Source organism: Mycolicibacter heraklionensis, assembly GCF_001021505.1.
In the GTDB taxonomy this organism is placed as follows: Bacteria; Actinomycetota; Actinomycetes; order Mycobacteriales; family Mycobacteriaceae; genus Mycobacterium; species Mycobacterium heraklionense.
Genome location: NZ_LDPO01000007.1, coordinates 172162 through 212629, shown reverse-complemented (window position 1 = coordinate 212629; position 40468 = coordinate 172162). Strand labels below are relative to the sequence as shown.

Sequence of the window (40468 nt, the reverse complement as noted above, 5' to 3'; positions counted from 1 at the left end):
CGCATAGGGCGTTCGGTTGTCTCCTCCGTCACGGCAGAGCCCCCGCCGCCGGCGCCGGAGGCTCTGCCGTGACGGAGGAGACAACCGAACGCCCTATGCGCTCACCCCGCCGGCTGGCGGCGGACCTGCGCAGCGCCGACGACCGCGACCTGCCCAGCCGCACCGACGTCGTCGGTCATGCGCTGTCGAACACCATCGGCGGGCCGGTCGGCCGCCATGCGCTGATCGGGCGTACCCGGTTCATGACGCCGCTGCGGGTGATGTTCCTGATCGCCGTGCTGTTCTTGGCCCTGGGCTGGACCACCAAGTCGGCCTGCCTGCAGAGCACCGGCAGCGGAAGCCCCGACCAGCGGGTGGCCAACTGGGACAACGAGCGCGCGTACTTCCAGCTGTGCTACTCCGACGTGGTACCGCTCTACACCGCGGAGCTACTGGATCAGGGCAAGTTCCCCTACAAGTCCAGCTGGGTGGAGAAGGACTCGTCGGGCAAGGAACAGACCCGCTACGACGGACTGCCCGCCGTGCGCTACATGGAATATCCGGTGCTGACCGGCCTGTACCAGTACTCGGCGATGGCCCTGGCGAAGACGTACACGGCGATCACCAAGGTGGTGAAGATCCCGGCGTTGAGTGGGGTCGCCGAGGTGGTGGTGTTCTTTGACATCGTCGCGCTCGGTCTGGCGCTGGCCTGGCTGGCGACGGTCTGGTCCACCGCCGGGCTGGCCGGCCGGCGCATCTGGGACGCGGCGCTGGTGGCGGCTTCGCCGCTGGTGATCTTCCAGATCTTCACCAACTTCGACGCGTTGGCCACCGCGTTCGCCGGGGCGGGTCTGTTGGCCTGGGCGCGGCGCCGGCCGACGGCGGCCGGGGTGCTGCTCGGTCTGGGCACCGCCGCCAAGCTGTACCCGGTGCTGCTGCTGTTCCCGCTGCTGGCGCTGGGGCTGCGCACCGGCCGGCTGCGGGAGGTCAAACGCACCGCGGTGGCCACCGCAGTGAGCTGGCTGGTGGTAAACCTGCCGGTCCTGCTGTACGCACCGCGTGGCTGGAGCGAGTTCTTCCGACTCAACTCCCGCCGCGGCGACGACATGGATTCGCTCTACAACGTGGTGAGGTCGTTGACCGGCTGGTCGGGCTTCGACGGCGACCTGGGGATGTGGCAGCCGCCGACGGTGCTCAACAGCGTCGTGGCCGCACTGTTCGCGCTGTGCTGCGCCGGGATCGGCTATGTCGCGCTGACCGCGCCGCGGCGGCCGCGGGTCGCGCAGTTGGCGTTCCTGGTGGTTGCGGCGTTCCTGCTGACGAACAAGGTGTGGAGTCCGCAGTTCTCGCTGTGGCTGGTGCCGCTGGCGGTGTTGGCCCTGCCGCACCGCCGGCTGCTGCTGGTGTGGATGACCGTCGACGCGCTGGTCTGGGTGCCGCGGATGTACTACCTCTACAGCGTTGCCGACCGCAGCCTGCCCGAGCAGTGGTTCACCACCACGGTGCTGGTGCGGGATCTGGTGGTGTTGGTGCTGTGCGCGCTGGTGGTTCGGCAGATCTACCGCCCGCAGGAAGATCTGGTGCGCGCCCACGGGTGGGCCGACGACCCGGCCGGCGGGGTGTTCGATCGGGCACCGGATGCGCCACCACCGTGGCTGCCGGCCCGGCGGTTCAGCGAGGCTCGACGGAGGAGAGGCGAAGCTGGGACCGCCGCATGAACCTGGTTGCGGTCCAGCCCGAGGCGGCCGATTTCGTGAGGAAGCCCAGCCTCCGGTAACCTGACCCGGTTGCCGACGCAGGCGACCCTCCTGCCGTGGACACCTCCACGGCCGCACTACGACCATAGGAGGTGATGAGGTTCCCATGCGTCCATACGAAATCATGGTCATCCTTGACCCCACTCTCGACGAGCGCACCGTCGCCCCGTCCCTGGAGACGTTCCTGAACGTCATTCGCAAGGACGGCGGAACGGTCGACAAGGTCGACATCTGGGGCAAGCGCCGCCTGGCTTACGAGATCGCCAAGCATGCCGAAGGCATCTACGCGGTCATCGACGTCAAGGCCGCTCCGGCCACCGTGTCCGAACTCGACCGTCAGCTCAGCCTGAACGAGTCGGTGCTTCGCACCAAGGTGATGCGCACCGACAAGTCGTAGGCGGCTGTCGCAGCCGTTGCGTAGGCTCATGCTGCGAATGCAGCATCCAGCGCTGACACCGATCCTAGGAGGGCCCCGTGGCTGTAGGTGACACCACGATCACCGTCGTCGGAAACCTGACCGCGGACCCTGATCTGCGGTTTACCCCCTCGGGGGCGGCGGTCGCCAACTTCACGGTGGCGTCCACTCCGCGGGTCTTCGACCGGCAGAGCGGTGAGTGGAAGGACGGCGACGCGCTGTTCCTGCGGTGCAACATCTGGCGCGAGGCCGCCGAGAATGTTGCCGAGAGCCTCACCCGCGGATCGCGGGTGATCGTCACCGGGCGGCTGAGGCAGCGGTCCTTCGAGACCCGCGAGGGCGAGAAGCGCACCGTCTACGAGGTAGAGGTCGACGAGGTCGGCCCCTCGTTGCGGTATGCGACCGCCAAGATCAACAAGGTCAGCCGTGGCGGCGGCGGAGGCGGCTTCGGCGGAGGCGGCGGCGCGCCGGCCTCGGCCGGTCCGTCCGGCCCGCCCGCGGAAGACCCGTGGGGCAGTGCTCCGGCGTCCGGCTCCTTCGGGGGCGCCGACGACGAGCCGCCCTTTTAGACAACCGAACCACAGCACGAAAGAGATAGGTAGATGGCCAAATCCAACAAGCGGCGTCCGGCTCCTGAGAAGCCGATCAAGGCTCGCAAGTGCGCATTCTGCTCCAACAAGAAGCAGGTGATCGACTACAAGGACACCTCGCTGCTGCGCACCTACATTAGTGAGCGGGGCAAGATCCGCGCCCGTCGTGTGACCGGCAACTGCGTTCAGCACCAGCGCGACGTCGCGCTCGCGGTGAAGAACGCTCGCGAGGTCGCGTTGCTGCCCTTCACCTCGTCGGCGCGCTAGCCGACCATTCGATCTCCAGAAAGTACGAAACGATGAAGCTCATTTTGACCGCCGAGGTGGACCACCTCGGAGCGGCCGGAGACACCGTCGAGGTCAAGGACGGATACGGCCGCAACTACCTGCTCCCGCGGGGGCTGGCCATCGTCGCCACGCGCGGCGCGCAGAAGCAGGCCGACGACATCCGTCGGGCCCGCGAGACCAAGCAGGTGCGCGACCTGGACCACGCCAAGGAGCTCAAGGAAGCTCTGCAGGCGCTGGGCACGGTCACGTTGCCGGTGAAGACCTCGGGCGACTCGGGCAAGCTGTTCGGCTCGGTGACCGCCGCTGACGTGGTCGCCGCCATCAAGAAGGCCGGTGGGCCCAACCTCGACCGGCGGATCGTGCGGCTGCCCAAGGCCCACATCAAGGCGGTCGGCAACCACCCGGTGTCGGTGCACCTGCACCCCGAGGTGAACGTCGACGTCACCCTCGACGTCGCTGCGGCAAACTAAGCACGTACCTCAGCAGCCCCGGCGGCGCCCTGATCGGCGCCGCCGGGGCCTTGCTGTGTGTGGATCGGGTTCGGTCCGGTGAGTTCTGGCTAACTTTTGAGCTGTCTGTGAGTGCGGGGCCGTTTACCTTGTTGTGGAATCGCGTCTACCTGCTTGCAAAGCAACACGCCCAAGATGGCAACCTGCGACGACACGCCGAAGAGATTGTCTTCCACAATCAAAACACCCTTCGCTATGGCCTTTACCTGCGGGGATAACCCCGGTTAGAAGAACAATCCACAAGTCTTCCCCACCGTCCCAAACAAATGGGGGACCGGTGTGCACACTTGATCCACAGCTTTGTGAACAGGCTCGTTTTGTACGGCCGCCAGCAACGCCTACCGTCAACGCGGCACGACACAACGGGGAGTGTCGGAGCCAACGGATATGTTCGGGCCATTAACGCCGAATAGACGTTCGATCGTGCCAGTGGAGGAGGAGGGGCGCATGGCAGTAGTCGACGACCGTGGTCACTCTGAGCTCGAAGAGCCACCACGCGAGGACGTCGGCCGCCAGCCGCCCCAGGATCTCGCCGCGGAGCAGTCGGTGCTCGGAGGCATGCTGCTGAGCAAGGACGCGATCGCCGACGTGCTGGAGCGGTTGCGGCCCGCCGACTTCTACCGCCCGGTGCACCAGAACATCTACGACGCGATCCTGGACCTCTACGGGCGCGGTGAGCCTGCTGACGCGGTTACGGTGGCCGCCGAGCTCGACCGTCGCGGCCTGCTGCGCCGGGTGGGCGGCGCCCCGTACCTGCACACGCTGATCTCCACGGTGCCCACGGCGGCCAACGCCGGCTACTACGCCACGATCGTCGCGGAGAAGGCCATCCTGCGCCGGCTGGTGGAGGCCGGCACCCGGGTGGTGCAGTACGGCTACGCGGGCGCTGAGGGCGCCGATGTGGCCGAGATCGTCGACCGCGCCCAGGCCGAGATCTACGAGGTCGCCGAGCGGCGGAGCTCCGAGGACTTCGTCCCGCTGGAAGACCTGCTGCAGCCCACCATGGACGAGATCGACGCGATCGCCTCGCACGGCGGTATCGCGCGAGGTGTGCCGACCGGCTTCACCGATCTGGACGAGGTGACCAACGGGCTGCACCCGGGACAGATGATCATCATCGCGGCGCGGCCCGGTATGGGGAAATCCACACTGGCACTTGACTTTATGCGGTCGTGCTCGATCAAGAACCGGATGGCCAGCGTCATCTTTTCGCTGGAAATGAGCAAGTCCGAGATCGTCATGCGACTGCTCTCCGCTGAAGCCAAGATCAAACTCGGCGACATGCGCTCGGGACGGATGACAGACGACGACTGGACCCGGTTGGCGCGGCGGATGAGTGAGATCAGCGAGGCGCCGCTCTACATCGATGATTCGCCGAACCTGACCATGATGGAGATCCGCGCCAAGGCCCGCCGGCTCAAGCAGAAGGCGGATCTGCGACTGGTGGCGGTCGACTACATGCAGCTGATGACCTCCGGCAAGAAAGTCGAGTCGCGCCAGCAGGAGGTGTCGGAGTTCTCCCGGAACCTCAAGCTACTGGCCAAGGAGCTCGAGGTGCCGGTGATCGCGCTGAGCCAGCTCAACCGTGGTCCCGAGCAGCGCACCGACAAGAAGCCGATGCTCGCAGATCTCCGCGAAAGTGGAAGTTTGGAGCAAGATGCGGACATGGTTATACTTTTGCACCGGCCGGATGCTTTTGAGCGTGACGATCCGCGCGGCGGGGAAGCGGATCTGATTCTGGCCAAGCACCGTAATGGGCCGACGAAGACGGTGACGGTGGCCCACCAGCTGCACTTGTCGCGGTTTACGAATATGGCGCACTGACGGGGTCGAGTTTTTGTAGGGTCTCACGCTGTGTGTCATATTCTCAGCGGTGGTGCCATGTCCTTGTCATATGTCTCACGAATGTGTGACACGCAACGTGGGTGAGAACCTACAGTCGTTATGCCCGGCTCGCGCCGGTCATTGTTCCTTCTCTTGATGTCGGTGGACACCGATAATTTGGTGTCATGACAGCGGATAACGGTCGGTGCACGGCACTGTGCGCGCGAGACGCTGCGTCTGAGATATCGCATGCCTGTGTCCTCCGGGCGGACAATGGTTCTGAGATTTCGCTCTCTGAATTGGCGCGCATTGGCGCCATACCGCTGTTGTGGTCGGTAGACGGCCGAAGGCGTTTGATCCGCCGGAAAGTTGCGGGTCATGTCGATACGAAGAGCCGCGACGTGTACCGGCTTAAGCTCGCCTCCGGTCGCCAGCTAGACCTCGCCTCGGACCAGCAGCTCCTCAAGTTCGATAGCTGGTCGCCAGTGTCGGAGCTGGTAAAAGGGGAGCCGCCTTGGTGTCTTGCGACGATTGCGTACCCCCTCCAGCCCGCTGCCGATGGATGACTCTGAGGTAATCATGTTGGCGCATATGATCGGTGACGGATCGTGCGTGCGGCGTCAACCGATCCGCTATGCGTCCGTCGACGAGGCGAACCTTGCGGCGGTGACCTTAGCCGCGGCCCACTTCGGTGTGACACCGATTCGTGATGACTACGCAGCTGCGCGGGTTACTACGCTACGTCTACCCGCGCCGTACCGATTGACGCATGGCAAACGCAATCCCATCGCGGAATGGCTAGATCGGCTCGGCCTATTCGGGCTCCGAAGCTACGAGAAGTACATCCCGGATGCAGTTTTCGCACTATCGACCGAGCAAGTGAGCTTGTTCTTGCGGCATCTGTGGGCAACCGATGGCTCGGTGCGTTGGGACGGTAAGACGGCGCAAGCCAGGGTCTACTATGCCTCGACCAGCCGCCAGCTCATCGATGGAGTGGTGAACTTGCTCCTCAGGGTCGGCGTGCAAGCGAGGGTCACGCGGACCAGCAAGGCTGGTTACCGTGACTGCTGGTTCCTTTCGATCGATCGAGCGGTGAATCAAGTCAAGTTCCTCACCCAAGTCGGTGTTCACGGCGCGCGTGGCGATGCGGCAAAGCAGGTTGTCGCCGAACTGGCAGGCCGGGCAAGGCGACCGGGCAACGACACCATCCCCGTCGAGGTGTGGCGTCACGTGAAAACACTAATGGCAGAACGCAACTGGTCCGACGAGGACTTCGCTCTGGCGACAAACACAAGATTTGACGGCCCGCGTATGTGGACGCATTGTCCCGGTCGAGAGCGGCTCCGTCGCTTATCGAACGTCTTGGCGAGCCCGCTCCTCCACGATTTCGCGACCGACGATATCTACTGGGACAAGGTGGTCAGCATCGCAAGCATCGGCCGCTGTAAGGGCACGAGCTTGGTGCTCCGTGGAAACCACCCAGTGGTGGTTGGCGGGGCACTCGTGCGGGGTCCGGACAACAGGTACCAGGGCCGCAGCTGCCGTGTCAGGAAGACCTGAAGACTATTGAGGGAGCCGCGACGAAAACAGCACTTCCGAGACGGTCTCCCACTCGTTCACCAGGTCGATGCTGTCGGGAGTGCGTAGCCACTGCATTTGTAACCCGTCCATGAGTGCCATCACCTGGCGGGCAAGGGTTTCTGGGTGGTCGGTCAGCCCTGCGGCCATCTCGGCAAACACCGACAGGACTTTTGCTTGGCGCTCCTGAAAGTAATCGTGTGCGGGATGATTCGGCGCAAGCGATTCAGCTTCTAGCACAGCGAAGAGCCGCACAATCTCGGGCTGGGTTGCGGCGTGGCGAACGACCGCGGAGCACACCCGCCTTAGCCTGGGCACCGGATTGTGAACCGGCCCTACGGATTCGAGGATCAGCTCGTCGTCGTTCGCCAAGGCGGCAGCGAGCATCCGCGTGTCTTCGGCATCGCGGTGTTCTAGAACCGCGATCAGCAGCCCGTCTTTGGAGCTGACGTGGTGCAGCACGCCCGGCACGGTCAGCCCGCACCGATCGGCCACATCTTGAATCGACAACCCCCAAAAGCCCCGGTCGGCGATCAATTCGGTCGCCACCTCGATGATCTGGAGCCGCCTTTCGGCCGCCGGCAATCGTGCCCGATCCCGACGGTAGGTCGGCGTTTCGCTGTGCATCTGCCGTTTCCGCACCTGCGTGCTCTTGTCGAGGGATCGATATTCGGCTAACGTACCCCAGCGACCACTACTTACTACCTACTAGGTAATAGGTAAACCTGGACACAGGGGACGCTTATGTCGCGGACGGCCCGTCTCTCTTCCTTGAGTAGGCGCCCAACATCTAGGCGCTGGCTTGGGATAGGCGCTGTTGGGCTGTGTGCGGTGTTGGGGGTGGGCGCGCCGGTTGCTCATGCCGATGATTTCGGGTTCGGTGAGGTGATCTCTGAGTTGTTCAGCGGTGCTTCGGCCGGGGCTGGGGATGTCATCGGCGGCGACGCTGGGCTCGATCATGTTTTCGCCGCCGCTGACACCTCCGGGGTGTTGACCGACACGCTGTCTGCCGACGCATGGTTCCAGCAGTTCGTCTACGTCCCGATTCACACCGCGGTCGACAACTGGATAGCCAGTGATCTCGGTCAGCAAGTCAGCGGTTTCCTCAACCAGATCTCGGGGCAGTTTCTGATCGGTGACGGTGCAGACGGCACTGCAGAACATCCCGACGGCGGCAACGGTGGACTGTGGTTCGGTGACGGTGGAGCCGGTTGGGGCAGCACCCAGGCCGGTGTGGCCGGCGGGGACGGTGGCGCTGCGGGCTGGTTCGGCAACGGCGGCGACGGCGGTGATGGTGGTCTTGGCGCTGCCGGTGGGGCCGGCGGGGCCGGCGGTTCGCTGTTCGGTATCGGCGGCCACGGTGGCGATGGCGGTGCTGCTGCCAGTGATCTCACTACTGCCGGTCATGGTGGCGACGGCGGCAACGGTGGGCTGATGTTCGGCATCGGCGGTGACGGTGGCAGTGCCGGTGACGGTGGAGCCGGCTTGCCGGCGCTGGGCGGGGCCGGCGGTAATTCCGGCTGGCTGGGCCACCACGGCACCGTCGGTGATTACGGCATCCTGGCCAGCGGCCCGCCCGGCGCAGCGCCCTCTCCGATCGAAACCACCGGAACCTGGCTCACCGACACCGATGGCCGGGTGGTCCTGTTACACGGGGTCAACTCGGCGTACAAGGTCGCTCCGTATGAGCCCGCTGCTAGTGGTTTCAGCGATGACGACGCCGCATTCCTGGCCGCCAACGGCTTCAACGCAGTACGACTCGGCGTCATCTGGGCCGGTGTTGAGCCCGAGCCCGGCGTCTATGACGACTCCTACCTGGCCTCCATCGCACAAACCGTCCAAATCCTGCACAACCACGGCATCGTCGCCATCCTCGACATGCACCAAGACGCCTACAGCACCACGTTCGGTGGTGAAGGCGCTCCGGAGTGGGCGGTGCAGGACGGCGGGGCACCCAACCCTGATCTGCCCTTCCCGTACAACATCTTCTTCAACCCGGCCGCGCAGCACGCTTGGGACGCTTTCTGGTCCAACTCTCCCGGACCCAACGGCGTCGGCCTGCAAAACAGCTACGCCCAGATGCTCCAGTACGTGTCTTACTACTTCAAAGACCAGCCTGGGGTGGGCGGCATCGAGATCATGAACGAGCCGTCACCTGGAGCGTCAACCTTCTGGTCGACCATCTTCGGCAACCCGTTCTTCGAAGCCCAACAGCTGACCCCGTTCTACGACCAGGCCGCCGCGGCGATCCGGTCCGTCAACCCCAACACGCCAATCTTCTTTGAGCCCAATCTCCTATCCAATGCCGGGCTGCCCCTCAACCTGGGACCGGTGGACGCAGAGCACACTGTGTTGTCCTTCCACGTCTACTGCGAGATCCTTCTCGGCCCACTGGGCTGTCTGCCGAGTGTCGATACAATCGTCGGCGGCGCAATGGATTACGGGCAGGCGCACAACATGCCGGTCTTCATGAGCGAGTTCGGCGCGACCAGCGATCAGGCCAAACTGTATGCCCCGATACATGGTGCCGACGAAAATCTCATCGGCTGGACGAACTGGGCATACACGAGCCAAGGCGACATCACCACCCACGCCTCACCGCCAAGCTCGGAGTCGCTGGTGTATGACCCCAGCCAGCCACCAGTCGGCGACAACGTCAATACCGCCAACCTGGCCACGCTCTCTCAGCCTTACCCCCAGGTGGTCGCCGGCACCCCCAACTCCTGGTCGTTCGACAACGGCACCTTCCAGTTCAGCTACTCGACCGAGCGCGTTGACGGCTCGGGAGGCTTCGCCGCCGGCGCACAGACGGAAATATCGGTTCCCGCCGGCCAATACCCGGACGGCTATCAGGTCAACGTCACCGGTGGCCACGTCGTCTCACCGGCAAACGCCCCGGTACTGATCATCGCGTCCGACAGCGGCGCAGACACCGTCAGTGTCACAGTCAGCGCCGCCACTGGCGCCGCGGTCACAACAACTGGGTAGAGGTCCCGATGCCTGCAATGAATGTGCTGCCGGAGAGTAGGCGAGTCATGAGTGCAACCAACGGGGGATGCCCAACTGGTCGGCAGCGAACACGGGGTCGTGGGCGTGCGCTCGGTTTCGGCGCGACCGCTGGGCTTTGTGTGGTGTTGGGGGTGGGGGCGCCGGTTGCTCATGCCGATGATTTCGGGTTCGATGAGGTGATTGCTGAGCTGTTCGGTGGTGCTTCGACCGGGGTGGGGGATCTGGCCGGCGGGGATGCCGGGCTCGATCACGCTGCCGCTGCCGCCGCCACATCCGGGGTGTTCACCGACACGCTGTCTGCTGACGCATGGTTCCAGCAGTTCTTCTACGATCCGGTCCACACCGCCATCGATGACTGGATCGCCAGTGATCTCGGTCAGCAAGTCAGCGGTTTCCTCAACCAGATCTCGGGGCAGTTTCTGATCGGCGACGGCGCCGACGGCACCGCAGAACATCCCGACGGCGGCAACGGTGGACTGTGGTTCGGTGACGGTGGAGCCGGTTGGGACAGCACCCAGGCCGGTGTGGCCGGTGGCGACGGTGGCGCTGCGGGCTGGTTCGGCGACGGCGGTGACGGCGGCAATGGTGGCCTGGGCGCTGCCGGTGGGGCCGGTGGGGACGGCGGTTCGCTGTTCGGCATCGGTGGCCACGGTGGTGATGGCGGTGCTGCTGCCAGTGATCTGACCGCTGCCGGTCATGGTGGCGACGGCGGCAACGGTGGGTTGATGTTCGGCGTCGGCGGTGATGGTGGCAGTGCCGGTGACGGTGGAGCCGGCTTGCCGGCGCTGGGCGGGGCCGGCGGTAATTCCGGCTGGCTGGGCCACCACGGCACCGTCGGTGATTACGGCACCCTGGCCAGCGGCCCGCCCGGCGCAGCGCCCTCTCCGATCGAAACCACCGGAACCTGGCTCACCGACAGCGACGGGAAAGTCGTTATCCTGCACGGGCTCAACGAGGTGTACAAGTTGCCGCCATATGAGCCCGCTGCTAGTGGTTTCAGCGACGACGACGCCGCATTCCTGGCCGCTAACGGTTTCACCGCGGTACGACTTGGCGTCATCTGGGCCGGTGTTGAGCCAGAGCCCGGCGTCTATGACGACGCCTACCTGGCCTCCATCGCACAAACCGTACAAATCCTGCACGACCACGGCATCGTCGCCATCCTCGACATGCACCAGGATCTTTACAGCAGCGTATTCGGTGGCGAGGGTGCGCCGGATTGGGCAGCGCCGAGCGGATGGCCCGGCGTTGACCCCGACGACTTGTTATCGCGGGGAATCGGATTCATCGGCAGCTTGCAGGCCTGGGACCAGTTCTGGTCCAACACCCCAGCGTCGGACGGAGCCGGGCTACAGAACCACTACGCCCAGATGTGGCAGTACGTCGCGCACTACTTCAGTGGCAACCCCAACGTCGCCGGCTTCGAGATCATGAACGAACCAGCACCGTCCAGCTCGCAAATGTTGCCGCAAGCCCTGTTCGGCAGTCAATTCTTCGAAAGCCAGCAACTGACCCCGTTCTACAACCAAGTGGCCTCGGCGATCCGTTCCGTCAACCCCAACACACCGATCTTCTTCGGTCCAGACATGAACATCGCCTACAACATCTTCGGCGGACCCGCGCTGCCAATAGGTTTGGGCACAGTGGACGCTCCGCATACTGTCTTGTCGATTCACGACTACTGCAGCAGTTTCGCCGTGTGCGACGCAAGCATGAGCACTGCCGATGCCTACGCACAGGCGCACGGTATTCCGATGATGTTGACCGAGTTCGGGGCCACCAACAACTACGACGCCCTCACCGCGACGATGAAGGCCGCCAATCAGCACCTGATCGGTTGGACCGAGTGGAACTACACCGGCCAAGACGACATCACCACCACCGCGTCACCCACGAGCATCGAGTCACTGGTGTACGACCCCCACCAGCCGCCGGTCGGCGACAACGTCGACGCCACCAAACTGGCCACCCTCGCTCAACCGTATCCAGAGCTGGTCGCCGGCACCCCGACTTCCTGGTCGTTCGACAACGGTATCTTCAATCTCAGCTACTCCACCCAGATGGCCGACGGCTCAGGCGCTTTCGGCGCCGGCTCGACCACCACAATCGCAGTTCCGGACGTCGGTTATCCCCACGGCTACCAAGTGAGTGTTACTGGCGGCGAGGTCATCTCGGCGCCCAACGCACCCGAATTGATCATCGCCTCACACGCCGGGACAACCACCGTCAACGTCGTCGTGAGCCCCGTGCCCGGCGGTGCAGCGAACCTAGGGTAGTAGGGCTTACGTCGAGCCGAACCAGCGCACGTTCCATGCAGGCAGTTAGCTGGGTCACGTGACGAAACAAAGACACCACCAGTTCCTGCCGGTTACCCGCTATATCTCTGCCCCAACTGTGGATCGTGAGCATGGCCGAGGAAATGACACGACTTTGAGACAAAACCAGATGACACCACGTGAGACAAGGCGGATCTCCGCAGGTCGAAGTTCCGCCATATGACACCGAGAGTGAGACCCCACAGCGCTTTTGTTGGGTCTCGCGCTGCGTGTCATTTTCTCGGTGGTGTCAGGCGTTGTCATGTGTCTCACGAACGTGTCATACAGATAGCGCATATGTCAGGTTGCACGCTGACTCCTAAGGGGGCCAGCGTCGGCTAGAGCGGCTGTCGAATCGGGAACCATGAAAACCCGTCGCCAATCAGAGGGCCGGATACGCTCGCATCGATACATCGAGCCAGACGAGATGCATAAAGGAGAGCGATGACGGCACCGGGGTGGTATCCAGATCCGCAGAACCCGGGTCTGTTCTTATATTGGGATGGCAGCCGATGGACAGAGCGTCGACTTGGGGCACCGCTACCCGCAAGGCAGCAAAAGCAGAACGTTGTGACTTGGCTCGTTGTCGGACTGGCCTGCGTTGGACTTTGTATAACCGCGATCATCGGAGTCTCGACGCACGGGTTCAAGAACATGCGTGACTACAAGGCTGGCTACGGTAGTGCCACAGCGAATCCTGTATCCACACAGCGGCTTTGGAATGCAGGAGGATTGAACAGATTCAGCTTGTGCATGCACTACTTGGGGATAGCGAATTCGAACTCAGGTCAAGAGGACTATGGCTACGAGGACTTTCTTGAGGGATGCTATGACGGGCTCGATAAAGTGCTTGGGCCCGGCCGTCACGGAATCTAGCTGGGATGACACCACGTGAAACACCCGCATCGCCTCAGCCTGGGGTATCGGAATATGACACGGAATTGAGACTGACAGTCTCCCAGCGGTGGTCACCGTCAAGCCAACTCGTGTGCGGACCGTCAGCGCTAGCTTTCAGGCGGTGGTGAATCCAACATCTGCACCGAATCTCCATCCCAGCGGTAACGAACCGTCGTCACCACCCCGTCGTTACACGCGGTGCAGCTTTGCCCCGACCTGTATCGCAGAACGACGGTGTCGGGGGTCGATGCACCGGCGTCGAGCGACGTGAACGAGTAGGCCTTCGACGTGCCCGTTCCTAGAAACTCGCCACGGTGAAACATCAGCGCCTGCATGGGCGAGCTGCCGGTGCCGCCGGCCACCGTTATCAACACGGTAGAAAGATCAGCGCACGGATCGTAGTTGCTCTCTAGCGGTGTCGGATCCCACGCGGCCGTAGTCGTCGGCTCAGGTCCCAGCTGCGACAGCGCCTGTCGCACGGCGGCTTCCTGGTCGGGGCCGCACGGCGCTCCGGGGGCGCTAGACGGAGTGGTGGCGGGCGGGGCCGGGGGCACCGTCGACTCGATAGGCTCGTCGAGAGCGGCGGTTGTGTCCCACAAACACAGCTGATCCTGAAAGTATTTCAGCTCCCCGTTGTTCATTTCGCGTGTCGGCCGTGTGTTCATAAAGCTGTCAACAAGCACTGTCGGGGTGAAGGGCCCATCGGCGAAGAGCCGATCCTGACCCGCGAGATCAAGTTCAATGCGCATGACCCGGCCCGCCGTTGTCACCGAAACCGGTACCTCACGGTCTTGGCCGGACGGGCTGAGATTGCTTTGCCATGCCCTCCACGGCTCACCGCTGCCAAGGAAGAGAGACTCGATGACGATGCCCTTCCTTTTCATCTCATCCGCAGTGGGAGAACCAAGATGCGGGGCAGTAAGGAAGAACTCAACGTGTAGGCTTCCCGGCGCATCCATCATGCCGCCGTACGGTGAGCGGACCTGCCGTGCCGGCCCGGGCGGCGGTGCCGCAAATTTCACAGACACTGCAACGTGCGCCCCTTCGAGCCGCTCGACCGTGACCTGCTCGGCGCGCACCGACGCGAGCGGAAGCGGAGCCGGAAAGTCAGGACGAGCTGCCGTGGCACAGCCCATCGTGTGCGGCCACAAAGACCACCGTTGCTGCTTGACAGAATGGTGCTGCCACCAACGGATTACGCCGCCACCCAGCAGAACTGCCACCACAACGACTGCGATCAGAGCCCACCGCCGGCCCGGCAAACCAAAGACGCGGGAGACTGTTGCCGGCCGCACCGCCGAGGTCCAGGCCGTGCCGTCCCAGTATCGCAAGTTCTTACCCGATGGGTCGGGATACCAGCCGGGAATCGGTGACGGTGTCGTCATTCAGGGACCAACTGTTTCTCGTCGGGGGCATAGCGCATAGAGCGGACTGGCTTTGACGCGGTGTCGTTTCGCACGCGCTTGCCCTCCTCGAACAGCCAGCGCTCGATGACATCAGGGCGTCCGAGACTGTGTTCGTCGACCCACAGGCCGAGCAGCGTTGCGTACCGCTGATAGGCCGAGGCCAGCCATCCTCTGAGCGGCAACGACTTCCAGCCGCATGTCTTCTGTAACGCTAGGGCCACGTTCTCGTCGAGGATGCAGCACGGGTGGCAGGGATCGCCGCCGCCGGCGAAATACAGGTACTTGGTGAAGAACGCCGGGCCGAGGTTGCAGATCGCTGTGCGGTTGCGTGGGTAGAGGAGGTGGTATGCGCCCTGCGGATCGGTGCGACTCAGTGCGGCTGCCTGCTGCAGCACGGCGGCGGCGCCATCGCGGTCGGCCGCGATCGAAGCGATACGTGCCCTATTGTTGCGGAGCTTGTCGCCGCTTCCCCACGCCAGCGAGTTCCACAGCAACGTCAGCGCCGCTTGTGGATCGGACGGTGCGGCATCTGCCAGTGCGAAGATGTCGGCGCGGCAAATCGTGTCGCCAATGAGGGTGTCGGCGAAGCCGTGCGCCGCCAAGGCCTGGGTCCACCACCGGCGGTCGGCAGGGATCGCGTGGCCGTAGATCCACTCGGCGACATCGACGCTGCGCAGTTGGGTCGTCCCCAGCATCGGCAGGTGGATGTCGGTTAAGGGCGTTGCGGTCATCGCAGCAATTATCACAGGGCACACGCGGTCGCCGGGTACCAACTGACCGGCCATCACTCTGCCGCGCATCCATGGTCCGTGCTCAGGGAAGATTGCTTTCGAGCGGGACTGCCAGCTGGCTCCGCTCGCGTGGGTGTCGGAGCCTCTCATCTCCTTCCGGTCCTTCCGGTGGATCACTCGATTTCGACGAACCACGCGGGTGGGATGTCTTCGCTGAGGATCGCGTGCAGGTCGTTGTAGCCGTGCTCGAAAGCCGGTGCGAATCGGGTCGCCTCCCACTCATCCATCCATGCCAGATACTCGCTCTTGGATCCCGCATGGCACACGAACACCGCACCCGCGCGGGAATCCTGCGGGTATCGAGCGAATTCGATTCCATTAGCTGGTTTGTCGCGATGCCACCCGGTGCCGATGTTCGGTAGACCGCGCAAGGTTCGGGCTTCCTCGGCGATCAGAAACAGCAGGAACTTCTGGGCGTCTTCCAGTAGGAGGAACCCCCAGTTCTTGTGCCAGGAATTGCGGTCACGTTGCTGCACCACCCATTTGTCGCTGGTGTTGAGAAAAAACCCGAACGCAATACCGCCGAGACTGAATGTGAGCACACCATCGGTGACCTCCGGCCGCTGTTCGCCCCAAAGCCTCTCGCTGGTGGTCAGCAAAAGCGGAAGGTCCGGCCAAGGGAACCTTTCGGCGTCAACAAACGGCCGCCGACCCTCGGTCGCGATGATCCGCCATTGATACCACGCTCGGACGACAGGGCGATACGGCTCAGGGTAGTCACCAAGATCGACGGTGGGGGCTGCGATGGGGCCCGGCGGCGCGGGGAGCGACGCTACCTCGGGACGTATCGATTTCGCCAACCCGGCGTCGATGAGGCGCAACAAAGGGCCGGTGCGGTCGTTCTGATCGAGCAGCCGGAACGCCGTGCCACCGCCAGGCTGGCCGAACCACGGAGCAACAACGAACGACTCGATCTGCCACCCGTCGGGAAGTTTGCCGCCACTTGCAAGCTCAAACCGAGAAAACTCCCTGATCACCAGATTGGGAGGAAGTGACCGCTGCGGATAGGGGGTGCCGTCGGCGTAGAGCCACCCCCCACGCTGGCTGCCATTGAGTTCCACAATCACTGATTCAGCCTAATCAGCATCCGTACGATGTCGCCGTGCCGAAAGCTGCTGGCAGGCGTCGGGGGCACCTGAACAAGCCGAAGAAATGACCCGTGTCGAGACAAACCGCCCGACACTACGTGAGACAACCTGCATCACCGGAGGTGAGGGTAGCGGGATATGACACGCAGCGTACGACCCTACGCGGCGATAGCGACGATTACGCCTGCCCCAAGCTCGGCCGGTAGTCAGCCGCCTCGGACTCGGCAGTAAGGAACGCACCCAGCTCACCCTCCTGCTGGGCGACAAACACACCGATTACCTGCCGGCATACTTCCGGCACGCTCACCCCACGTATATCCGCGATACGTTTCAGCCCGAACAGCATTGACGTGGACACATGAAATTGAACAGCGAACTGACCGCAGGAACCATCCTCAGGCGGCGACCCCGGACCCACCACGACAGGTTCATCAGCCTCGTACTGGTCCACCTCAGCACCCCGAGCTCGCTCGACAACCCCACCCCGATCGCCGCCACCAACGCCGCCGGCCGGATCCCGGAACTCCTCATGACTGAACAAACCCATTCCGCCTACGCTAGACCCCGCAGAATTTCATGCAGCCTCACGCGAAGCGCCGGCTTCAATTACGCGACCCCTCAAGACTTGACCGCGGCCAGCAGATGCGGCCAGAGGCTCGGATAGATCCGACATGGCGTGATTTCAGCACCGTCACGGGACAGAGCAAGGGCAGACGGCGCGCGGGCGTAAATGATCTCGGTCGCGCCGGTTAGGTCGCCGACGAGGCACCGCCGAAGAAATGACACTAGCTTGAGACAAAGCGCGGTGACATCACGTGAGACAACCTGCATCGTCGCAGTTCGGGACAATGCCGTATGACACGGAGCCTGAAACCCTACAAGGGTTTCCTTGTGGCGTCTCACGCTGCGTGTCCTATTCTCAGCTCGGTGTCATCTGCCGTCGATGACCATCTTGCCGTTCTCCATGTGCACCGCAACCGCTGCTGAGGGGCTACAGGTTGTGCCCGCTGAGCGTCAAAAGTACGTTGATGGTTTCTGTGCCGCTTGGGTGAAGGCCCGCCTGACGGTACAACGTTCCGACCGTTGTTCCTCGTGTAGTCCATTCATCGCTGGACATTTCCCACTGTTCGAGGGCGGCGCAGCGTTCGAAGATTCCGGAGACAGACCACATCTCGGGTGATGGCGGCGGTGGTTCCCGTACCAAGGTCTGTCCGCTCGGCGGCGGGGGACAGCCATTCACGGGCCGCACGAGAGTGTAGTCCCTGCGTGCGTGCATGGCGGCCAGGTAGCTGTCGATGTCAGCTCGGGGAGCTTTGAACGCCAGTGTGATGCTGGTGTCGGTCTCCATAGGCGCGTTGGTCTGGTGTGCGGTGGCTTCCAACGGAACCAGAGATGTTGGAAGGTATGCCCATTTGGCGGCACCGTTGATCTTCTGCACCGCGTCGTCGATGGGAATGTCCTGAGTCGATACCTTCGTGACGTTGTCGAAACCGCAAGCGGTCGGGACTTGGGCAACGAGAAGCGCGACCGTGATGGCGATCAAGCCCATGCGTGGCATTAGCGCACCGCGCCTTCAACCGTATGCACGCTACTGGACCCGGTTATGAGGAAGTCCTGCGCCAGTCCGGCGGTTTGAAGATCATGTGCCCAGGAGGAAATCTGTTGTGTTGTGCCAACCAGCGGGTACATCATTTTGGGTTGGCGTCCCGGGAAAGGTAGCCCACCGCGCGGCGCATCACCTCGGCTTCCTGCTCCAGGAGCTTGATCCGCTTGTGCGCCTCGCGCAGCTGCGCCGACAGATCACCATCGGCGGCCGCAGACCCGGGCCGGTCGACACCCTCGTCACGGTCGGCGATCTTGAGCCAGCGATGCAGGCAGGCCTCGGAGATCCCGAAATCCTTCGCGATCTGGCGCAACGGGGCCTCGCCCTTGCGGGCCACAGCGATCACGTCAGCACGGAACTCAGCAGGAAACGGCTTCGGCACGAGATTGATCCTTCCAGCAAGGACGAATCCTCACAGGTCAGGAATCAACCAAACCGGGGGCAGTCCCCCTGCACTTTCTCAAGTTCGGCTGCACCGGGACTGCACTTGTGCAGTAGATGTGAGACACACCAGGGAGAATGCGCAGGAGTCCGCCCGTGAGATACACAGGTATTGACAATTGCTCCGATGACCGCATAACTGACGGGCATGACTGCTGCCCGAAGAAACCTCTGCATCCTTTACGGTGTGATCGCGCTGGTGGCGCTCATCGCCACCTGGGCGCACAACATCCGCGTACTTCTCGGCCGGCGGAGGCCCGCTCGACTTCCTCGCCAGCTGTTTCGCCAATCACGCGGTCAGCTCCATGACCATCGACCTGACACTGGTCTCCATCGCAGCGCTGGTCGGCATGGTGGTGGAGGCACGCAGGATCGGCCTCAAGTACCTGTGGGTATACGTCTTGCTGGGTTTCGTCGTCGATATCAGCGTGGCCGTTCCACTCTTTCTCATCGCCCGGGAGCGGCGTCTGGCGCAGCTCTAGGACCTACGCGCGCTCCCCGCCACTGCCGAGTCGCGTAGATTCTTTGAGAATCAAGCCCAAGCATTCGACGAAAGCCATCATGCCCGAAGACCAGAGCGCAGACGTTCCACCGAATCAACTCTCCGTCGATCCGCGGAGCGCCTTCTATGACGAAGAGGTGCTCCGCCGTGACGTCGGTATTCGCTTCAACGGCGTCGAGCGAACCAATGTGTGCGAATACAACGTGGCCGAGGGTTGGGTGCGCGTCGAAGTCCCCACTGCGAAGGACCGCCGCGGAAATCCTATGGTCGTCAAGCTCAGCGGCACGGTTGAACCTTATTTCCGCTCAACAGAATAAGGGCTTCCCTGGAATACTGGCCGTGCGTGAGGCTCAAGCTGTAGGGGCTCGGGCCCATGCATCCCAACGCGTGCCATGCGGGCGGGGCGGTTCCAGGGGGATGGCGGGCGGTGCCCACCACGACCGTTCGACGGCGGGAGAGGGCTTCACCGGCTAACCGACGCGATAATGGCTGTAGACCATACTCTCTCGCTAACCTCGATATGTGCCGGAGTCACCGAAACCCCCGTCCGAGCGGCAGCGTCCTCGCGAAGATCGAGCCAGTTCTGAGGGCGGCGGCTCTCCCAGCCCGATCGTTCTCGATGTTGAGGGCTCCGGTGTCCAACCGCCGGTTTCCCCTCGGGTGCGTCGGCTGTTCTGGCTACTGGAGCGAGTCGCGCCCGCCATCGGGTCGCGCTGGGCGCTTGAGCTGTGGTGCACCCCACCGGTCCTCGAGTCCAGCCTGCGCATGCCGCCCGGCGTCCCACCCGGCGAGCCGCTGGAAGCGCACTGGGACGGGCACCGGATCGTCGGCGAGTCCTGGGGCGAGGGACCGCCGGTCTATCTCGTGCACGGCTGGGGCGGGCGCCGCCCCCACCTCGGCATGTTCATCAAACCGCTCGTCGAATCCGGGCACCGTGTCATCGCGTTCGACCTGCCCAGCCATAACGAGTCAGAGCCGGGCGTCCTCGCTCCCGGTCGCACCACGGCCATCGAGTGCGCCGAAGCGGTTGCCGCCATGATCCGGACACATGGGCCGGCCCGCGCGGTTGTCGCCCACTCCCTCGGTGCTAACGCGACCGCATTCGCGGCGTCCTGGGGCGCGACGGTCGGCCGGTTGGTGTTCCTCGCGCCGATGGGTGAGTTCCCGATCTACCTGGATCTGTTCGCGGCGCGCCACAACTTCGGCCGACGGATACGCGCCGGCCTGCATCGACGCCTGGAACGCCGTATCGGCATGCCGCTCGAGGACACCAATATGGTCCGGATCGCTGAGCGCACCGACTATCCGCCGCTGCTGCTCATCCACGACCCCGATGACCCCGACACTCCTTACGTGACGAGCGAGAAGGTCGTCGCGTCATGGCCAGGCGCACGCTTGATGACGACGGCGGGCCTCGGCCGGCTGGCACATTTCCGAATCTTGCGGCATCGCCCCGCGATTCGCGCGGGCGTCGACTTCATCGGACCCGCATCGGTGTGAAAAGCGCTTGGCCGCAAGGCCACCGCCTAAATACTGTAGTGCCGTAACCGCTGCAACCGCCGCATGCCGGCGGCGGCCACCTTCTCCGGGGCCGGGCGCAGCGCCTCCTCAAGACGTGCCCGAACGTCCGCGGTGTCGAGGTGCGTGCCAATCGCGACGAGGTGGCTGGCTCCCGCTCCGGCAGGCGCGGTCGCCACATGGACCGACGTCCCGACCACGTTAAAGAGGTAGTGACGCTTGCCGATCGCGACGGTGCCCTTGATCCGGTAGACCCCCTGCGGTGGCTGCTCCAGCAGGTCGATGAGCGGTCCCGGGTCAACGGCGCCATCTCCGACGACGGTGACCGAGGCCGCGTGCACGTGATCGTGGTGCTCGTCGTGACTGTCGAGGAGCAGCTCACGAAACGACATCTGCCCGGATTCCCCGCCGTCGCCGACGTCATAGAGCAACCGGGGATCCACGCGGCCGGCCACCGCGCCCACCACATGAGCGTGGGGATTGAGTTCGCGCACCCGGGCTTCAACGCGAGCAAGGGCCTCGTCGCGGGTGTCCTCGGGGATCCGATCCAGCTTGTTGACCACCACCAGGGACGCCACGCCGTAGCGCTGCGGCGGGGCAGCCCCGGTGTCGACGGTGTCAAAATGCTCCAACGCGTCGATGACGTCGACGACACCGCCGTGGCGTATCCGCTCCACCCCGCTGAACCGAATGACTCGCGATACATCCGCGGGTTCGGCCACCCCGCTCGCCTCGATGATGATCGCGTCGAGCGCCAGCTTCGGGTCGGCCAGCTTCTCCAGCGCCTCGTCCAGCCCGCCCTCATCCGGCAGGTGACAGATGCACCCACCGGCGATGGACACCGGCTCGTCGACTTGGCCCGTGACCAGGCCGGCGTCGACGTTGAGTTCGCCGAAGTCGTTGATAATGACCCCGATTCGCGCGCCCGGCGCCCGCAGCACATGGTTGAGCAGTGTGGTCTTGCCCGCCCCGAGGTAGCCCGTCAGCGCGATGACAGGAATAGCGGGCGCGTTGCGGTCGACCATCCGGCCATTATTGCGTTGAGCTGGATCCTGGCCGATGGGAGCTATGGCTGCCATCGACCATTTTGCCAATTCAATGGTAATCTGGTGCCATGACTGTCACGGTGGACCGACTAGGACGGCTAGTCATTCCTAAAGCGCTGCGAGTGGCGCTGGGAATCACCCCCGACACACAGCTCGAACTGATTCCCGACGGATCTGGTCTGCGGATTGAGCCCGTCCAGCGGCATGCTCGCCCGATCGAGACGCGAGACGGTCTTCCGGTACTTGGCCCGGTGGAGGGGGCGGTGCTGACCGATGACGATGTGCGCCGGCTTCGTGATGACATCCAACGATGACCTTTGGGCCTGCGACACCAGCGTTGCCGTCGCTGCGCTTGATTCGACCCACGAAGCCCACGCGGCCTGCCGCCAAGTCCTTGTGCAACGTCGACCCGCCCTCGCGGGCCACGCGGCGTTCGAGACGTATTCGGTGCTCACCCGACTCCCCCTCCCACTCCGCCTGAACGCAACTCAAGCGGCCCTGGTACTGGCGAAGGCATTCCCGGCCGAGTGTTGGCTCGACGCACCTGCGACCGGCGATCTGTTCGAGCGGCTTGCCGACCTCGGCATTGTCGGCGGGTCGGTCTATGACGCGCTCGTCGGTCAGGCCGCCTCGACGCATCGGCGCATCCTGCTCACCCGTGACCGTCGGGCGGAGCGCACATATCGTGCACTCGACGTGCAATACCAGTTCGTCGACTGACCAGCTCGCGCTCAGTTCGGCGCGTCTGAAGCAAGGTCGGACCCCTGCGGAAGACTGCGCCGCATGAGCAGGCGCAACCGAGAGAAGAGGGCGGCGAAACACAAGAACCGGCGCCGGACGCCCCCAAAGCAAGAGCACGCCGGCTTCGATGCCGGCCCGGACCGCGCGGCGCTGCTTGAAAGCCTCGTCGTGGCGTTGAGCGCGGCCGCTTCGTGTCCCGCCGACTACTTGCCGCGTCGTGCCACCGAACTGCTCGGCGAGTACCGGGGCTTCGCACGTGAGCTAGACGTGGCGGCTGACCTCGCGATGAACCAGGCCATCAGAGCGGCGTGGGAGCACGGCTGGCAACCGTCCGACTTGCACGAAGTCGCCCGTCGCCGGCTGAAGCCGGCCGAGGTGCGGTACCTCGACGAGGCCATCGTCGGAGAGTCTTGGCGGTACGCCGCTGCGACACTGCACCCGAAATGGCGAGCCGACATCGCCGGGCTCACAGGCAGCGTCGGGGGCGCAAGGACACAACCGCCACAGATGTGGCGGTGGGCGGCGTCGAACGCAACCGTTGTCGCGCGGTGTGGGCGGAGCGCCTCGGATTCGTCACCATCATCGGCAGCGAAACCGACCTCAACCTGGTCGAGCTGCTCACCACGTCGCTGCGCGTGCAAGCCAACGGAGCAATGCTCAGGGCCGGACGCGGCACCGGTGTGCAAGCACGGTCCAGGTCGTTTCGCCAGTCGTTTCTCGTCGCGTACGCCCAACGCATTGGCGAAAGGCTCGACAGCGCGAGCGCATCTGTCACCGCAGAGGTGAAGCGCGAGGGTCGACTGCTTCCCGTGCTGGCTGCTAACAGTCGGGCGACCGACGAACTCACGGAACGGCTCTTCCCGTCGACGGTGCCTCGCTCGGTGGCAGTGTCCAGCGGCGCCGGCTGGGGTGCCGGCCGCGTGGCGGCAGATATGGCAGTGCTCGACACACGCGATTCGATAGCGGGCTAGGTCGATCGGGCCCTGCGGCACGGTCCGCCTGCACCGCCCTCGACGACGCTCGTCGTGACCGTCTGCGCCGCTGGCATGGCGCCACGACCAAAGGCGTTCTGAGCGAACGAAAGACGCTAGACCTCCGCCGGGAACCAGAAGTCGAGCGTCTGCTCCACCCCGCCCCAGTCGATGCCCAGCCAGTCACCGAAGAAGGCTTCGATGTTGCCGAAGGCGCTGTAGAAGGACGCCACGAGTGAGTAGAACAGGCCCTCCCACCAGCCGCTGTCGATCAACCCGTGGGGCCACGCGTTGAGCCAGGCGCCGAACTGGTCGAAGTCGCCGGAGATGTTGATGTCGGTGAGCATGCCGTCGGTGGTCGCCGTGTGGTTGGCCACCTGATCGGGTGTGAGCCCCAGGTACATCATGTGTTCGTAGAAAATCCCCAACGCGGAGGTCGAGGTGGGGTCGGCGACCGGGTCGCCCGGGATCGTGTACACGGTGGTGGTGAACGCGTCGGTCGGGGTCTGGACGCCGGACAGCAGAGCGGTGTCGAAGAAGTCGCCGGAGGAACCGTCGAAATCGGGGATCTCGGTGCCGGAGCCCACCGGGTTGCCGATGAATACGAAGTGCAGTAGTGCCGGGTCGATGCCCTCGTGGGCCAGCTGGGCCATCGCGATCGAACCGGCCGTCGCACCCTGCGACCAGCCGAACACCCACAGCGGGTGATCGGCGTCGTAGGCGTCCGGGTTGGCGGCGAGCTGGGCGTGCACCTCCCGCACGATCTCCGCCGCTCCGACGAAGCTGCTGTGGCCCTGCTGAACCAGTGCGGGGGTGGACAGGAGTAGCAGCGGCGCGTCACATCCCGCGGATCCGACCACGCAGGCTTCCGGGTCGTCACCGAGGTCGAAGCCCAGCGGCCGCAGGTAGAGATCCGCCGCGGTTTCGGCGAAGGTCGCCGACGGCGTCGACAAGATCGTCGGACCGACGAAGATCGCCGTGTCGGCCAGCAGGCTCACGTCGACGTGGGTGGCGTGAACCACCGGTGCGGCGAGCACCCCGCCGGCCACGGTGCTGGCCACCGCGAGCGGCGCCAAGGCCTTGGTCAGCGTCACGGGGTGCCCCTTCAGCACTAGCTAAAAATCACGAGAGTAAAGCCAAAGCTAAACCTGAGGGCGATCATGGCAGGGGCGCCCGGCGCGAGTCAATGGACCGCTTTAGGTCGTCGGGAACCAGTAGTCCAGGGTTTCCTCGACCCCGCCCCAGTCCAGGCCCATCCAGTCGCCGAAGAAGCCCTCGATGTTGCCGAAGGCGCTGTAGACAAACGCCACAGCCGAGTAGAACAGGCCTTCCCACCAGCTGCTGTCGGCCAGCCCGTGGCCCCACGCGTTGAGCCAGGCGCCGAACTGGTCGAAATCCGTAGAGATGTTGATGGTGGTGAGCATGTCGTCGGTGGTGGCGGTGTGGTTGGCCACCTGATCGGGGGTGAGCCCCAGATACATCATGTGCTCGTAGAAATCGCCGTACGGCGAGGTGGAGGTGTGGTCGGCGTTGGGGTCACCGGGGATGGTGTAGATCGTGGTCGGGAATGCGTCGCTGGGGGTCTCCTTGCCGTACAGCATCCAGGTGTCGGAGAAGTTGGTGTGCGCCGAGCCGTCGTCCTCGATATTGGGATATTTGCCGTCCGGAGCGGTCGGGTCGCCGATGAATACGAAGTGCAGCAGCGCCGGGTCGACGCCGTCGTGGGCCAGTTGCGCCATCGCGATCGAGCCGGCCGTGGCGCCCTGCGAGTAGCCGAAAATCCACAGCGGGTGCTCGGCGTCGTAGGCGTCCGGGTTGGCGGCGAGCTCGGCCTGTACCGCCCGCACGATCTCGGCTGCACCGAAATAGCTGCTGTGGCCGACCTGGATGAGGGCGGGGGTGGTCAGCAGCTGCAGCGGCGCGTCACATCCCGCGGACCCGACCAGGCACGAGGCAGGGTTATCGCCGACGTCGAAGCCCAGCGGCCGCAGGAAGAGGTCCGCCGCGGTCTGAGCGAAGGTCGCCGACGGTGTCGACAAGACCGTCGGACCGACGAAGATCGCGGTGTCGGCCAGCAGGTCGACGTCGACGTGCAGGTCGACGCTGGCGTGCGCGGCGTGCACCACCGGTGCGGCAAGCACACCGCCGGCGACGGCGCCGACGATCGCGATCGGTGCGACGAGGTTGGTCAGCATCACTGCGCGGCTCCCATTCGTTGAGGCTTCGCCACCACCGGGGGTTCTTCGGCGTTTCTTTACTAGCTCATACAGACACCTTAGGGTGCTCGGCATGAACGCAACCAAGGTTTTCGCGCCGCTCGCTGCCGCGAGCGTGATCGCGGCCGGCGTCGTCGGAACCCCCGTCGTCCAAACGGCGCACGCGTACCAAGTAGCCCTGCTGTCGGACACTGCGATCTTCGTCGGCGGGACCATGTTGACCACGCCGTCGGCGGCCTTCGCTCAGACCGCGGCCGACCTGTTCCTGCAGCCGCTGGGTTTCGACGCCGGCGACGACGCGACGGTGTGCGTGATCGGCTCCGCCGGCTGCGATTCCGCGCTGCAGGTGCTGACCACCCCGCAACTCATCCTGCAGGGGCACAGCAGTTTCGCCGGGGCGGCACTGATCGTCCAGGCGGTGGAGGCCGAATTTGCCGCCAACCCCGGCGCCTACGACGCCGAGCACCCGCTGTGGATCTTCGGCTACTCGCAGGGCGCCACGGCCGGCTCGATCGCGATGGCCCAGTTGGCCCATGACGGTGTCATCCCGTCGGGGGCGTTGCACTTCGTTTTCATCGGTGATCCGTCCAGTACGACCGGCGTGTGGTCGGATCCCTCCGGCGCCACCGACACCTCCGACCTTTACCCCCTGCTGAACGGTTTCCATACCCCCAACGACGCCTTCACCACCACCATTTACGAGTTCCCCGGTGACCCCGTTGCCGACTACGTGTCGAACTCCATGCTCGGCTTGCTCTGGGAGCACGTCATGTACTTGGGCCTCACGCCGGAAGAGGTCGCCAACCACACCCTCAGCACCGACGGGTTGATCACCAACATCGACCTCTCCGGTGACATCGACGAGTTCAGCACCTGGATCAGTGCGCTGACAAGCGGCGGGCTGATCGAAAGTGGTGTGTTCGTGGGACTGTTCAACTCGATCGTGGAGATGATCTACAACGCCTTCGGCAAGATCGAGGAGTTCTTCACCGACTGGATGGGCATCGACTGGGGCGGTGTCGAGGACACCCTCGACTACTGGTTCCCGCTGGTCTAGCGCGGTTACCGCGCGCCCGACGGCATCGGCCGAAACACCTGCAACGCGCGGTAGCACGCGGTGAATTCGGCTTCCTCGCAAGCGGTGTCGACCTCTCCGTCGTGAGCGATCGGTACCGGTCCGTCGACCGCGGTGAATCGGAATTGCGGTACCCGCAGCTCGTGGTAGAGCCGACTGCGCTGCAGTCGACCGGTCAGCAGCGCCGCCAGGATCCGCAGCGTGGACCACGGCCGGCCGGTTTCCAGGATCCGCACGTCCAACAGCCCGTCGTCCATCCGGTGCCGCACGGCCGGCGCGAAGCCGTCGGGCTGATACGCCGAGTTGCCGAGGAAGAACAGCGACGTCTGCAGTGTCTTGTTGTCGTAGGCGATGCGCACCGGCTGTTCGCGCCGCAGTGTCATCAGCATGGCGTAGGCGCTGGCGACGGGCTTACCGAGCTTGCCCTGCAACCGTTCTCGGCGACGAACAAACGTCGGGTAGGCGCCGATGCTCACCGTGTTGATCACCGTGGTCTCGGAGTTGAACCGCACCACGTCCACCCGCGACAGGCTGCCGTCGGCGACGGCCCGGATGGCCTTCGCGGTGGTGTCGCAGCCGATGTCCTTGGCGAAGTGGTTCAGGGTGCCACCCGGAAACACCGCCAGCGGCAGGTCGCGTTCCACCGCCACGTGCGCCGCGGTCGCGACCGATCCGTCGCCGCCGGCGATCGCCAGCACCTCAGCGGAATCGGCGGCGCGGCGCAACGACTCCGCCAGGTCGTCGTCGGGGCCGAGCTCGACGAGGGTGACGGCAGGCAGGGCTTTGCGCACCTGGGCGGCGACCTCGCCCGCCCGCCCGGCGCCGGAATCCGGATTGACCACCAACGTCACCCCGGCGCCGTCGGGGCGTGTGGGGGAGGGGAGTCGCAGCGCAGCGGCGTGCGGCGTCGGCGGGGAGGCAATCGGCGGCACCAGCTTCGCCCCGACCACCGCGACCGACGCGCCGATGCCCAACCCGGCCAGCACATCCCCGGGATAGTGGACGCCGGTGGCGATCCGGGACAGGCCGACCAGGCCGGCCAGCCCGGCGATGGGCAGGCCCAGCAGGGGGTTCTCCAGGCCGACCCCGGTGGCGAACGCCGCCGCGCTCGCGGAGTGACCGGAGGGCAGCGAATTCGACAACGGTAGGCGGCGGGCACGACGCAGCAGGGGCACCAGCGCGATGTTGGGGCGCGCGCGATGCCGGATCCGTTTGACCACTTGGTTGGTCACCAGGCTGGTCAGCGCCAGGCTGGCCACCCCGCGGGCGGCGGCGCGCTGGGTGGCCGGGCCGCCGGTGACGGCCATGGCGGCCGCGAGAGCCAGCCACAGTTTGGAGTGGTCGGCGGCGCGGGTGAGTACCGGCATGGTGGTGTCGAGCAGTCGGCTGGGCGACTGTGCGATCGCCTCGAACACCTCGGCGTCGAGCTTGCCGAGGCCTTCGGTGATCTGACGCAGACCGGAACGTCGGCGCGGCAAGGGCGCCATCGGCAGCTGACCCACGGCAGTATTCCTCCGTCCAGCGGCGCCGCCGCTGGCGCCGTACCGCAGCTCTATACCCGTTTGACGGTGGGGAGACTCCCCGCCACCGCGGTCCATGAGAAACTCTCATGGTTTTCTCCGGTTCGTGCGCAGGGCCCCTCGGCGCGAGCGCTCACAGCACCGGTGATCGAGAGGAACCGACTGTGAACGAGCGACCTGGCGCAGTACTGGAGCAGCAGACCGGGGCGGGCGCCGGCCCGGGCCTGGGGTGGCGGCCCACCACCGCGCCGGCCGCGTTCGCCCCGGACGACATCGCCGACATCATCGGCTACCTGCGCCACCCCGTTCATGTGGTGCGCGAAACGGCCACCGGAATGCTGGGCCTGGCCCTGGGCGGCGAGTTGGTCGGCGCCGGGGAATCGGAATTGTCCCTGGTGGGAACGCTGCCCCCGATCTACCCCGAATGGCTGGGGGACCGCGAGTTCTGCGAGGCACACGGCGTCCGCTTCCCCTATGTCACCGGAGCGATGGCCAACGGCATCGCGACACCGGCGCTCGTCATCGCGATGGCCGAGGCCGGGATGATGGGCTTCTTCGGTGCGGGCGGGCTGTCCTATGACGCGGTGGAGCGGGGGCTGGACGAGATCCAGACCGCGTTGGCCGGCCGGCCCGGGCTCGCCTGGGGAGCCAACCTGATCCACTCGCCCAACGAGGTCTCCCTGGAGACGCGCGTCGCCGAGCTGTTCATCGCGCGCGGTGTTCCCGTCGTCGAGGCCTCGGCATTCATGAAGCTGACGCCCGCGGTGGTGCACTACGCGCTGTCGGGCCTGGACACCGATCCGGCCGGCAACATCGTGCGCCGCAACCACGTGATGGCCAAGGTGTCGCGGCCCGAGGTGGCGCGCATGTTCATCGAGCCGGCGCCGGCGGCGTTGGTGTCGGCCCTGGTGGCGGCCGGAAAGCTGACCGAGCGTGAAGCCGAGCTGTCTCGCTACGTGCCGGTGGCCGAGGACATCACCGTCGAATCCGACAGCGGTGGACACACCGATAACCGGCCGCTGCCGGCGCTGTTCTCCGAAATCGCCATGCTGCGCGACTCGCTGGCCCAGCAGCACGCGTTGAACTGCCGGGTGCGGGTGGGCGCGGCGGGTGGTCTCGGCGCCCCGCAGGCGGTCGCCGGCGCCTTCGCGATGGGCGCGGCCTACGTGCTGACCGGGTCGGTCAACCAGGCCTGCGTGGAGTCGGGGCTTTCGGCGCCCGGGCGCGCCATGCTGGCCACCGCCGGGATCGCGGACGTGATGATGGCCCCCGCCTCGGACATGTTCGAAATGGGCGTCAACCTGCAGGTCCTCAAGCGGGGAACGATGTTCGCCCCCCGCGGCAAGAAGCTCTACGAGTGGTACGCGGGCAACCCCGACCTGGCCAGCGTGGTCGCCAAGCACGGCCCCGAGCTGGAAAAGATCCTGGGCACCACCGTCGCCGAGGTGTGGGCGGACACCCAGCGGTACTGGCAACAGCGTGACCCGGCGGTGCTCGAGCTGGCCTCGCGGGATCCGAAGTACCAGATGGCACTGGTGTTCCGGTGGTATCTGGGGCAGTCGAGCCGGTGGGCCATCAGCGGCGTTCCGGAGCGTGTGCTGGACTACCAGATCTGGTGCGGCCCGGCCATGGGCGCGTACAACAGCTGGGTGGCCGGCAGCCACCTGGAGCCGTGCGAGAACCGCCAGGCCGTCCAGGTGGCACTTAACTTGCTCGAAGGTGCGGCGCAGGTGACCCGCGCCAGCGCGGCCCGCTCCTGCGGGGTGCCCGTTCCGGCCAAAGCATTCGCCTACAGCCCGCGGCCGCTGGCTGTCTGACGCGGTCGTCAAATGCGCTGACGGGGCATGTTCTGGCTGTTCAGCGGCTCCCCGCCGTAACATTTCGGCGGACGACTGTAATGCATGCGGGAGTCTGGGCCGGGCATCTCGCCGTGTGATGGCTGCAACACTCTGATATGGTCCCGGCAGCGTCTGGCCATCGGGATGATCAGCGGACCCCCAGCTGCGATTAAACGTCTCTGATGGCAAAACTTAGGCATTCGATGCTTTGCGTCAAGGCCGCTCTTAAGGAGACCTGTGGTAGCCAAACATCCACCTGTCGCAGTGGTCGGCGTCAGCGCACTGTTTCCCGGGTCCCCGGAAGCCGAGCGATTCTGGCGCAACATCGTCGAGGGTGCCGACCTGTTCTCCGACGTACCGGAGTCGCACTGGCGGATCGACGACTACTACGACGCAGATCCTCGCACGCCTGACAAGGTATACGCCCGCCGCGGGGGGTTCTTGCCCGCCATCGACTTCTCGCCGATGGATTTCGGCATTCCGCCGAACGTGGTGCCCGCGACCGACACCGCCCAGTTGTTGGCGTTGCGGGTCGCGCAGCAAGTGCTGGAGGACTACGCCGGCGGCGACATCTCCGGCATCGATCGCGAACGAGTCAGCGTGGTGCTGGGCTCGTCCGGCGGCACCGAGATGTCGGGCTACATGAGCGGTCGCCTGCACCGGCCGATCTGGGAACGCGGCCTGCGCGCCGCCGGCCTCTCCGACTCAGAGCTGGCCGCATTCAGCGAACGCGTGGCGTCGGGCTACACCCCCTGGCAGGAGAACACCTTCCCGGGCCTGCTCGGCAACGTCATCGCCGGACGTATCGCCAACCGTTTCGATCTCGGCGGAACGAACTGCGTCGTCGACGCCGCGTGCGCCAGTTCGCTGGCCGCGATCGAGATCGCGCTGCACGAGCTGTACCTGCGCGAGGCCGACATGGTGATCGCCGGCGGCGTCGACGCCTTCAACGACATCTTCATGTTCATGTGCTTCGCCAAGGTCACCGCACTGTCGCGCACCGGCGACTGCCGGCCGTTCTCCGACCAGTCGGACGGCACCATGCTGGGTGAGGGCCTGTCGATGCTGGCCCTCAAGCGCCTCGACGACGCGGAGCGTGACGGCGACCGGATCTACGCTGTGATCCGCGGCATCGGCACGTCCTCGGACGGACGGGCCAAGAGCATCTACGCCCCCAGCCCGGATGGTCAGGCCAAGGCCCTGCGCCGCGCCTACGAGGCCGCCGGCTACGGACCGGAAACGGTCGGACTCGTCGAAGCCCACGGCACCGGCACCAAGGCCGGCGACGTCGCCGAGTTCACCGCCCTGCGCCGGGTATTCGACGAGTCGGGTCGGGCGGACCGCCAATGGTGCGCCGTCGGGTCGGTCAAGTCCCAGGTGGGGCACACCAAGGGAGCCGCCGGAGCCTGCGGCCTGTTCAAGACCGTGATGGCACTGCACCACAAGGTCCTCCCGCCGACCATCAAGATCGACCGGCCCAACCCCGGGCTGGAGATCGAATCGTCGCCGTTCTACCTGTCGACGCAGACCAAGCCGTGGATCGCCGACCAGAACGTGCCGCGGCGGGCGTCGGTCAGCGCGTTCGGCTTCGGTGGTACGAACTTCCACATCACGCTCGAGGAGTACGCCGGCGCCGGCAAGCACGCACCGCGCTACCGTTCCTGGGACTCCGAGCTGGTGGTCCTCGGCGCGGACTCCGCCGCGGCGCTGGCTGCGCAGGCGGGGGAGCTGGCCGCCTCGCTGGTCGACTCGCCGGACATGCTGAGCTACCTCGCACGCAGCACCCAATCGGCGTATGACGCCAGCCAACCGCACCGCCTCGCCGTCGTCGCCAACGGTGTCGAGAGCCTGCGCGCGATGCTCGGGGAAGCTGCGGCGAAGCTTCAAACACCCAGCGGGGAGACGTCATTCAGCTCGCCCAAGGGCTACTACTACTCCTGCCGGCAGGCCGGCCCGGTCGCACTGCTGTTTCCCGGGCAGGGCAGTCAGTACGTCGGCATGGGTGCCGACATCCCGCAACTCTACGAACCGGCTTTGGCGCCTTGGGAACTCGCGCGGGCCGGCCTGCTCAACGCAGACCGAGACCTGCACGAGGTGGTCTGGCCCAAGACGGCGTTCACCGAGGAAGACCGCGCGGCTCAGGCCGCCGAGCTGACCAAGACCGAATGGGCGCAGCCGGGTATCGGCGCGCACAGCTTGAGCCTGCTGTCCGTCGTCCGCTCGCTGGGCATCGCGCCGGTCGCCGTCGGCGGTCACAGCTTCGGTGAAGTAAGCGCGCTGTGCGCCGCCGGAGTGATCAGTGACGACGTCGCGCTGCTCATCGCCCGGGCACGCGGTGCGCTGATGGCCCAGGCCGCCGCCAGCAGCGACGGAGCGATGTGCGCGGTGACCGCCCCCGCCGAGCAGGTCAGCAGACTTCTCGGCGAGTGGGGTTTGTCGGTGGTCATCGCGAACCACAATGCCCCCAACCAGGTCGTGCTCTCGGGCGACAGCGCGGCGATCGCCGATGCCGCGCAGCGCTTCAGCGCAGCGGGCATGAACGCCCGGCTCCTCGACGTCGCCACCGCCTTCCACTCCGAGATCGTCAGCTCGGCGGCGGCCCCGTTCGCGGCGTACCTGGCGGGCATCCCGTTCGGTGTGCCGCAGGTGCCGGTGTACGCCAACGCAACAGCGCAGCCGTACGTCGGCAGCGCTGACCAGATGCAGGTCACGCTGGCCAACCAGATCGCTCAGCCGGTGCGCTTCGTCGAGCAGATTCAGGCGATGTGGTCCGCCGGCGCCCGAACCTTCGTCGAAGTCGGCCCCGGCAGCGTGCTCACCAACCTCGTCGGCAAATGCCTGGCCGGCCAGGACCACTTCGCGGTCTCCCTGGATGCCAAGGGCAGGAATGGGATTCGATCGCTGTGGATGGGGCTGGCGCAGCTCGTCGCCGCCGGCGTCCCGATGAACTTCGAAGGCCTGTGGGCGGACTACCGCCACGGCGACGATCCACGCACCCGCCCGGCGCCCAAGCTGACGATGAAGCTCACCGGCACCAACTTCGGCCGGCCCGACATCAACGACGAGCCGGTGTCCCGGCCCGCTGAGAAGTCCGAAAAGTCTGTGAAATCCACCCCCCGCAGTGACCACAACGGACACGCGACCGTATCGGAGCCCACCATGACAGCTGATCCATTCGTTCCCGCCGCGAACGGGTTGCCGGCACATGTCCCGACGCACGTCCCGGTGCCGGTTCAGGCCGCCCCGGTTCCGATGGTCACCACGCCGCTGATGTCCGGGCCCGGAGCCGAGATGGTGACGCACATGGTCGGCGCGCTGGGCAGCATGCAGCAGACCATCGCCCACCTGCAGGGCCTGCTGCAGACCCTGGTTTCCAGCACCGGCCTGACCCCGATGCCGGTCACTCAGCTGGCTTTCCCCGCCGCAGCCACGGTGGCGCCGACTCAGCCGGTCGCTCCGTATGGCGTCGCGACCCCGCCCGCTCCGCCGGTGGCCGCTCCGCCGCCCGCGCCGCCGGCGGCTCCCGTTGCCCACGTCAGCGCCCCGCCCGCACCTGTGCCTGCCGCACCTGCGCCGGTGGCCGCTCCTGCTGCGGTCGCGACCATGCCGGCGCCGCCTGCGCCAGCGCCTGTTGCGGCCGCCCCCGCTCCGGTGGTTGTCGCGCCCGCGCCGGCTGCGCCGGTGGCCGCACCGGTGGCCGCACCGGTTTCGGCCGCGCCGGCGGTGGGTGTGGATTTGGTCGGGGACATGTTGGCGGTGGTTGCCGAGAAGACTGGTTATCCGGTGGAGATGCTGGATTTGTCGATGGCGCTTGAGGCGGATCTGGGGATCGATTCGATTAAGCGGGTTGAGATTTTGTCGGCGGTGCAGGATCGGGTTCCGTCGTTGCCGGAGGTGGACACGGCGACGATGGCGGCGTTGGTGACGTTGCAGGAGATCGTCGACTATCTGCAGTCGCTGCTGGGTCCGGCGGCTGCGCCTGTTGTGGCCGCGCCGGCCCCGGCTCCGGTGGTTGTCGCGTCTGCGCCGGTCGCGCCGGCGGTGGGTGTGGATTTGGTCGGGGACATGTTGGCGGTGGTTGCCGAGAAGACTGGTTATCCGGTGGAGATGCTGGATTTGTCGATGGCGCTTGAGGCGGATCTGGGGATCGATTCGATTAAGCGGGTTGAGATTTTGTCGGCGGTGCAGGATCGGGTTCCGTCGTTGCCGGAGGTGGACACGGCGACGATGGCGGCGTTGGTGACGTTGCAGGAGATCGTCGACTACCTGCAATCACTGATAGGTTCACCACCACCGGATTTGGTGGCGCCCAACGGATTATCGGCAGGTGATCGCGCCCCTTTTGAGTTAACCGGAGCGGAGGTGGCGCGCTACGCGGTACGCGCCACCGCCGCTCCGGTGAGCGGGATGGGCATGCCCGGCCTGTATGCCGCCAAGACCGTCGAGATCGTGACGGCCGAGGCAGCCGAGGACGGGCTGACGGAGACGGCCGAGGCCCTGGCCGCAGTTCTGCGCACCCACGGCATTCGCGCGGTGATCGTGGCCAAACCCAGCGCCGACGCCGAGGCGGTCATCCATCTCGGCGGACTGCGGCCAATCGCCACTCGTGCCGAGGCGCTTGCCCTCAATCGGGTCCTGTTCGCCGACGCGCACTGCGTCGCAGCGCAGTTCGCAGAGCGCGGCGGTGTCTTCGTCACCGTTCAAGACACTGGCGGTACGTTCGGTCTGCTCTCCGATCCCGGCCTGCGGGCCTGGTCGGGCGGGATCGGCGCACTGGCTAAGACCGCCGCGCAGGAGTGGACCAGCGCGCAGGTCAAGGCGATCGACATCGCCGTGGGCCACCGTTCCCCGCTCGTCATCGCCGAGCAGATCGCCGACGAGGTCCTGGCCGGTGGAGTGGAACTCGAAGTGGGCCTGGGTAGCTCACACGGACGGACCACGGTCGTCGCGGACGCGCAGCAGGTGACCGCCCGCACGCACCGCATCGGTCCGCAAGACGTGATCGTGGTCTCGGGTGGCGCTCGCGGGGTGACCGCCGGTTCGGTGATCGCCCTGGCGCAGCAGACCCAGGCCGCTTTCGTGTTGATCGGGCGCACCGAACTCACCGACGAGCCGCCGGAGGCGCAGGGGCTGACCACAGATGCGGAGCTCAAGCGGGCGCTGCTCGCCAGCGCTGCGGCTCAAGGGCTCAAGGTCACCCCGAAGCAGCTGGAGCAGCAGGCGCAGCGCATCCTGGCCGACCGCGAGGTGCGGGCCAGCCTGGCCGCGCTGACGGCGGCCGGTTCCCGGGTCCGCTACGCCGCCGCCGATGTCCGGGACGCCGCGCAGCTGAGTGCGCTGCTGGACAGCGTGCGAAGCGAGCTCGGTCCCATCACCGGCCTGGTGCACGGTGCCGGCGTGCTGGCCGATGCGCCACTGCACAAGAAAACCCTCGACGGGTTCGACCGGGTCTTCGAGACCAAGGTCGGCGGCGCCTGCGCGCTGCTGGATGCGACGGCCAACGATGCGCTCAAGGTGATCTGCCTGTTCTCGTCGGTGGCCGCGCGCAGCGGAAACGTCGGTCAAAGCGACTACGCCATGGCCAACGAAATCCTCAACAAGGTGGCCCTGGCAGAACAGGCTCGTCGCGGCCCGTCCTGTTTGGTGCGGGCGTTGGGTTGGGGCCCTTGGGATTCCGGAATGGTAACGCCGGGCCTCAAAGCGATGTTCGAGTCCCGTGGCATCTCGTTGATCCCGCTCGCCGACGGCGCGCGTGCGTTCGTCGCCGAGGTCCTCGACGGCGAGACCGGCAGTTCCGAGGTGACCCTGGGCGACGGTGTGCTGGCTGGGCTGCCCACGCATCCGATACCGCCGGAGGGCCGGGTCGCGCGGGTGCTCGCTCACGTGGCGCAGCAGCCCTACCTGCTGGACCACCGGGTCCAGGGCAATGTCGTGTTGCCCGTCGTGCAGGCGCTCGAATGGTTCATCCGGATGGCCGAGGCGTGCCGGCCCGGCTACCACGTGGATCGGGTGCTCGACCTCAGAGTGTTGCGTGGCGTGACGCTCTACGAGTTCGAAAGGCACGGCAACCCCCTGCTGGTGCGTTGCGTGCCCGTCGAGGATCGGCCCGAGCTGTTGACGTTGACGCTCTCCGACATCGAGGACTCGACCGCGTACTACTCGGCCAAACTCGAGATGCGTTCGGGCGCAGCCGTCGTCCCGAGCGCCCCGGCGTCGACACCAGGCAACCGCAGGCTGGACCGCGAAGCCTGCTACACCGGTGGGGCACTGTTTCACGGAGCGGCATTCCAGGTGCTCGACAGCATGGATTGCGCCGAGACAACCGCGACGGCACAGCTGTCCGGATTGACGTCCGTGGGCTGGGTGGGGGAGGGCTGGGCGACGGACCCCGCCGCCGTCGACGGATGCCTTCAGGCGGCACTGGTCTGGAGCTACGAGCTGCTCGGCCGCAATGTCCTGCCGCTGCGGGTGGGCGAGATCGTGCGCTACCGATCCGGTGCGCTCAGCGCCGGCCTGCGGTGCGTCCTCACCGGCGGGGACGCGAAGACCAGCCGCGCCGTCTGCGACCTCGATCTGATCGACGCCGACAACCAGCTGGTGCTCAGTCTCAGACGACTCGAGTTGTATCCGTACGGCGGCTGATTCGAAGTGAAGTTTGATCCCATCGCGATCGTCGGGCAGGGCTGTGTCCTGCCCGGGGGACTGAATGCGGGTGAGCTCTGGACAACCGTGCACGACGGCCGCGACGTGCTGGGCTCGGCCGGCCCGGACTACTGGGGCGTATCGCCGGCTCGTGTCCGGTGTGCCCCGGCGGACGTACCCGAACTCGACCGCACCTGGTCGGATCGCGGCGGCTATGTCCGCGGCTTCGATGACGTGTTCAACCCCCGCGGACTGCTTCTCGACGCTGACGTTCTCGCCGGGCTCGACCCGCTCTACCGGTGGGGCATCGAGGCGGCCAGACAAGCCCTGGTCAGTGCGGGATGGCGCGCGGGTGAAGTCCCGGGTTCCGCCGGGATAGTCCTGGGCAACCTGAGCTACCCGACAAAGAAGATGACCGATCTCGCCGAAACGGTCTGGCGAGGACAACAACCCGGCGTCGAGTCTGGGGTGGACTGGCGCAATCGCTTCATGTCCGGGCTGCCGGCACATCTGATCGCACAGGCACTGGGCTTGACGGGCGGAGCCGCGGCCCTCGACGCTGCCTGCGCTTCATCGCTGTATGCCATCAAGCTGGCCTGCGATCGGCTGCACGACCGCACCGCGGACATCATGTTCGCCGGTGGCGTCAACGGCGCCAGTGACCTGCTGCTGCATATCGGCTTCACCGCCTTACAGGCGCTCAGCCGAACGGGCCGGTCGCGGCCGTTCCACAACGGCGCCGACGGGCTGGTCCCCGCCGAAGGCGCGGCCATCCTGGCGCTGCGGCGGCTTGACGACGCGATCGCCGACGGCGACGCCATCCTGGGCGTGATCCGGGGTGTCGGCCTGAGCAACGACGGTCGGGGACACGGATTCCTGGTGCCCTCCCAGGACGGCCAAGAACGCGCAATGCGTCTGGCCTACCAGATGGCCGGACTCGAGCCGCGCGACGTCTCGCTCATCGAATGCCACGCCACCGGGACATCGCGCGGCGACCTGACCGAACTGATGAGCATGGCGCGCATTTTCACCGGCATGTCCGACGTGCCCATCGGATCGCTGAAATCCAATCTGGGCCATTCGATCACGGCGTCCGGCGCTGCGGGTGCCATCAAAGTGCTCGCAGCGATGCGGGCCGGGGTACGTCCCCCGACCCTGCATGCCGATGATCCGCTGCCCTTCCTCGCCGACTCGCCGTTCCGGCTGCTCACCGATGCCGAGCCGTGGGACAGCGACGGTCCGCGCCGCGCCGCGGTCAACAATTTCGGCTTCGGCGGCAACAACGCCCACCTGCTGCTCGAAGAATGGGTCGAAGGGAGCGGTCCAACGCCGGCTCCCCCGGCTGCCGCGCCCCGGCCCGAGCAGGAGGTCGCGATCGTCGGCCTGAGCCTGCTGGTCGGCGACGGACACGGAACCGCCTCCGTCGCTGAGCACTTGACGACGTGTCAGCCGATACCCACCGGCACGGGCGACGGAATCCGCGGCGCACGCATGGGTGAGGTCTGTCTGGATCTAACCAAAACCCGTTTCCCGCCAGCCGATCTCAAACAGACTCAGCCCCAACAGCTGGCCCTGCTCGGTGCGGCTCTCAACATCGGCGAGTTGATCAAGAGCCTGCCGCCGGACACCACCAGCGTCGTCGTCGGAATGGGCTGCGACGCCGAAGTCAACCGATTCGGGCTGCGCTGGCGGTTGGCCGACGAATTCGATGACCCCGAGCAGCTCGCCGCGGCTCGGGACGGCGTCGTTGCGGGGTGGACCGCAGCGGGCGTCGTGGGCGCCATGCCCAACATTGTGGCGAATCGTCTCAACAGCCAATTCGATTTACGGGGGCCGAGTTTCACGGTGTCCCGGGAACAGCTCTCAGGCACCACGGCCCTCGAGATGGCCGCGCGGGCGTTGCGGCGCGGAGAGGTCGACGCGGCCGTGGTGGGCGCGGTGGATCTCAGCTGCGAACCCGTGCACCAGGCAGCGGCTCGTGCACTACTGCCCGCCGACGAGCAGGTACCCGCCGACGCGGCCGTCGTTCTCGTGCTCAAGCGCGCCGCCGATGCGCGCCGCGACGGTGACCCGGTGTACGCGACCCTGCTTCCCGATCAATCGGTGGACGCCGAATGTCTGCACCTGGGCACCGTTCCCGGTGCGGTGAACCTCTCGGCCCTGCTGGGTCACGCGCACGCCGCCTCGGGACTGTTGCATGTGGCCGCCGGCGTGCTCTACGGAGCCCTCGGTGTGTGGCCCGACGGCGAGCCCTGGACCTCCGAGCAACGGCGCGTCGCCGTCGAGCTCACCGGAATGGCCGATCAGCGACAACACATCACGCTGGTGTCGTCGGCAACCGGGCCCGAGGCCACGACATTGATGGCGCCGGCAGCGGCCAACGCTGCCGGGAAACCCATCCACCTCAACTTTCCCGCGCACCTGCCCGCGGTCCAACTTCCACCACGCGTTCCGGCCCCAGGAACCAACCCCCCTCACCAACTGGAGCAATTCATGCCGACACAACTCCCGATGCCTCCGGCTCTGGCAACGGTCGCGGAGTCGCTGGCCCGGCTGCCGTTGGGTGTGGCCGCGGCTACGCCGCCGCCGGAGCCGCAGCCCGCCGCAGCGGCCGCGCCGACTCCCGCCACCGTCACCATGCCCGCGGGCGCCAGCCGGGCAATCCAGCCCGCCAAGCCGGTCGACAAGGTGGTCCCGACGCCGACGGTCAAGCGCGAGCCGGTCGGACTCAAGCTCGACAAAGACGGACTGCTCGTGCACTCCTCGGGGAACATCTCCGAGATCTTCGGCCCGGCGTTCGCCGAGCAGGACCAGTACGCACGACAGGTCCGGATGCCCGAACCGCCACTGCTGCTGGCAGATCGGCTGCTGGGCATCGACGCGGAGCCCGCCCGCAACGGCACCGGAACGCTCTGGACCGAAACCGATGTCACCGCCGACTCCTGGTGGCTACAGCAGGGCCGGATGCCCGCCGGAATCATGATCGAAAGCGGGCAGGCCGACCTGATGCTCATCTCCTGGATGGGCGCGGATCTGCTCAACAAGGGCGAGCGGGTCTACCGGCTGCTCGGCTGCGAGGTGACCTACCTGGGCGGCCTGCCCGAGATCGGCGACACCCTGCGCTTCGACATCCATGTGGACGGCCACGCCCGGCAAGGTGACGTTCGGCTCTTCTTCTTCCACTACGACTGCACGATCGACGGTGTCGAGCGGATGTCGATGCGCAACGGCCAAGCCGGTTTCTTCACCGACGAGGAGTTGGCGGCCTCCGGCGGAATCCTGTGGCGCCCTGAGGATCACACCGTCAGCGGACCGATGGAGCAGACGCCCGCCCAGACGTCGCGTAGCTCGCTGCAGCGTGCCGATCTGGAGGCGATGGCGTCCGGCGAGATCTGGCGCACGTTCGGCGAGGGTTTTGAGCGCGCAGGCAGCCACACCCGCACCCCCAGCATCCACGCCGGCGACATGCTCTTCGTCGACGAAGTCACCGATCTGGACTTCACCGGTGGACCGTGGGGCCGCGGGTATCTGCGGGCCGTCGCGCCCGTCACGCCGGAGAACTGTTTCTTCGCCGGTCATTTCAAGAACGACCCGTGCATGCCCGGCACGCTGATGTACGAGGCGACCATGCAGACCATGGCGATCTACATGACCGCCCTGGGCATGACCCTCGACTGCGACGGCTGGCGCTTCGAACCCGTTCCCTTCGAGACCTACAAGCTGCGCTGCCGGGGTCAGGTCACGCCGCAGTCCCGGGAGGTCGTCTACGAAGTCTTCGTTCGCGAGGTGATCGCCGGACCCGAGCCGACCCTGTTCGCCGACCTGCTGTGCACCGTCGACGGGCTGCCCGCCTTCCACTGTGAGCGGATGGGCCTGAAACTGACACCGGGATGGCCGATGGACTCCGGC

30 protein-coding genes and 2 pseudogenes (1 of these 32 cut by a window edge) are annotated in these 40468 nt (G+C 65.9%); 20 read left to right on the top strand and 12 right to left on the bottom strand.

Going from position 1 to position 40468, the window contains the following annotated elements; translation table 11 throughout:
- Positions 1-95: 95 nt before the first annotated feature.
- The 7 genes from ABW16_RS11180 to ABW16_RS11150 all read left to right on the top strand — a co-directional run bounded on the left by ABW16_RS11180 (position 96) and on the right by ABW16_RS11150 (position 6922).
- Positions 96-1697, top strand: a complete 1602-nt coding sequence (locus ABW16_RS11180; protein ID WP_047319221.1) for a glycosyltransferase family 87 protein — start codon at positions 96-98, stop codon at positions 1695-1697.
- 145 nt (positions 1698-1842) lie between these two features.
- Positions 1843-2133 carry a 30S ribosomal protein S6 gene (rpsF, locus tag ABW16_RS11175; protein ID WP_047319220.1) on the top strand — a complete coding sequence of 97 codons (291 nt, stop codon included), beginning with the start codon at positions 1843-1845 and terminating at the stop codon, positions 2131-2133.
- A 77-nt stretch (positions 2134-2210) separates the two neighbouring features.
- Complete coding sequence (locus ABW16_RS11170) at positions 2211-2720, top strand: single-stranded DNA-binding protein (RefSeq protein WP_047319219.1); 510 nt, start codon at positions 2211-2213, stop codon at positions 2718-2720.
- Between the two features lie 33 nt (positions 2721-2753).
- Positions 2754-3008, top strand: coding sequence for a 30S ribosomal protein S18 (rpsR, locus tag ABW16_RS11165; RefSeq protein ID WP_024442719.1), 255 nt, complete (start codon positions 2754-2756; stop codon positions 3006-3008).
- Positions 3009-3040: 32 nt separating this feature from the next.
- Entirely contained in the window at positions 3041-3499 is a 459-nt protein-coding gene (gene rplI / locus ABW16_RS11160) for a 50S ribosomal protein L9 (RefSeq protein WP_047319218.1), read from the top strand.
- Positions 3500-3985: 486 nt separating this feature from the next.
- Positions 3986-5362 carry a replicative DNA helicase gene (gene dnaB / locus ABW16_RS11155; RefSeq protein WP_024442717.1) on the top strand — a complete coding sequence of 459 codons (1377 nt, stop codon included), beginning with the start codon at positions 3986-3988 and terminating at the stop codon, positions 5360-5362.
- Between the two features lie 558 nt (positions 5363-5920).
- Entirely contained in the window at positions 5921-6922 is a 1002-nt protein-coding gene (locus tag ABW16_RS11150; protein WP_052956855.1) for an LAGLIDADG family homing endonuclease, read from the top strand.
- Between the two features lie 3 nt (positions 6923-6925).
- On the opposite strand, the gene ABW16_RS11145 is transcribed toward ABW16_RS11150, so the two are convergent.
- Positions 6926-7567, bottom strand: coding sequence for a TetR/AcrR family transcriptional regulator (locus tag ABW16_RS11145; RefSeq protein ID WP_052956856.1), 642 nt, complete (start codon positions 7565-7567; stop codon positions 6926-6928).
- A 213-nt stretch (positions 7568-7780) separates the two neighbouring features.
- Here ABW16_RS11145 and ABW16_RS23875 point away from each other — a divergent pair, with 213 nt between their 5' ends.
- The 3 genes from ABW16_RS23875 (at position 7781) to ABW16_RS28110 (ending at position 13140) form a co-directional block, all read left to right on the top strand.
- Positions 7781-9928: a cellulase family glycosylhydrolase gene (locus ABW16_RS23875; protein ID WP_109519562.1), complete on the top strand. Its 2148-nt coding sequence runs from the start codon at positions 7781-7783 to the stop codon at positions 9926-9928.
- A gap of 152 nt (positions 9929-10080) precedes the next feature.
- A complete protein-coding gene (locus ABW16_RS27740) occupies positions 10081-12225 on the top strand; it encodes a cellulase family glycosylhydrolase (RefSeq protein WP_268768025.1) in 2145 nt (714 codons plus the stop codon).
- A 483-nt stretch (positions 12226-12708) separates the two neighbouring features.
- Positions 12709-13140, top strand: coding sequence for a DUF2510 domain-containing protein (locus ABW16_RS28110; RefSeq protein WP_082134062.1), 432 nt, complete (start codon positions 12709-12711; stop codon positions 13138-13140).
- Between the two features lie 128 nt (positions 13141-13268).
- Here the strand turns inward: ABW16_RS28110 and ABW16_RS23870 are convergent, their stop codons facing one another.
- The 7 genes and pseudogenes from ABW16_RS23870 to ABW16_RS11105 form a co-directional block, all read right to left on the bottom strand.
- A complete protein-coding gene (locus ABW16_RS23870; RefSeq protein WP_233424743.1) occupies positions 13269-14240 on the bottom strand; it encodes an LppP/LprE family lipoprotein in 972 nt (323 codons plus the stop codon).
- Positions 14241-14453: 213 nt separating this feature from the next.
- A pseudogene (locus ABW16_RS28105) lies at positions 14454-14546 on the bottom strand (DUF2510 domain-containing protein); the annotation flags it as partial.
- Complete coding sequence (locus tag ABW16_RS11125) at positions 14543-15298, bottom strand: 8-oxoguanine DNA glycosylase OGG fold protein (protein WP_109519561.1); 756 nt, start codon at positions 15296-15298, stop codon at positions 14543-14545. The pseudogene ABW16_RS28105 and the gene ABW16_RS11125, both read right to left, overlap by 4 nt.
- A 173-nt stretch (positions 15299-15471) precedes the next feature.
- Positions 15472-16425 (bottom strand): TNT domain-containing protein, encoded by a 954-nt coding sequence (locus ABW16_RS11120; protein ID WP_082134060.1) that lies wholly within the window; start codon positions 16423-16425, stop codon positions 15472-15474.
- 199 nt (positions 16426-16624) lie between these two features.
- Positions 16625-16993: a hypothetical protein gene (locus ABW16_RS11115; protein WP_047319215.1), complete on the bottom strand. Its 369-nt coding sequence runs from the start codon at positions 16991-16993 to the stop codon at positions 16625-16627.
- A 444-nt stretch (positions 16994-17437) separates the two neighbouring features.
- A complete protein-coding gene (locus tag ABW16_RS11110) occupies positions 17438-17995 on the bottom strand; it encodes a hypothetical protein (protein ID WP_047319214.1) in 558 nt (185 codons plus the stop codon).
- Positions 17996-18120: 125 nt separating this feature from the next.
- Positions 18121-18431 (bottom strand): annotated as a pseudogene (locus ABW16_RS11105) (transposase); the annotation flags it as partial.
- Positions 18432-18795: 364 nt separating this feature from the next.
- Here ABW16_RS11105 and ABW16_RS11100 point away from each other — a divergent pair.
- The 3 genes from ABW16_RS11100 to ABW16_RS11090 all read left to right on the top strand — a co-directional run bounded on the left by ABW16_RS11100 (position 18796) and on the right by ABW16_RS11090 (position 20492).
- A complete protein-coding gene (locus ABW16_RS11100; protein ID WP_233424742.1) occupies positions 18796-18972 on the top strand; it encodes a DUF2834 domain-containing protein in 177 nt (58 codons plus the stop codon).
- A 79-nt stretch (positions 18973-19051) separates the two neighbouring features.
- Positions 19052-19309, top strand: a complete 258-nt coding sequence (locus tag ABW16_RS11095; protein ID WP_047319212.1) for a DUF3297 family protein — start codon at positions 19052-19054, stop codon at positions 19307-19309.
- A 292-nt stretch (positions 19310-19601) separates the two neighbouring features.
- Complete coding sequence (locus tag ABW16_RS11090; RefSeq protein ID WP_047319256.1) at positions 19602-20492, top strand: alpha/beta fold hydrolase; 891 nt, start codon at positions 19602-19604, stop codon at positions 20490-20492.
- Between the two features lie 26 nt (positions 20493-20518).
- Here the strand turns inward: ABW16_RS11090 and ABW16_RS11085 are convergent, their stop codons facing one another.
- Positions 20519-21535 carry a CobW family GTP-binding protein gene (locus ABW16_RS11085; protein WP_047319211.1) on the bottom strand — a complete coding sequence of 339 codons (1017 nt, stop codon included), beginning with the start codon at positions 21533-21535 and terminating at the stop codon, positions 20519-20521.
- A gap of 89 nt (positions 21536-21624) precedes the next feature.
- On the opposite strand from ABW16_RS11085, the gene ABW16_RS24345 reads away from it, so the two are divergent.
- The 3 genes from ABW16_RS24345 to ABW16_RS27180 all read left to right on the top strand — a co-directional run bounded on the left by ABW16_RS24345 (position 21625) and on the right by ABW16_RS27180 (position 23268).
- On the top strand, positions 21625-21870 hold the full coding sequence (locus ABW16_RS24345) for an AbrB/MazE/SpoVT family DNA-binding domain-containing protein (RefSeq protein ID WP_082134059.1): 246 nt from the start codon (positions 21625-21627) through the stop codon (positions 21868-21870).
- Entirely contained in the window at positions 21830-22276 is a 447-nt protein-coding gene (locus tag ABW16_RS11080) for a type II toxin-antitoxin system VapC family toxin (protein ID WP_233424741.1), read from the top strand. The genes ABW16_RS24345 and ABW16_RS11080 overlap by 41 nt, the downstream gene beginning before the upstream one ends.
- 536 nt (positions 22277-22812) lie before the next feature.
- Positions 22813-23268 carry a hypothetical protein gene (locus ABW16_RS27180; RefSeq protein ID WP_233424740.1) on the top strand — a complete coding sequence of 152 codons (456 nt, stop codon included), beginning with the start codon at positions 22813-22815 and terminating at the stop codon, positions 23266-23268.
- A gap of 116 nt (positions 23269-23384) precedes the next feature.
- On the opposite strand, the gene ABW16_RS11070 is transcribed toward ABW16_RS27180, so the two are convergent.
- Both ABW16_RS11070 and ABW16_RS11065 read right to left on the bottom strand, forming a co-directional pair.
- Positions 23385-24362 (bottom strand): PE-PPE domain-containing protein, encoded by a 978-nt coding sequence (locus ABW16_RS11070; protein WP_047319254.1) that lies wholly within the window; start codon positions 24360-24362, stop codon positions 23385-23387.
- A gap of 102 nt (positions 24363-24464) precedes the next feature.
- On the bottom strand, positions 24465-25463 hold the full coding sequence (locus tag ABW16_RS11065; protein ID WP_047319210.1) for a PE-PPE domain-containing protein: 999 nt from the start codon (positions 25461-25463) through the stop codon (positions 24465-24467).
- Between the two features lie 94 nt (positions 25464-25557).
- Here ABW16_RS11065 and ABW16_RS11060 point away from each other — a divergent pair, with 94 nt between their 5' ends.
- Positions 25558-26541: a PE-PPE domain-containing protein gene (locus ABW16_RS11060; RefSeq protein ID WP_047319253.1), complete on the top strand. Its 984-nt coding sequence runs from the start codon at positions 25558-25560 to the stop codon at positions 26539-26541.
- A 5-nt stretch (positions 26542-26546) separates the two neighbouring features.
- Here ABW16_RS11060 and ABW16_RS11055 read toward each other — a convergent pair whose 3' ends face one another.
- Entirely contained in the window at positions 26547-28046 is a 1500-nt protein-coding gene (locus tag ABW16_RS11055; protein ID WP_047319252.1) for a bifunctional phosphatase PAP2/diacylglycerol kinase family protein, read from the bottom strand.
- A 197-nt stretch (positions 28047-28243) separates the two neighbouring features.
- Between ABW16_RS11055 and ABW16_RS11050 the strand changes: the two genes are divergently transcribed.
- The 3 genes from ABW16_RS11050 to ABW16_RS23860 all read left to right on the top strand — a co-directional run.
- On the top strand, positions 28244-29896 hold the full coding sequence (locus tag ABW16_RS11050) for a PfaD family polyunsaturated fatty acid/polyketide biosynthesis protein (protein ID WP_233424739.1): 1653 nt from the start codon (positions 28244-28246) through the stop codon (positions 29894-29896).
- Positions 29897-30154: 258 nt separating this feature from the next.
- Complete coding sequence (locus ABW16_RS11045) at positions 30155-36559, top strand: type I polyketide synthase (protein WP_082134057.1); 6405 nt, start codon at positions 30155-30157, stop codon at positions 36557-36559.
- Positions 36560-36565: 6 nt separating this feature from the next.
- Positions 36566-40468, top strand: the 5' portion of a protein-coding gene (locus tag ABW16_RS23860; RefSeq protein WP_052956849.1) for a beta-ketoacyl synthase N-terminal-like domain-containing protein. 3372 nt of this gene lie beyond the right edge of the window; 3903 of the gene's 7275 nt are visible here — the first part of the coding sequence; its start codon is at positions 36566-36568; its stop codon lies beyond the right edge, outside the window.

What these genes read in the sequence shown, in the direction of transcription:
- ABW16_RS11180 (WP_047319221.1), top strand. Translation starts at nt 96, where the DNA reads ATGCGCTCACCCCGCCGGCTGGCGGCGGACCTGCGCAGCGCCGACGAC.
- rpsF (WP_047319220.1), top strand. Translation starts at nt 1,843, where the DNA reads ATGCGTCCATACGAAATCATGGTCATCCTTGACCCCACTCTCGACGAG.
- rpsR (WP_024442719.1), top strand. Translation starts at nt 2,754, where the DNA reads ATGGCCAAATCCAACAAGCGGCGTCCGGCTCCTGAGAAGCCGATCAAG.
- rplI (WP_047319218.1), top strand. Translation starts at nt 3,041, where the DNA reads ATGAAGCTCATTTTGACCGCCGAGGTGGACCACCTCGGAGCGGCCGGA.
- dnaB (WP_024442717.1), top strand. Translation starts at nt 3,986, where the DNA reads ATGGCAGTAGTCGACGACCGTGGTCACTCTGAGCTCGAAGAGCCACCA.
- ABW16_RS11150 (WP_052956855.1), top strand. Translation starts at nt 5,921, where the DNA reads ATGGATGACTCTGAGGTAATCATGTTGGCGCATATGATCGGTGACGGA.
- ABW16_RS11145 (WP_052956856.1), bottom strand. Translation starts at nt 7,567, where the DNA reads ATGCACAGCGAAACGCCGACCTACCGTCGGGATCGGGCACGATTGCCG.
- ABW16_RS28110 (WP_082134062.1), top strand. Translation starts at nt 12,709, where the DNA reads ATGACGGCACCGGGGTGGTATCCAGATCCGCAGAACCCGGGTCTGTTC.
- ABW16_RS11125 (WP_109519561.1), bottom strand. Translation starts at nt 15,298, where the DNA reads ATGACCGCAACGCCCTTAACCGACATCCACCTGCCGATGCTGGGGACG.
- ABW16_RS11115 (WP_047319215.1), bottom strand. Translation starts at nt 16,993, where the DNA reads ATGGGTTTGTTCAGTCATGAGGAGTTCCGGGATCCGGCCGGCGGCGTT.
- ABW16_RS11110 (WP_047319214.1), bottom strand. Translation starts at nt 17,995, where the DNA reads ATGGGCTTGATCGCCATCACGGTCGCGCTTCTCGTTGCCCAAGTCCCG.
- ABW16_RS11100 (WP_233424742.1), top strand. Translation starts at nt 18,796, where the DNA reads ATGACCATCGACCTGACACTGGTCTCCATCGCAGCGCTGGTCGGCATG.
- ABW16_RS11095 (WP_047319212.1), top strand. Translation starts at nt 19,052, where the DNA reads ATGCCCGAAGACCAGAGCGCAGACGTTCCACCGAATCAACTCTCCGTC.
- ABW16_RS11085 (WP_047319211.1), bottom strand. Translation starts at nt 21,535, where the DNA reads ATGGTCGACCGCAACGCGCCCGCTATTCCTGTCATCGCGCTGACGGGC.
- ABW16_RS24345 (WP_082134059.1), top strand. Translation starts at nt 21,625, where the DNA reads ATGACTGTCACGGTGGACCGACTAGGACGGCTAGTCATTCCTAAAGCG.
- ABW16_RS11080 (WP_233424741.1), top strand. Translation starts at nt 21,830, where the DNA reads ATGACGATGTGCGCCGGCTTCGTGATGACATCCAACGATGACCTTTGG.
- ABW16_RS11065 (WP_047319210.1), bottom strand. Translation starts at nt 25,463, where the DNA reads ATGCTGACCAACCTCGTCGCACCGATCGCGATCGTCGGCGCCGTCGCC.
- ABW16_RS11060 (WP_047319253.1), top strand. Translation starts at nt 25,558, where the DNA reads ATGAACGCAACCAAGGTTTTCGCGCCGCTCGCTGCCGCGAGCGTGATC.
- ABW16_RS11055 (WP_047319252.1), bottom strand. Translation starts at nt 28,046, where the DNA reads ATGGCGCCCTTGCCGCGCCGACGTTCCGGTCTGCGTCAGATCACCGAA.